Annotated in this window: 47 protein-coding genes and 2 pseudogenes (2 of these 49 cut by a window edge); 31 read left to right on the top strand and 18 right to left on the bottom strand. The window is 66.3% G+C overall.

Annotation, left to right across the window (positions count from 1 at the left end; genetic code table 11):
* Both typA and WBB07_RS28750 read left to right on the top strand, forming a co-directional pair.
* On the top strand, positions 1-1843 hold the 3' portion of the coding sequence (gene typA / locus WBB07_RS28755) for a translational GTPase TypA (RefSeq protein ID WP_526313035.1). The gene continues 65 nt to the left of window position 1, outside the view; 1843 of the gene's 1908 nt are visible here — the last part of the coding sequence; the start codon falls outside the window, past its left edge; it ends in the stop codon at positions 1841-1843.
* A 38-nt stretch (positions 1844-1881) separates the two neighbouring features.
* Positions 1882-3804, top strand: a complete 1923-nt coding sequence (locus tag WBB07_RS28750; protein ID WP_526313033.1) for an ABC transporter family substrate-binding protein — start codon at positions 1882-1884, stop codon at positions 3802-3804.
* Between the two features lie 110 nt (positions 3805-3914).
* Here the strand turns inward: WBB07_RS28750 and WBB07_RS28745 are convergent, their stop codons facing one another.
* Together WBB07_RS28745 and WBB07_RS28740 are read right to left on the bottom strand one after the other, a co-directional pair.
* Positions 3915-7274 carry a hypothetical protein gene (locus tag WBB07_RS28745; RefSeq protein ID WP_526313031.1) on the bottom strand — a complete coding sequence of 1120 codons (3360 nt, stop codon included), beginning with the start codon at positions 7272-7274 and terminating at the stop codon, positions 3915-3917.
* A 942-nt stretch (positions 7275-8216) separates the two neighbouring features.
* Positions 8217-9470, bottom strand: coding sequence for a chloride channel protein (locus WBB07_RS28740; RefSeq protein ID WP_526313029.1), 1254 nt, complete (start codon positions 9468-9470; stop codon positions 8217-8219).
* 39 nt (positions 9471-9509) lie between these two features.
* Here WBB07_RS28740 and mshB point away from each other — a divergent pair, with 39 nt between their 5' ends.
* Positions 9510-10409 carry an N-acetyl-1-D-myo-inositol-2-amino-2-deoxy-alpha-D-glucopyranoside deacetylase gene (mshB, locus tag WBB07_RS28735; protein ID WP_526313027.1) on the top strand — a complete coding sequence of 300 codons (900 nt, stop codon included), beginning with the start codon at positions 9510-9512 and terminating at the stop codon, positions 10407-10409.
* Positions 10410-10564: 155 nt separating this feature from the next.
* A complete protein-coding gene (locus WBB07_RS28730) occupies positions 10565-11020 on the top strand; it encodes a hypothetical protein (RefSeq protein ID WP_526313025.1) in 456 nt (151 codons plus the stop codon).
* A 5-nt stretch (positions 11021-11025) separates the two neighbouring features.
* On the opposite strand, the gene WBB07_RS28725 is transcribed toward WBB07_RS28730, so the two are convergent.
* Positions 11026-12708, bottom strand: coding sequence for a hypothetical protein (locus tag WBB07_RS28725; RefSeq protein WP_526313023.1), 1683 nt, complete (start codon positions 12706-12708; stop codon positions 11026-11028).
* Between the two features lie 233 nt (positions 12709-12941).
* Here WBB07_RS28725 and WBB07_RS28720 point away from each other — a divergent pair, with 233 nt between their 5' ends.
* From WBB07_RS28720 to WBB07_RS28710, 3 genes are all read left to right on the top strand, one after another.
* Entirely contained in the window at positions 12942-15521 is a 2580-nt protein-coding gene (locus WBB07_RS28720; RefSeq protein WP_526313021.1) for a bifunctional FO biosynthesis protein CofGH, read from the top strand.
* A gap of 149 nt (positions 15522-15670) precedes the next feature.
* On the top strand, positions 15671-16027 hold the full coding sequence (locus tag WBB07_RS28715; protein ID WP_526313019.1) for a hypothetical protein: 357 nt from the start codon (positions 15671-15673) through the stop codon (positions 16025-16027).
* 107 nt (positions 16028-16134) lie between these two features.
* Complete coding sequence (locus tag WBB07_RS28710) at positions 16135-16683, top strand: YceI family protein (protein WP_526313017.1); 549 nt, start codon at positions 16135-16137, stop codon at positions 16681-16683.
* 30 nt (positions 16684-16713) lie between these two features.
* Here WBB07_RS28710 and WBB07_RS28705 read toward each other — a convergent pair whose 3' ends face one another.
* Both WBB07_RS28705 and WBB07_RS28700 read right to left on the bottom strand, forming a co-directional pair.
* Complete coding sequence (locus WBB07_RS28705) at positions 16714-18735, bottom strand: oxidoreductase (protein ID WP_526313015.1); 2022 nt, start codon at positions 18733-18735, stop codon at positions 16714-16716.
* Complete coding sequence (locus tag WBB07_RS28700; RefSeq protein ID WP_526313013.1) at positions 18732-19271, bottom strand: PadR family transcriptional regulator; 540 nt, start codon at positions 19269-19271, stop codon at positions 18732-18734. The genes WBB07_RS28705 and WBB07_RS28700 overlap by 4 nt, the downstream gene beginning before the upstream one ends.
* A gap of 259 nt (positions 19272-19530) precedes the next feature.
* Between WBB07_RS28700 and fdxA the strand changes: the two genes are divergently transcribed.
* A complete protein-coding gene (gene fdxA / locus WBB07_RS28695; RefSeq protein WP_526313011.1) occupies positions 19531-19854 on the top strand; it encodes a ferredoxin in 324 nt (107 codons plus the stop codon).
* Between the two features lie 15 nt (positions 19855-19869).
* Entirely contained in the window at positions 19870-20967 is a 1098-nt protein-coding gene (gene dapC / locus WBB07_RS28690) for a succinyldiaminopimelate transaminase (RefSeq protein ID WP_526313059.1), read from the top strand.
* 39 nt (positions 20968-21006) lie between these two features.
* Here dapC and WBB07_RS28685 read toward each other — a convergent pair whose 3' ends face one another.
* Complete coding sequence (locus tag WBB07_RS28685) at positions 21007-22137, bottom strand: ABC transporter ATP-binding protein (RefSeq protein ID WP_526313009.1); 1131 nt, start codon at positions 22135-22137, stop codon at positions 21007-21009.
* Complete coding sequence (locus tag WBB07_RS28680; protein WP_526313007.1) at positions 22134-23846, bottom strand: ABC transporter permease; 1713 nt, start codon at positions 23844-23846, stop codon at positions 22134-22136. Before WBB07_RS28680 ends, WBB07_RS28685 begins: the two co-directional genes overlap by 4 nt.
* A 178-nt stretch (positions 23847-24024) precedes the next feature.
* On the opposite strand from WBB07_RS28680, the gene WBB07_RS28675 reads away from it, so the two are divergent.
* The 9 genes from WBB07_RS28675 to WBB07_RS28635 all read left to right on the top strand — a co-directional run bounded on the left by WBB07_RS28675 (position 24025) and on the right by WBB07_RS28635 (position 33935).
* Positions 24025-25152 carry an extracellular solute-binding protein gene (locus WBB07_RS28675; protein ID WP_526313005.1) on the top strand — a complete coding sequence of 376 codons (1128 nt, stop codon included), beginning with the start codon at positions 24025-24027 and terminating at the stop codon, positions 25150-25152.
* A 27-nt stretch (positions 25153-25179) separates the two neighbouring features.
* On the top strand, positions 25180-26529 hold the full coding sequence (locus WBB07_RS28670; RefSeq protein WP_526313003.1) for a flavin monoamine oxidase family protein: 1350 nt from the start codon (positions 25180-25182) through the stop codon (positions 26527-26529).
* Between the two features lie 55 nt (positions 26530-26584).
* On the top strand, positions 26585-27343 hold the full coding sequence (locus tag WBB07_RS28665) for a FadR/GntR family transcriptional regulator (protein ID WP_526313001.1): 759 nt from the start codon (positions 26585-26587) through the stop codon (positions 27341-27343).
* Positions 27340-28044, top strand: a complete 705-nt coding sequence (locus WBB07_RS28660) for a cache domain-containing protein (RefSeq protein WP_526312999.1) — start codon at positions 27340-27342, stop codon at positions 28042-28044. The genes WBB07_RS28665 and WBB07_RS28660 overlap by 4 nt, the downstream gene beginning before the upstream one ends.
* 212 nt (positions 28045-28256) lie before the next feature.
* Positions 28257-29432: an NAD(P)/FAD-dependent oxidoreductase gene (locus WBB07_RS28655; RefSeq protein WP_526312997.1), complete on the top strand. Its 1176-nt coding sequence runs from the start codon at positions 28257-28259 to the stop codon at positions 29430-29432.
* A 10-nt stretch (positions 29433-29442) separates the two neighbouring features.
* Positions 29443-30978 carry an aldehyde dehydrogenase family protein gene (locus tag WBB07_RS28650; RefSeq protein WP_526312995.1) on the top strand — a complete coding sequence of 512 codons (1536 nt, stop codon included), beginning with the start codon at positions 29443-29445 and terminating at the stop codon, positions 30976-30978.
* The gene (locus WBB07_RS28645) at positions 30978-32138 is read left to right on the top strand and encodes an aspartate aminotransferase family protein (protein WP_526312993.1); all 1161 of its coding nucleotides are present in this window, start codon (positions 30978-30980) and stop codon (positions 32136-32138) included. Before WBB07_RS28650 ends, WBB07_RS28645 begins: the two co-directional genes overlap by 1 nt.
* Before the next feature lie 266 nt (positions 32139-32404).
* Complete coding sequence (locus WBB07_RS28640) at positions 32405-32986, top strand: TetR family transcriptional regulator (RefSeq protein WP_526312991.1); 582 nt, start codon at positions 32405-32407, stop codon at positions 32984-32986.
* A 61-nt stretch (positions 32987-33047) separates the two neighbouring features.
* Positions 33048-33935 (top strand): alpha/beta fold hydrolase, encoded by an 888-nt coding sequence (locus tag WBB07_RS28635; RefSeq protein WP_526312989.1) that lies wholly within the window; start codon positions 33048-33050, stop codon positions 33933-33935.
* Here the strand turns inward: WBB07_RS28635 and WBB07_RS28630 are convergent.
* The 3 genes from WBB07_RS28630 to WBB07_RS28620 all read right to left on the bottom strand — a co-directional run bounded on the left by WBB07_RS28630 (position 33923) and on the right by WBB07_RS28620 (position 39050).
* Positions 33923-34432 carry an Rv2253 family sensor-like surface protein gene (locus WBB07_RS28630; protein WP_526312987.1) on the bottom strand — a complete coding sequence of 170 codons (510 nt, stop codon included), beginning with the start codon at positions 34430-34432 and terminating at the stop codon, positions 33923-33925. The two genes, WBB07_RS28635 and WBB07_RS28630, sit on opposite strands and share 13 nt — an antisense overlap.
* Positions 34433-34523: 91 nt before the next feature.
* Positions 34524-37376, bottom strand: coding sequence for an FAD-binding and (Fe-S)-binding domain-containing protein (locus WBB07_RS28625; RefSeq protein WP_526312985.1), 2853 nt, complete (start codon positions 37374-37376; stop codon positions 34524-34526).
* The gene (locus tag WBB07_RS28620) at positions 37377-39050 is read right to left on the bottom strand and encodes an L-lactate permease (protein ID WP_526312983.1); all 1674 of its coding nucleotides are present in this window, start codon (positions 39048-39050) and stop codon (positions 37377-37379) included.
* Between the two features lie 129 nt (positions 39051-39179).
* Between WBB07_RS28620 and WBB07_RS28615 the strand changes: the two genes are divergently transcribed.
* Positions 39180-39872, top strand: coding sequence for a GntR family transcriptional regulator (locus tag WBB07_RS28615; RefSeq protein WP_526312981.1), 693 nt, complete (start codon positions 39180-39182; stop codon positions 39870-39872).
* On the opposite strand, the gene WBB07_RS28610 is transcribed toward WBB07_RS28615, so the two are convergent.
* Positions 39873-40424, bottom strand: coding sequence for an NUDIX domain-containing protein (locus WBB07_RS28610; protein WP_526312979.1), 552 nt, complete (start codon positions 40422-40424; stop codon positions 39873-39875). It abuts the gene before it with no gap.
* A 31-nt stretch (positions 40425-40455) separates the two neighbouring features.
* Between WBB07_RS28610 and WBB07_RS28605 the strand changes: the two genes are divergently transcribed.
* Positions 40456-41856, top strand: coding sequence for an AMP-binding protein (locus WBB07_RS28605; RefSeq protein WP_526312977.1), 1401 nt, complete (start codon positions 40456-40458; stop codon positions 41854-41856).
* Complete coding sequence (locus WBB07_RS28600; RefSeq protein WP_526312975.1) at positions 41853-42197, top strand: VOC family protein; 345 nt, start codon at positions 41853-41855, stop codon at positions 42195-42197. The genes WBB07_RS28605 and WBB07_RS28600 overlap by 4 nt, the downstream gene beginning before the upstream one ends.
* A 92-nt stretch (positions 42198-42289) precedes the next feature.
* Here the strand turns inward: WBB07_RS28600 and dapD are convergent, their stop codons facing one another.
* The gene (gene dapD / locus WBB07_RS28595) at positions 42290-43234 is read right to left on the bottom strand and encodes a 2,3,4,5-tetrahydropyridine-2,6-dicarboxylate N-succinyltransferase (RefSeq protein WP_526312973.1); all 945 of its coding nucleotides are present in this window, start codon (positions 43232-43234) and stop codon (positions 42290-42292) included.
* 47 nt (positions 43235-43281) lie between these two features.
* Between dapD and dapE the strand changes: the two genes are divergently transcribed.
* Positions 43282-44346, top strand: a complete 1065-nt coding sequence (gene dapE, locus WBB07_RS28590) for a succinyl-diaminopimelate desuccinylase (RefSeq protein WP_526312971.1) — start codon at positions 43282-43284, stop codon at positions 44344-44346.
* Between the two features lie 14 nt (positions 44347-44360).
* On the opposite strand, the pseudogene WBB07_RS28585 reads toward dapE, so the two are convergent.
* A pseudogene (locus WBB07_RS28585) lies at positions 44361-45413 on the bottom strand (AAA family ATPase); the annotation flags it as partial.
* Between the two features lie 64 nt (positions 45414-45477).
* On the opposite strand from WBB07_RS28585, the gene log reads away from it, so the two are divergent.
* Complete coding sequence (log, locus tag WBB07_RS28580) at positions 45478-46041, top strand: cytokinin riboside 5'-monophosphate phosphoribohydrolase (RefSeq protein ID WP_526313057.1); 564 nt, start codon at positions 45478-45480, stop codon at positions 46039-46041.
* 71 nt (positions 46042-46112) lie between these two features.
* Positions 46113-47900, top strand: coding sequence for a long-chain-acyl-CoA synthetase FadD6 (gene fadD6, locus WBB07_RS28575; protein WP_526312969.1), 1788 nt, complete (start codon positions 46113-46115; stop codon positions 47898-47900).
* Between the two features lie 123 nt (positions 47901-48023).
* Here the strand turns inward: fadD6 and WBB07_RS28570 are convergent, their stop codons facing one another.
* A complete protein-coding gene (locus tag WBB07_RS28570) occupies positions 48024-48881 on the bottom strand; it encodes an endonuclease domain-containing protein (RefSeq protein ID WP_526313055.1) in 858 nt (285 codons plus the stop codon).
* Between the two features lie 207 nt (positions 48882-49088).
* Between WBB07_RS28570 and folP the strand changes: the two genes are divergently transcribed.
* The 5 genes from folP (at position 49089) to WBB07_RS28545 (ending at position 52128) form a co-directional block, all read left to right on the top strand.
* Entirely contained in the window at positions 49089-49913 is an 825-nt protein-coding gene (folP, locus tag WBB07_RS28565) for a dihydropteroate synthase (RefSeq protein WP_526313053.1), read from the top strand.
* Complete coding sequence (locus tag WBB07_RS28560) at positions 49910-50863, top strand: glucosyl-3-phosphoglycerate synthase (RefSeq protein WP_526312967.1); 954 nt, start codon at positions 49910-49912, stop codon at positions 50861-50863. The genes folP and WBB07_RS28560 overlap by 4 nt, the downstream gene beginning before the upstream one ends.
* Positions 50864-50924: 61 nt before the next feature.
* Positions 50925-51251 carry a DivIVA domain-containing protein gene (locus tag WBB07_RS28555; protein ID WP_526312965.1) on the top strand — a complete coding sequence of 109 codons (327 nt, stop codon included), beginning with the start codon at positions 50925-50927 and terminating at the stop codon, positions 51249-51251.
* The gene (locus WBB07_RS28550; protein WP_526312963.1) at positions 51238-51810 is read left to right on the top strand and encodes a DNA-3-methyladenine glycosylase I; all 573 of its coding nucleotides are present in this window, start codon (positions 51238-51240) and stop codon (positions 51808-51810) included. Before WBB07_RS28555 ends, WBB07_RS28550 begins: the two co-directional genes overlap by 14 nt.
* 150 nt (positions 51811-51960) lie before the next feature.
* Positions 51961-52128 carry a DUF3117 domain-containing protein gene (locus WBB07_RS28545; protein ID WP_526312962.1) on the top strand — a complete coding sequence of 56 codons (168 nt, stop codon included), beginning with the start codon at positions 51961-51963 and terminating at the stop codon, positions 52126-52128.
* A 48-nt stretch (positions 52129-52176) separates the two neighbouring features.
* Here the strand turns inward: WBB07_RS28545 and glgA are convergent, their stop codons facing one another.
* The gene (glgA, locus tag WBB07_RS28540) at positions 52177-53349 is read right to left on the bottom strand and encodes a glycogen synthase (protein WP_526312960.1); all 1173 of its coding nucleotides are present in this window, start codon (positions 53347-53349) and stop codon (positions 52177-52179) included.
* A gap of 176 nt (positions 53350-53525) precedes the next feature.
* On the opposite strand from glgA, the gene glgC reads away from it, so the two are divergent.
* Together glgC and WBB07_RS28530 are read left to right on the top strand one after the other, a co-directional pair.
* Positions 53526-54740, top strand: a complete 1215-nt coding sequence (glgC, locus tag WBB07_RS28535; RefSeq protein ID WP_526312958.1) for a glucose-1-phosphate adenylyltransferase — start codon at positions 53526-53528, stop codon at positions 54738-54740.
* A gap of 83 nt (positions 54741-54823) precedes the next feature.
* Positions 54824-55954, top strand: coding sequence for a diguanylate cyclase domain-containing protein (locus tag WBB07_RS28530; RefSeq protein ID WP_526312956.1), 1131 nt, complete (start codon positions 54824-54826; stop codon positions 55952-55954).
* A 16-nt stretch (positions 55955-55970) separates the two neighbouring features.
* Here the strand turns inward: WBB07_RS28530 and WBB07_RS28525 are convergent, their stop codons facing one another.
* The 3 genes and pseudogenes from WBB07_RS28525 to WBB07_RS28515 all read right to left on the bottom strand — a co-directional run.
* A complete protein-coding gene (locus tag WBB07_RS28525) occupies positions 55971-56780 on the bottom strand; it encodes an alpha/beta fold hydrolase (RefSeq protein ID WP_526312954.1) in 810 nt (269 codons plus the stop codon).
* A 65-nt stretch (positions 56781-56845) separates the two neighbouring features.
* A complete protein-coding gene (locus WBB07_RS28520) occupies positions 56846-57496 on the bottom strand; it encodes an FAD-linked oxidase C-terminal domain-containing protein (RefSeq protein WP_526312952.1) in 651 nt (216 codons plus the stop codon).
* A gap of 131 nt (positions 57497-57627) precedes the next feature.
* Positions 57628-57671: pseudogene (locus tag WBB07_RS28515) on the bottom strand (FAD-binding oxidoreductase) (its annotated part continues 256 nt past the right edge of the window); the annotation flags it as partial.

The following is a 57671-nucleotide window of genomic DNA, read 5'->3' as shown; positions in this document are numbered from 1 at the left end:
TCTCGTCGACGCGATGCTCCGGCAGTCGGGGGCCCTGAGTCACCGTGGTGACGACGCAGTGGAACGCCTGATGGACTCCGGTGACCTTGAGAAAGAAAAGGGCATCACGATCCTGGCGAAGAACACTGCGGTGCACCGACACCACCCAGACGGCAGCATGACCGTCATCAACGTGATCGACACCCCGGGTCACGCGGATTTCGGTGGAGAGGTCGAGCGCGGGCTGTCCATGGTCGACGGCGTGGTGCTGTTGGTCGACGCCTCCGAGGGGCCGCTACCGCAGACCCGCTTTGTCCTGCGTAAGGCGCTGTCGGCGCACCTGCCGGTGATCCTGGTGGTCAACAAGACCGACCGGCCCGACGCCCGGATCGCCGAAGTGGTCTCCGAAAGCCATGACCTGCTGCTCGACGTCGCCTCCGACCTCGATGAAGAAGCCCAGAAGGCCGCCGAGAACGCACTCGGCCTGCCGACGCTGTACGCCTCGGGCCGTGCGGGCATCGCCAGCACCACCGAGCCTGCCAACGGGGAGAACCCCGACGGAGAGAATCTCGACCCGCTCTTCGACGTGTTGCTCGAGCACATCCCGCCGCCGCAGGGCGACCCGGAAGCCCCGCTGCAGGCGCTGGTGACCAACCTGGACGCCTCGGCCTTCCTGGGCCGGCTCGCGCTCATCCGCATCTACAAGGGCCGGATCCGTAAGGGACAGCAGGTCGCGTGGATGCGTGAGGTGGACGGCCATCCGGTCATCACGGCAGCAAAGATCACCGAGCTGCTGGCCACCGAGGGCGTCGAACGGAGCAGCACCGACGAGGCCGTCGCCGGAGACATCGTGGCGGTTGCCGGCATGCCCGACATCATGATCGGCGACACCCTGGCCGACACCGAACACGCGCACGCGCTGCCCCGCATCACCGTCGATGAGCCCGCCATCTCGGTCACCATCGGCACCAACACCTCGCCGCTGGCGGGCAAGGTCTCCGGCCACAAACTGACCGCCCGGATGGTGAAGGCGCGTCTCGACAGTGAACTGGTCGGCAATGTGTCGATCAAGGTCGTCGACATCGACCGTCCGGACGCCTGGGAGGTGCAGGGCCGTGGCGAGTTGGCCCTGGCCATCCTTGTCGAGCAGATGCGCCGCGAAGGTTTCGAGCTGACGGTCGGTAAGCCGCAGGTGGTCACCCGCATCGTCGACGGCAAAGTGCACGAGCCGTTCGAAGCGATGACCATCGACTGTCCCGAGGAGTTCGTGGGCGCTGTCACGCAGTTGATGGCCGGCCGTAAGGGCCGGATGGAGGAAATGGCCAACCATGCCGCCGGCTGGGTGCGGATGGACTTCATCGTGCCGAGCCGTGGCCTGATCGGTTTCCGGACCGACTTCCTCACGTTGACCCGCGGCACCGGCATCGCCAACGCGGTGTTCGACGGCTATCGGCCGTGGGCTGGGGAGATCCGGGCCCGCCACACAGGTTCGCTGGTCTCGGACCGTACCGGCAAGATCACGCCGTTTGCGATGACCCAACTGGCCGACCGTGGACAGTTCTTTGTCGAGCCGGGTGACGACACCTACGAGGGCCAGGTGGTGGGCATCAACCCTCGCGCCGAAGACCTCGACATCAACGCCACCCGCGAGAAGAAGCTCACGAACATGCGTTCGTCGACCGCGGACGTCTTCGAGACGCTGGCGCGGCCGTTGGAATTGGGTCTCGAACAGGCCATGGAGTTCTGTGCCGAGGATGAGTGTGTCGAGGTGACGCCGGAGATCGTGCGGGTGCGCAAGGTCGAGTTGGACTCGACCATGCGAGCCAGGGCCAAGTCGCGGGCGAAGGCGGCCTCGAAGAGCTGACGGCTGGTTTGCTTCGTTCTGTAGATACCCTGAGTGGTGTGCAGAGCCGCGCCGCGTCGAGGTCACGCCTTCTGGTGACGGGTGCGCTGCTGCCGGCACTGCTCATCGGCGGGTGCACGGTGAGTCCGCCGCCGGCGCCGCAGAGCACCGAGACCACCGCGAGCACTCCGCCGCCGCCGCCGAAGGCGACGCAGATCATCGTGGGGATCGACAACATCGGTGCCGGGTTCAACCCGCACCTGTTGTCGGACCAGTCGCCGGTGAATGCGGCCATCAGCGCACTGGTGCTGCCCAGCGCGTTCCGTCCGGTGTCGGATGTGGAGTCGCCCACGGGTTCACGGTGGGAGATGGACTCCACCCTGCTCGAGTCCGCCGAGCAGAGCACCGTGGACGGCAAGTTCACCGTCACCTACAAGATCAAGCCGGAAGCATCCTGGACCGACAACGCGCCCATCGCAGCCGACGACTTCTGGTACCTGTGGCGGCAGATGGTCAGCCAGACCGGGGTTGTCGACCCGGCCGGCTACGACCTGATCACCGGGGTGCAGTCGATCGACGGTGGCAAGACCGCGGTGGTGACGTTTTCACAGCCGTATCCGGCATGGCGTGAGCTGTTCTCCGACATCCTGCCTGCGCACATCGTCAAGGATGTGCCGGGCGGCTTCCCTGCCGGGCTGGCCCGCACCCTGCCGGTCACCGGTGGGCAATTTCGGGTCGACACCATCGATCCGCAGCGCGACGAGATCCTGCTGGCCCGCAACGACCGGTACTGGGCTGAGCCGGCGGCACCTGATCAGATCTTGTTCAGGCGGTCGGGAGCTCCTGCGGCACTGGCGGATTCGATCCGCAATGGGGACACCCAAGTAGCTCAGGTACATGGCGGTGCGGCGGCGTTCGCGCAGCTGTCGGCGATACCGGATGTCCGCACCGCCCGGATCGTGACGCCACGGGTGATGCAGCTGTCGCTGCGTGCCCAGCAGCCGGCGCTGACCGATGATCGGGTGCGCCATGCGATCCTGGGCCTGCTCGACGTCGACCTGCTTGCCTCTGTGGGTGCCGGCAGCGACAACACGGTGACTCTGGCCCAGGCGCAGGTGCGGGCACCGTCGGATCCTGGGTACGTGCCCACCGCGCCTCCGGCGATGACACTGGAGACGGCGATGACGCTGCTCCGGGAAGCCGGTTACGACGTCGAACCCGACGCACCGGGATCCGCGGCCCCGACACCTTCGGCAGGCTCGCGAACGTCCGCCGCCCCCGCACCGCCGCCGGTGGTGACCCGGGGAAACATCAGCAAGGACGGTGAGCAACTCGCTTTGGTGATCGGGGTGGCCGCCAATGACCCGACGTCGGTCGCCGTCGCCAATACCGTTGCCGACCAACTGCGTAACGTCGGAATCGCCGCGTCGGTGTCGGCCTTGGATCCCGTGGTCCTCTATGGGGAGGCCTTGGCCGAGAACACCGTCGATGCGATCGTGGGCTGGCATCGTGCCGGCGGTGACCTGGCCACCTCGCTGGCGTCGCGTTACGGATGCCGTGCGCTGGAACCGATCACGTTATCGACGGTGCCGGTACCCACATCGGAAGTGCCGGCGCCGACCGATGTTCCGCCGTCGGGATCGGCGACACCGAGCGCTTCGCCCGAGCCGACTCCCACGCCCACACCCACGGTTGCTCCGGCTCCGGACGTCGAGACCCTGGTGCAGGCGCCGTCGAACATCACCGGACTCTGCGACAGCGATATCCAGCCGGATATCGATGCGGCCCTTGACGGTACGAAGGACATCGACGATGTGATCGCGGCGGTGGAGCCGCGGTTGTGGGGCATGTCGACGGTGCTTCCGATCCTGCAGGACACCACGATCGTCGCTGCGGGACCGTCGGTGCAGAACGTGAGCCTGACCGGTGCAGTGCCGGTCGGCATCGTCGGCGATGCGGGGAAGTGGCTCAAGACTCCGTGACCTCAAGGCAGTCACTGAGCACGTACTGACATCCAAATACGCTGAGCCACAAAAGAATCCGCCCCGCTCATTGTCGTGAGCGGGGCCGATCTTCGTCTTACCGGGTGTTGCTAGCTACCCGAATCGCTTCCGCCCGACTTCTTGCTGTCGGACTTGTTGCTGGAGCTGCTCGACTTGTCGGACTTCTCGGACTTGTTGCTGGAGCTGGAGCTGGAGCTGGAGCCGGCCGACTTGTCGGACTTGTCGCTGGAGCTGGAACCGGTGGATTTGGTGGAGCTGCCGGTCTTGGAGTCGTCCTTGGAGCTGCTCGGCTTGGCGGAGACACCCTTCTTGGAGTCGTCCTTGGCGGAGCCGCCCTTGCTGGAACTGCCCGTCTTGGAATCCTCCTTCTTGGAGTCATCCTTGGCGGAGCCGCCCTTGGTGGATTCAGTTGCGCCGCTGTCGGATTTGTCGCTGTCAGACGTGGTGCTTTCGGACTTGGTGTCGTCGGACTTGGTGGCAGGCTTCTGCACACCGAGGGCGCGCTCGACATTCTCGCGGACACCGTTGAGGCTGCCCTCGATGTTTTGACGAGTCTGCTCGAATCCGTCGTTGATCTGCTTGCCCAGCGCGTCGAAGCCGGCCTGGGCCTGCTCGAACGGGCTCTGCACCGCTTTCTCGGAGCCTTCGACGACCGTGCCTGTCGACTCCTCGGCCGTGGCTTCGGCGGCGGCTTCGGCTTTGGTGGTGGCAGCAGCAGCCTTGGCTTCGGCGGCCGGAGTGGTGGCGTCCTCGGAGCCGGTCTTGGTGGCGGCTGGTGTTGCCACGCTGAACATCGTGCCCGTTCCGAGGCCCGCGGCGCTGGCCACGTCGGCAGAGGTGCCGGCACCGGCTTCCACGCCGACTCCGACTCCGACACCGAAGTTGAACCCGCCGGCCAGCTGCCCGGCCGCCGCGGTGAGGCCGGAGACCAGAGCTTCGATGGCGTTCTGACCATTGGCCAGGGCGGTGGCCGTCGAGTCGCGGAACGCGACGACGACCGCGACGGCCACCGTGCTGAAGTTGTCCACCGCTGCCTGGACGGTGGATCCGAGGTAACCCGTTGCCTCAACCACGGATTCACCGATGGTGCCGACGGCGCCGATGACATCGGCGGGTGTGGGCAGACCCGCCAGCGAAGCCGACAGCGACGCGCTGATCGAGGCGCCGATCTCGGCTGAGATATTGCCCAGTGCCTGTAGCGCTTCGGCACCGAAGGCGACCGAGGCATCCAGACCGGCAACCAGGTTGGCACCGAGATCTGCCAGCACCGGCCCGATTTCACCGAACGCGCCGGTGAGCGCCTGAACGAACAGCTCGGGTGACGGGAACAGCGCAAGCACTGCCTGGAAGGAGGCGGCGAGGTCACCACTGACACCGGTGAGGCCGTCGATCAGCGACTCGAAGGCCAGCCCGCCGAATCCGATCCCGGCCTCGATGACGCCGGCCAGATCGGCCGACAGGTTGGAGATGGCGGCCGCGGCGGCACCTGCGATGGCTTCCACCCCGGGGATGAACCCGGTCAGGACATCACCGAATGCTGCAACCAGCTCTACCGGGTTCGGGAACAGCTCCAGCGCAGCTCCGAAGCTGGCGGCCAGCTCGGCGCCGGCGTTGGCGAGTGCTTGGGCGATGGCGGCGGGGTTGATGATGGCTACGCCGACGAGGAATGCGTTCAGGGCCACTTCGAGGGCGGCGCCGAGGCCGATGTCGATGGAGGCGAAGGCGTCGACGAATGCTTCGAGGAACAGCTGTGGGGTGGGGAACGCGGCGATGGCGGCGGCGAAGGCGGCGGAGAGTTCGCCGCCGGCGTTCAGCAGTCCGTTGATGATGGCTTCGAAACCGGTTCCGCCCAGGGCGATTCCGTTTTCGATGGCGCTGACCAGGGCGGCGGAGAGGTTGGTGATTGCGGCGACGCTTGCGGCGGCGAATGCTTCGAAGCCGGGGATGACGGCGCTGAATGCGGAGCCCAGGGCGGCGACCAGTGCAGCTGGGGTGGGGAAGGCGCCGATGACGGATTCGAAGAGGCCGGCGAATTGGGCGCCGGCGTTGGCGAGTGCTTGGGCGATGGCGGCGGGGTTGATGATGGCTACGCCGTCGAGGAATGCGTTCAGGGCCACTTCGAGGGCGGCGCCGAGGCCGATGTCGATGGAGGCGAAGGCGTCGACGAATGCTTCGAGGAACAGCTGCGGGGTGGGGAACGCGGCAAGTGCGGCGGCGAAGGCGGCGTAGAGCCCACTGCCCGTGGTGCTGAGGCCGTCGATGATTGCCTGGAATACGTTGCCGCCGAAGGCGAGTCCGTTTTCGATGGTGCTGGCGAACGCCGCGGAGAGATTGGCGATGGCGGTGGCCGCGAAACTGGACAGCTCCTGGAATCCGGGCAGGAAGCCGGTCAGGGCGTTACCGAAGGCGGCGATCAGCTCACCCGGGGTGGGGAACGCGGCGATGACCGCTTGCAGTGCCGCGCCGAACTCGCCGCCGGTGGTCAGCAGCGCTTCCACGATGGCTGCGACGTCCAGGTCGATTCCGAGGCTCAGCGCGACATCCAGCGCGACGTTCAGAGCTGCGGCGAGCGGGGCATTGACGGCGGCCAGCACGTTGACGAAGGCATCGACGAAGGCCTGGGGGTTGGCGAAGGAGTCGATGGCAGCAGCGAAGGCTCGGGCAAGAGCGCTGCCACCGTTCTGCAGCGCGGCGACCAGGATGTCGAAAGCCGAACCGCTCAGATCGATTCCGGTGGCCAGCGTGGTGGCCAGCGCGGTGACGAGGTTGGCCAGCGCCACTCCACCGTCGGTCACGAGACCGCTGAGGCCGGGGAAGACGGCGCTCAGTGCTGATGCGACGGCCGCGGAGAATGCGGCAGGGTTGGGGAAGTTCGCGACTGCGGCGTTGAACGCGGCGGCCAGATCGGCGCCGGCGGCCAGCAGGGCGTCGGCGATGACGGAGGCGTCGACGGTGACCCCGAGGTCGATCGCTGCCTGCAGGGCCGCCTGGAGTGCCACCGACAGGTTCAAGTCGACGTCGGCGAATGCCGAGACCAGGGCGTCGATGAAGGCTTGGGGAGTGGGGAAGGCTGCGAGCGCCGTGTCCACCGCGACGGCAAGGGTGCTGCCCTGGGCGAGCAGCCCGTCGACGACGGCGCGGAAGGCGGTGCCACCGCCTGCGACACCGCTGGCGACCGTTTCGGTCAGCGCGTTGCCCACGTTGCGGATGGCGTTTCCGGCGGCGGCAGCCGAGGCTTCGGCGCCTTGTCCCACGGGGGACCAGGCGCGCTGAGCTGCGCTCACGAGGTCGGCCAGTGAGCCGGCCGAGATGTTTCCCAGAACGGCGACCAACTGGTCACCCCTCAGCTGGATGTCCGGTGGCAGCACCTGCACCGGTGAAAGCGTGATGGCGGTGGCGCCCACCACTGCGACTCCGGCGGTCAGATATGACCGAATTGCAACATCCATGGTGTTCCCCTCAAAGTCTGAGCGTCCCCGACGCAGCAAAAAGCTACCTGAGAATCGACTGAGTAACAAACCCATCTCGAGGGGCTTTCGGCTATTTGCTCTCTGGTCACGATTGGTTTGCTCGGCGGTGGCGGGACGCAGAAGTAGCTCGATCGGTACCAGCATGCGGCGGATCGGTATGTCAGCAAATTCTTGGTATCGACATCGGGTTCCCTGTGTGCGGATTTTTCCTTACCCTGCCAAAGTAGCTGTCGGGGCAGGTAGCGGTCTTAATTGCAGTGGAGAGTGCATCGACGACGACGTAAATATTCGCGCGCTTCGATAGCGTGCCTCGAATCGGCCGATGTCGGCGGCGACGGTTGCTTGGTCGGGTGGTGTCACGCGGATGTGTGGCAACGGTTGGGTGACTTGTTGCGTTCTAGCTGGGCATTCGCTGAAACTTTTGTTCACGAGGGAAGCAAACTGTAACTGTTTCTCAAAAATTGTCTCTTGCTGTCCCCGTGTCGCGAGGCGCGGCCGCGGGCCGAAAGTGGGCATCGAACTGAGGTTCGGCGCCTCATCGTGCATGGGTGTGGGCGCAAAATTCGATGTTTGGGCTCGGCGCCGACTGGGTAGATCGCGCACCTACTGGCGATGTTGCCGGCGGCTTGGCACAGCACATATCTCCTCGCATTTTCGAAGGTCCTCCCGCAGGGGACCAGATGTCGTGTAACGGACCGGTGGCCAGCGACGATGTAATAGCTGAAGAATGAATTGATCGGAGTGGTTTAACCTTCGCGAAGAACGGTTATATGCCGAAACTTATATTTTTCTGAGAGTCCAGCTAACAAGGTGAAGCCGTCCTGTGGCCTCTGTCCAGCTGGTGCCGCGTTCGATGCAGCGGTTCGGTCCGGTATCGCACTCCGCGGTGAGCACATCCGCGGGCGCCTGCGGCCCGACTTCTCAGCTCGCCGGTTTCCCCGGCTCCGGTGCCCCGGTGGCGGAAGTCCGCAGGAAGGATTGAAGTCCGTGGGCGGAGTACGCGGCGACCACAAATACCGCCAACAGCCACCACGGTGGTCGGGCCAGCTCCCAGACGAACAGTGCCGCCCACAGCGGTGCGTGTTGGGTGATCGCCAAGACTCCGGCCGCGCAGGCCAGTGATATCGCCGGCACGCTGATCGAGTACGGCGTCCAGGTGTTGACGGCAATCGCCAGGCTGGATCCCAGGGCCGCGCCGGTGGCCAACGAGGGTGTGAGCATCCCTCCGACCGCGCCGGCGCGCAGATAGACCGCCGTCAAGAGCGGCTTGAGGAGCAGCAGTACAACAGCAGCGCTGAGTGCCAGGTCGCTGTTCAGCGTCACCGTCAAGATGCTCTTGCCGTTGCCGGGGAGCTCCGGCCAGAAGATGGAACAGACCCCGACCAGCAGGCCGGCGCCGGCGACCGCGGGAATCACCGTCCAGGATGCGGTGAGTTGTGCCGGCCGGGCGGCTTGCATCAGGCGGTTGAACGCCACACCGACCACCAGGGCCAGCGGGGCCAGGAGCGCCGCGGCCGCAGCCAGCAGGTACGACACGTCGGCGTCTGGCCACACCAGAGGTGGTCTGTCGTGTGTCAGCCACGACGCGACGGCGACGGCCAGGCTGGAGGTGACCAGTGCCGTGCCGAGGACCCGCGGGTGCCACGACCCCAGGAGGATCTGGGCCGCGAACAACGCACCGCCCAGCGGCACGCTGTACACCGCCGCCAGCCCGGCGCCCGCCGCGGCGGCCAACAGGATCTCCCGGTCGCGCGCGGTCAGCGCCCACCGTGACATCCCGATGTCGCCCATCGCCACGGCCAGCTGCCGGGGCGCTCCCTCCCGCCCCAACGAGGCGCCGGAGCCCACCAGCATCACCTGCAGTCCGGCGTCGATGGCGAGTGTTGAATGGGGAATTCGGTTGTGCCCCTTGATGATCTGAGTGAGCGCTGGGACGGCGGTCCGCCGACGCGGCAGCCACCAGCCCAGACCGGCCAACGCGCCGCCGATCGTCGGGCCGAGGGCCCGGCGGACGGGGTTGCTCTGGCTCACCCCATCCAGCAGGGAGCCGAACGAGTAGTGGAACGTCAGGTGCTCCACCCAGTGGAGCACGAGCGTCGTCGCCATCCCGGCGACACCGGCAAGCAGTCCGATCAGGATGACCGCGGATGCGTATTCGAGGCGGCGCCGCGTCACCGGGCTGAGGGTAGACCGAAGGGCGTCTAGGGTAGGCCGATGCCGTCAGATTCGACGTTGGAAGCCCCCAGGCTGCTTTTTGTACATGCCCATCCCGATGACGAGAGCATCAACAACGGCGCCACCATTGCGCACTACGTTTTGCGCGGCGCCCAGGTCAACGTCCTCACCTGCACCCTGGGCGAGGAAGGCGAGGTGATCGGTGACCAGTGGGCACGGCTGGCGGTCGATCATGCCGACCAGCTGGGTGGTTTCCGGATCGCCGAGCTGGGGGCAGCGTTGGGGCACCTGGGAGTTGCCGCGCCGATGTTCCTCGGTGGCGCGGGCCGGTGGCGAGACTCCGGAATGGCCGGAACCGCACCCAATTCGAAGCATGAACGCTTTGTCGACGCCGATGAGCGTGAGGCGGTGGGTGCTCTGGTGGCGGTCCTGCGTGACCTGCGCCCGCATGTTGTTGTCACCTACGACCCCAACGGGGGCTACGGGCATCCCGACCATATCCGCGCCCACCAGGTGACGACGGCTGCGGTGGCCGCTTCGGGCGGGGCCGACTATCCGGGAGAACCCTGGACGGTGCCGAAGTTCTACTGGACAGTTTCCTCGAACAGTGCGTTCGCGGCGGCCTTGGCGGGGGTCGAGTCGACCGACCTGCTCCCGAATTGGCGGCTGGGTCCCTACGACGGTGAGATCGGCTATGCCGATGACCGGATCACCGCCGTCGTCGATGCCCATGACGCGCTGCCGGCGAAGATCGCCGCGCTGGCCGCACATGCGACCCAGGTGGCGGTGGGGCCGACGGGGCGGGTGTGTGCACTCTCGAATGATCTTGCGTTGCCGATCCTGGGGGAAGAGCATTACGTCCTGGTGGCCGGTAGCGCCGGTGATCCGGATTCCGGCGACCGGGAGACCGATCTGTTGGCAGGATTGCAGTTCGGGTGACCCGAAAGCGCCGCCAGGCGGAGCATCGGCGACTTTGCCTCCGATGAGGGGTGTGCGCGGTAAGCTCCCACGAGCCGGAACTACGGAAGGACGACTGTGGACCCAGATTTGGATCCCAACCTCCAACACTGGCAGGACCGTTTCGACAACCTGCAGTGGGTGATCGGTTCACTTTCCGGCCTGCTGGACAGCGTTCCGACCTGACCGCCAGCGCCATCCGCTCCCAGGAAGACCTGCGGGCGGTCGATTCGTCCGCGCGGGTGGTTGTACTGACCCTGCTCGCCGTCGACGGAGTGTTGTGCGCTGTCGCGACAGCGTTGTTGCTTCCGTTTCGGGTGGGCGGCGTGGCGCTGCCCGTCAGTGCGGCGGTCGCCGGCCTGATCAATCTGGCCCTGGTTTGGGCCGCGTCCTACTGGACCACGTCGAGTCGTCTTGTGGCACTGCCATTGTGGACATGGCTGGCGACGGTCGCGGTCATGACGCTCGGCGGCCCGGGTGGCGACATCGTTTTCGGCGGCAACGGAGTGCTCGCCTATTCGGCGATTCTCATGATCGTGCTCGGTGCCGGGCCGCCCGGCCTCTGGTTGTGGGGACGTAACCAGGGCCGGTAGGGCCGTCAGTTGTTCTTGTCGCTCTTGTCGCGCGATGCCGCCGAATCGGCCTTGCTGGGCCGCTCGGCCTTGTCGCGGTTGCGGCTGCCGCTGTTCGTGCTGTCGGTATCCGACTTGTCGGCCTTGTCGGTGCTGATCTTGTCGCGTTTGGTCTTGCTGCCCGCGTCGTCGGCGCCGGTCCGGGTGGTCTTGCTGGCGCGATCGGCCGGGGCGGGGACGTCGGCACCGTCCTCGGCGGGCTCGGTGGCCTCAGCGGTGCTGTCGGTGGTGGTCTCGGTGACAACGGCGGCATCTGTGGCGGGCTTCTCCGCCTCGACCGGCTCGGAGGCGATGATCTTGGTGGGCCTCTTGTCGACCTGAGTACCGGCCTCGTCGACCGCGGTGGCGTTCTGGTCGACCGCGGTGGTGCTCTCGTCGACCGGGGTGGTGGTCTCGGTGGTTGCGGCGGTGCTCTTGGCGGGCGCATCCACCGTGGCCACCGATATCGTGCCGGGGCCGAGCAGGGGCGCCAACGGTCCCAGCAGGTCCCGCAGCACCTGCGGAACGCCGTATCCAACCGCGTTCGCCGGGCCCTGCGGGAGGTTGACGCCGGGGTTCACGGTGTGGGGGACCCAGAGCCCGGTCAGGTACTGGAGCTGATCGAGTGAGAAGTTGGCCAGTGCGGTGGCAGATTCCCCGCCGCGCGTCTGCACCGACTGCAGCGCCGATCGCACCGCGCCGTCGAGCGCGGGCGCGATTCCCTGGGAGAAACTGGTGGCCACCAGCGCGTTGCTGATGGAGATCAGATCGTTGGCGAATCCGGTGGCCGCGTTGCCCTGAGCCTGGACGAGGCCCCAGAACTCGTTGAGCGCAAAGTTGGCGACCGGTACTCCGGGCACAAAACCGAAGGCATTGAGAAGGCCACTGGTCAGACCGACTCCGTTGCCGACCAACCCCGATGCCGGGTACCAGGTGTTGACGGCACCGGCTGCGAGGCGCGCGACCAGGTCGGAGACCGTGACGATCGGGTTGGCGGCGATCGCCTGCGCGTCCAGGCCGGGGGAGTCTGGTGCGGCGGCGGTAGTGGCGGCCATGGCTCCCGGGATGGGCGGGAACGGGGGGAATGGGGGGAAGAAGCCGGTCAGCCAGGCGATCTCGTTCTGGATGAACGCGTTGGCGCCGCTGACGAGGCCGTTGACCAGGGTCGACGGGATAGGGCCGAAGTTCAGGTCCAGCGCGTAGGCGGTGCTCTGGAACCAGCTCTGCACGACGGGCTCGCCGGTGTAGAAGGCGACCATGATCTGCCCCGAGAAGAAGCCGACGATGGGCACCCAGCCCGCCGCCCACGTCGCGAACTCGAATCCCCACTGCACCCAGGGCAACGCCGCGAAGTAGAGGTCCATCAGGTTGCTGCCCGCGGACATGACGCCGGCCGCCGCCGCGGCAACCACGGGACCGCCCGACGAAGACTGGGCTTGAGAGGACTGGGCTTGGGGTGTCAGCAGCGCCGACAGCATGGCGGCTTCGTTGGTGATCGGTTCTGGTGTCACGGGCCGTGCGGTGATCGGCTTCTGCGCCGAGGCCAGGTCAACCGCGACCGTGCGGGCTGTCGGTGCGGCGGCTGCCACGTCGACCGGAGCCACCGCGACGGCACTTGCGGTGAGAAGCGAAACACCGGCGATCATCATCGAACGTGCGGAAATACCCATTTCAACCCCTCGAAGACCTGCCCCGACCCACGAGTCAACTTACGTGGGCGCAAACTGGAGCGGAGCATAACCGATGATTGCTACATATCGGCTCCGGCGCGGTCGCGCCGACGACAGGCCCGCAGTGGGCGCCCTGCCAGCGGTGGAGGCTATTGTGGCGGTCGTGGCTGGCGCCAATGTTTCAGATTGTGAGACACGAGGATGATTCTCGATCCCCTGGTGGTTACAGGAGAGTGGCTCTGAACCCGCAGCACGGCACCTCTCTGCCGAGTCCGGTGGTCCCGCCCAAGCAGCCCGCCCCTACTCCGGCGTCGTTGCGTCGGGTGTTGCGGCGTGCGCGGGACGGGGTTTCGCTCAATGTTGATGAGGCTGCGGTCGCGTTGACAGCGCGTGGCGCGGACCTGGTGGATCTGTGTGCGTCGGCGGCGCGGGTGCGGGATGCGGGACTGGAGTCCGACGGGCGCCGGGGCCCGAATGGCCGGTTGCCGGTCAGTTACTCGCGCAAGGTGTTCATTCCGGTGACGCATCTGTGCCGGGATACCTGTCATTACTGCACGTTTGTGACGGTGCCGGGCAAGTTGCGGGCGCAGGGCCGCGGCATGTATCTCGAGCCCGACGAGATCGTGGAGATCGCCGCCCGAGGTGCGCAGTTGGGGTGTCAAGAAGCGTTGTTCACGCTGGGTGACCGCCCCGAGGCGCGGTGGCCGGAAGCAGCGCAATGGCTTGATGAGCGCGGCTACGACTCGACGTTGGATTATGTGCGAGCGATGGCGATCCGGGTGTTGGAGGAGACCGGGTTGTTGCCGCATCTGAATCCGGGGGTGATGTCGTGGTCGGAGCTCTCCCGGCTCAAGCCGGTGGCCCCCTCGATGGGCATGATGCTGGAGACCACCTCGCGGCGGTTGTTCGAGGACAAGGGGCAGGCGCATTACGGCAGCCCGGACAAAGATCCCGCGGTGCGGTTGCGGACGTTGACCGATGCGGGTCGGCTCTCGATTCCGTTCACCACGGGGCTGTTGGTCGGTATCGGGGAGACGCTGACGGAGCGGGCTGAGACGATCGCTGCGATTCGTCAGTCGCACAAGGAGTTCGGGCATATCCAGGAAGTGATCGTGCAGAACTTCCGGGCCAAGGACCACACCGCGATGGCCTCGACTCCGGATGCGGGGATCGATGATTTTGTGGCCACCCTGGCGGTGACCCGGTTGGTGATGGGGCCCAAGATGCGCATCCAGGCACCGCCGAACCTGGTGTCGCGTCAGGAGTGTCTGGCGTTGATCGGTGCCGGGGTGGACGACTGGGGTGGGGTCTCGCCGTTGACCCCGGATCACGTGAACCCGGAACGGCCGTGGCCGGCGCTGGAGGAGTTGGCGGAGGTGACCGCCGAAGCCGGGTACGACTTGGTGCAGCGGTTGACGGCTCAGCCGCGCTATGTGCAGGCCGGGGCGGCGTGGATCGATCCGCGGGTCCGGGCTCATGTGGATGCGTTGGCCGATCCGCAGACCGGGTGGGCGCGTGAGGTCAACCCGGTGGGGTTGCCCTGGCAGGAACCCGACGAGGCAACCGAGTCGCTGGGCCGCACCGATCTGCACACCGCCATCGACACCGACGGCCGCCTCACCGATACCCGCTCGGATCTCGAAAGTGCGTTCGGCGACTGGGATTCCATCAGGGACAAGGTGTCCGAGCTGGCGGCACGCGCCCCGGAACGGATCGACACCGATGTGCTGGCCGCGTTGCGGGCCGCCGAAAAGGATCCCGCCGGGTGTTCTGATGACGAGTATCTGGCGTTGGCCACCGCTGACGGGCCGGCGTTGGAGGCGGTCACCGCCCTGGCCAACGCGTTGCGTGCCGAGGTGGTCGGTGACGAGGTCACCTACGTCGTCAACCGGAACATCAACTTCACCAACATCTGCTACACCGGGTGCCGGTTCTGTGCGTTTGCGCAACGCAAGGGTGACGCCGATGCGTTTTCCCTGTCGACCTCCGAGGTCGCCGACCGGGCGTGGGAAGCCCATGTCGCCGGCGCCACCGAGGTGTGCATGCAAGGCGGTATCGATCCCGAACTGCCGGTGACCGGCTACGCCGACCTGGTTCGCGCCGTCAAGAAACGGGTGCCGTCCATGCATGTGCACGCGTTCTCCCCGATGGAGATCGCCAACGGTGTGACTCGGGCCGGTACGTCGATCCGGGACTGGCTCACCGCGTTACGTGAAGCGGGCCTGGACTCGATCCCCGGGACCGCCGCGGAAATCCTCGACGATGAAGTTCGCTGGGTTCTGACCAAGGGCAAGCTGCCCACCGCTTTGTGGATCGAAGTGGTGACCACCGCCCATCAGGTCGGGCTGCGATCGAGTTCGACCATGATGTACGGACACGTCGACACCCCGCGGCACTGGGTGGGCCACCTCAACATCTTGCGGAACATCCAGGACCAAACCGGCGGTTTCACCGAGTTCGTGCCGCTGCCCTTTGTCCACCAGTCCTCGCCGCTGTATCTGGCCGGGGCCGCCCGGCCCGGTCCCACGCATCGGGACAACCGGGCGGTGCACGCGCTGGCGCGGATCATGTTGCACGGCAGGATCCCGTCGATCCAGACCAGCTGGGTCAAACTCGGCACCGAACGCACCCAGATCATGCTCAACGGCGGCGCCAACGACCTCGGCGGCACCCTCATGGAGGAGACCATCTCCCGCATGGCCGGCTCCGAAAACGGCTCCGCCAAAACCGTCGAAGAACTTGTCGCCATCGCCGCAGGCATCGGCCGACCAGCCCGCCAACGCACCACCACCTATACGGCCAGCGCCGTCTGAGCCCCCAACCCCCTGGCGACCGCGCGGGTCTGTACGTCGACACGCCGCGTTCGGGATACCAATGCGTGCGCTCGTCGCGGATCGATTCGCTGTCTGATCGAGTAGTCCTACGCATGTCGTGACGCCCGGTGGCCGCCAGTATCGACGTCATGACCATCGATACCGACAGCGTCATGCCAACCCAGCGGACTGCCCGGGCCGGCGGCACCGCGAGCCTGTGGTGCGCAGTTGCTGCCGTGGCTCAACTCTGGGCCGGACTGATCGTGTTCTCCGTGTGGACGTCAGAGAGTTTTGCGGCCGACTTCGAGAACGGCACCCGCCTCGCCGACGCCGGCGCCGCGGCCATCGTGGCGACGGTGCTGACGGTTGTTGCGATCTTGTCCACCCTGGCGGCGATCTTCCATCCCAGGGCCAGTGGGCTGGTCTGCGGAATCGGTGCCCTGCTGCTGGTCAGCGGCTGCGTCACGGGCCTACTCGCCTTGCCTCTCCTCGAGCATTACCGATAGCGGAACGCGGCGCGGTCCGTCCCCGGAACAAATTCGGACCATGGTCCGTTTAAGCTGGATGCGGGTGCGGGCAGGCCGACACCCAACCACGTGCAAGGAGTATCGCCATGACTGTTGCAGCGCCGACCGGACTCAGCACCGGAACCTGGGCCATTGACCCGGTGCACTCGTCCATCAGCTTTTCGATCCGCCATCTGGTGGTGAGCAAGGCCCGGGGTAGCTTCGGCAACTTCAGCGGTGCCATCACGATCGCCGAAGACGGCACGCCCTCGGTAGCTGCCGAGATCGACGTCGCCTCGGTGTACACGGGGAACGAGCAACGTGAGGCCCACATCAAGGGCGCTGACTTCTTCGACGTCGAGAAGTTCCCGACTGCGACTTTCCGGTCGACGGGTGTGCAGGCCAAGGGTGCCGACTACGTCCTCGACGGTGAGTTCACCCTGAAGGGCATCACCAAGCCGATCAGCCTGGCGCTGGAGTTCAACGGCGTCAACCCGGGGATGGGCCACGGCGAGGTAGCGGGTTTTGAAGCCACTGTGGTGTTGAACCGCAAGGACTTCGGTATCGAGATCGACATGCCGCTGGAGACCGGCGGGGCTGTGCTGGGGGACAAGGTCACCATCTCGCTGGCGATCGAGGCTCTCAAGCAGGCCTGATCCCCTCGCGCCGAAGAGGCCGGTAGCGGGTTACAAGCGGGCGGCGAGTTCGGTGCCCTGACGGATGGCGCGCTTGGCGTCGAGCTCCCCGGCCGCGGCCGCCCCACCGACAACATGCGGATCGATTCCGTTGGTGCGCAGTGCCTCGTCAAGGTCACGCACCGGATCCTGGCCGGCGCACACCACCACGTTGTCCACTGCGATCAGCCGTCGATCGCGGTGATCGGGGCCGAAGCTGATGTGCAAACCGTCGTCGTCGATCTGCTCGTAGTTGACTCCGGAAAGCTGCACCACGCCTTTGGCTTTCAGCGATGCCCGATGGACCCACCCGCTGGTCTTGCCGAGTCGGGTCCCCTGCGGACCCTTGGAGCGCTGCAGCAGATACACCTGGCGCACCGCGGGTGCCGGCAACGGCGCGACCACGGCGCCCCGGGCCTGGTGGGGCTCCCCGACACCCCATTCGGCCCTCCACTCTTCGAGGTTTGTGGTGGGTGACCGGTCGGTGACCAGCAGCTCGCTGACGTCGAAACCGATTCCGCCGGCCCCGATCACGGCGACGCGGTTGCCGACGGGCCGGATCCGGTAAATCGCTTCCGGGTAAGAGAGCACCATTGGATGCCCGATACCGGTGATCGCCGGCATGCGCGGTGTCACACCGGTGGCCAGTACCACCTCGTCGAAATCGGATAGCTGCTCGACGTCGGCCCGGGTGTTCAATCGGGTTGTGACGGCGTACTTGTCGAGCATAGTGGTGAAGTACCGGACCGTTTGGTTGAACTCCTCTTTGCCCGGGATACGTCGGGCCATGTCGAACTGGCCACCGATGAAGCCGTTGGCCTCGAACAACGTGACCCGGTGACCCCGTCGGGCGGCGCTGACCGACGCGGCCAGCCCGGCCGGGCCCGCTCCGACCACGGCGATCGATCGCACCCGCCTTGTCGGGCTCAGGATGAGGGTGGTCTCGTGGCCGGCGCGGGGATTGAGTAGGCACGACACCGATTTGTGCACAAAGGCATGGTCGAGACAGGCCTGGTTGCACGCGATGCAGGTGTTGATCTCGGCGGCGGCGCCGGTCGCTGCTTTGTGGACCCAATCTGGATCCGAGAGCAGTGGTCGCGCCATCGAGATCAACGCCACCGCAGTGTCGGTCAGGATCTGCTCGGCGGCTTCGGGCATGTTGATGCGGTTGGAGGCCATGACCGGTATGCCGACCTGTTGGGCGACTGCATCGCTGAGGTCTACAAAAGCGCCGGCAGGCACCGAGGTGACGATGGTCGGCACCCTGGATTCGTGCCAGCCGATGCCGGTGTTGATGAGCGTGGCGCCTGCCGCTTCGATTTCGGTTGCCAGTGCCAGGGTTTCATCCCAGCTCTGGCCGTCTGCCACAAAATCGGCCATCGACATGCGGTAGCAGAGGATGAAATCGGGGCCGACGGCCGCTCGGGTGGCAGCAACGATCTCAACCGGGAAGCGTCGCCGGTTGGCGGGGCTACCACCCCAACGGTCGGTGCGCTTGTTGGTTCGTGGCGCCAGGAACTGGTTGATCAGATAGCCTTCGCTGCCCATGATCTCGACACCGTCGTAACCGGCCTCCCGGGCCAGCATTGCGCACCGTACGAAGTCGTCGATGGTTCCCTCGACATCGCGCAGAGTGCGCGGCCGAAAGGGGTTGATGGGCGCCTTGATCGACGACGGGCTGACCGAAAAGGGATGGTAGGCATAACGTCCCGCGTGTAGTACCTGTAGCAGGATCTTGCTGCCGGCGTCGTGGACTGCCGAGGTGACCCTGCGGTGCCGGTGTGCCTCCGATGAGGTCACCAGCTGTGCGGCGAACGGCAGCAGCCAGCCGGTGCGGTTGGGGGCATAGCCGCCGGTGATGATCAGGCCAACACCGCCTCGGGCGCGCTCGGCGAAGTACGCGGCCAGCCGATCGGTGTCGCGGGCCCGGTCTTCCAGGCCGGTGTGCATGGACCCCATGACCACCCGGTTGTGGAGGGTGGTGAAGCCGAGGTCCAACGGTGACAACAGTTTCGGATAGGGGTCCGCAGTCATCGCCGGAGTCCGGCCACTACTTCGTCGAGCCACTCGATGGTGTTCTGTTCGGCGCGGATCCCGCCGCGCAGCACCAGATGCTGATGCAGGGCCGCGCCGGAGAGCCGCGACGGGTCCGGGAAGTGTTGCTTCTCGTATGCGTGGTATGTCGCCAAGCGGGCGGCGCGCTCGGCCCGCAGGGTGACTGCTTGTGCGCTCACCGCCTCGACATCTCCGTAGCTCGCGCCACGAAGTTTGACGGCGAGATCGCGGGTGCCGGTGTCGCCGCGCGGTCGCAGGGGTGCGCTGATCCAGCGGGCGAGTTCGGTCCGACCGGCCTCGGTGACGGTGTGAACCTTTTTGTCGGGCCGGCCGTCCTGGGGCGCCGCCGTCACCTGGACCCAGCCGTCGTTTTCCATGGTGCGCAAGGTGCGGTAGATCTGCTGGTGGGTGGTCCGCCAGAACTGGCCGATGGAACGGTCGAACCGATGGGTCAGTTCATAACCGGAGCCGGGCTGCTCGCGCAGCGAGACCAGGATCGCGTGCGCCAAAGTCACCGACCGAGGGTATCCAGTACCAGCGGTACTATGCAATAGGTTGCATAGCTTCCTGAATGCATGTGCGAGAGTAGGTGCGTGAGTTGTATATGCGACGATTAGTATCAGTAATCGTGTGTCGTGACGACCGCGCGCGTAACTTAGGGCACACTGGCACAGACGTCCGGTTTCAGCCTCCGGATACTGGTCCAGCGACCTACCCCAGAACAAGTACGAACAGCCCGTCAAGTAGCCACTGACAGGAGCACGAGGAGACCCCGTGACATACGTGATCGCTCAACCCTGCGTCGACGTCAAAGACAAGGCGTGCATCGAGGAATGCCCCGTCGACTGCATCTACGAGGGCGCACGGATGCTGTACATCCACCCCGACGAATGCGTGGACTGCGGCGCTTGCGAACCGGTGTGCCCGGTCGAGGCCATCTTCTACGAGGACGATGTGCCCGACGACTGGAGCAGCTACACCCAGTCCAACGCCGACTTCTTCGACGAGCTCGGATCACCGGGCGGTGCCTCGAAGGTCGGTCAGACCGATCACGACCCGGCGGCGATCAAAGGATTGCCGCCCCAGGGCGAGGGCTGACGTACTGAGGTGACGTTGAGGCGCGTATCGGCGTCCCTGCCGGTCTTTCCCTGGGACACTCTGGCCGACGTCACGGCTACCGCCAGGGCGCACCCGGACGGGATCATCGACCTCTCGGTCGGGACACCCGTCGACCCGGTGGCGCCCCTGATCCGGGATGCCCTGGCGGCGGCGAGCTCGGCGCCGGGCTATCCGACAACCGCCGGCACATCCGCGCTGCGGGCCTCGGCTGTTTCCGCGCTCGCTCGGCGTTACGGCATCACCGGTGTTGCCGACGACGCGGTGCTGCCGGTGATCGGTACCAAAGAGTTGATCGCCTGGCTGCCGACGCTGCTCGGCCTGGGAAGTGCCGATCTGGTTGTGGTGCCCGAGCTGGCCTACCCGACGTACGACGTGGGTGCGCGGCTGGCGGGTGCGTCGGTGCTGGCCGCCGACTCGTTGACCCAGGTCGGCCCGCAGGCCCCGGCGCTGGTGTTCCTGAACTCGCCCAGCAATCCCACGGGGGCGGTGCTCGGCGTCGATCATCTGCGCAAAGTGGTCGGTTGGGCGCGGGAGCGCGGCGTGATCGTCGCCTCCGACGAGTGTTACCTCGGGCTTGCCTGGGACGCGGAGCCGGTTTCGGTGCTCCATCCGGCGGTGTGCGACGGTGACCACACCGGACTGCTGGCCATCCACTCGCTGTCGAAAACGTCGTCGCTGGCCGGCTATCGCGCGGGTTTTGTCGCCGGTGATCCTGCGCTGGTGGGGGAGTTGCTCGCCGTGCGCAAGCATGCCGGGATGATGGTTCCGGCGCCGATCCAGGGCGCGATGGTGGCTGCTCTCGACGATGACGCGCATGAGAAAGAGCAGCGGCATCGCTACGCGCGCCGCCGCGATCTCCTGCTGCCCGCGGTCCGCGCGGCAGGCTTCATCGTGGACCATTCCGAGGCCGGTCTCTACCTGTGGGCCACCCGCGACGAGCCGTGCCGGGACACTCTGGCGTGGCTGGCCGAACGTGGCATCCTGGTGGCTCCCGGTGAGTTCTACGGAGCTCGCGGCGCCCGGCACGTCCGGATGGCGCTGACGGCCACCGATGAACGCATCGATGCGGCCGTGCAGCGCCTCTCCGTATAGGAATCCGCCGGCGCCTGATGAAAGGCGCTGAGGGTTCGGCTATTCCGGGATGACGAGGGCGTGCCTGGCTTCCCATCCGAGCGCCACCTGAGCGCCGCGGTCACGTGGCTCTTCGCCGTCGTAGAGCAATGCTGTTGTCTGGCCCAGCTTTTCTGATTCGACGACGACACTGCGACTGTTGCCGAGGAATGTGGATTCGATGATGACCCCGGAGTCGACGTGCTGGATGCCGGGACGCGGTGCCGAGGACCCAGGTGGCCACACCCATACCCGTTCCGGGCGGACGGCGACCTTGAGCGACGTGTCCGCTACGCCGTAACCGCACAGTGCGGTGAAGCCGGCAGAGTTGTTGATCCTGGCAGTCACGGTGTCTCCGGCGCGGCCTTGCACCTCGGCGGTCCAGAGGTTCACCTCGCCGACGAAGTTGGCCACGAAAGAGTCACGCGGGCGGGTGTAGACCTCCTCGGGGGCGCCCACCTGCCTGATTTCTCCGTGATTCATCACCACAACGCGGTCGGACATGGTGAATGCTTCTTCTTGATCGTGGGTGACGTACAGCGTGGTGATGCCGGTTTCCCTTTGCACACGCCGGATTTCGTGCCCCAGCTGCTGGCGGAGCCGACGATCGAGGGCGCCGAGCGGCTCGTCGAGAAGGAGCACCTTCGGCACTGCCGAAATCGCCCGGCCGACGGCAACACGCTGCTGCTGGCCGCCGCTGAGCTGGTCGGGCCGTCGATCGGCGAGCGCAGTGAGCTCGACGAGGTCCAGTACTTCGGAGACACGCGCAGCTGCCTGTTTCTCGGGGGTCTTGCGCACATTGTGGGGGAAGTGGATGTTCTCGCGGGCGGTGAGGTGGGGAAACAGCGCATAGTTCTGGAACACCAGGCCGATCTCGCGCTTCTGCGGTGGCACCCCGGTGATGTCGCGGCCGGCGATGGAGATGGACCCGGAGGTCGCTTCGACCAGCCCTGCGAGTATGTGCAACAGCGAACTCTTGCCGGATCCGCTCGGACCCAGAAGCGTGATGAACTCGCCCGGTCGGACATCGAGGGAAACGCTGTCCAGGGCGGTGATCCCGCCGTATTCGTGGTGCAGGTCTCGGATCTCGATGAAGGGCTGCTGGGCTGGAGCCGCATTCGTTGCTGCAGCTGATGCCGGCGGGGTTGTCATGAAGGCCTCTTGTCGGGGGTAGGGCTGTTGGACGAAGGTTTCCGGGCACGGCGGGACCGCACTGCCTGCACCGCCACGAAGGCGGCACCGGACAGCAGGACCACCAGCATCAACATGGCCCCGATCGCCGCGATCACCGGGCTGGCGCCGCTCTTGAGCGAAGCATAGAAATTGACCGGCAAGGTCTTGTCGAAGCTGGTCTGGAACAGTGCGACCACCGCCTCGTCCCAGGAGCTGATGAAGGCCAACAGTGCAGCGCCGGCGATCGCCGGTATCACGGTCGGCACAACAACTTTGCGGAGTGCGTAGATGCGGCTGGCTCCCATGGTCCAGGCCGCCTTCTCCAAACTCGGGTCGACATTGTTGAGGGCCGCCGCCACCACCAAGTATGTGAAAGGCAGCGCCAGAATGGTTTCGACGAGGACCAGGCCCCACCAACTGCCCAGGATGCCGATCTGGTTCTGCACGTCGAACGTGCCGATGGCAAGCAGGATGACCGGAACGATCACCGGCAGATAGACGACACTGACCACCAGGGACTGTAAGCGGGGGCGGTGGTCGAGGTTGCGGACCCATCTGGCGACGAACACGGCGAGCACGATGCAGAGCACGGCCACTGCCAGTCCCACCGTGAGGCTCTTCTGGAGCGCGGCCGTCCAAACCGGGTCGGTGAGCGCGACGTGATACCAGTCGAGCGTGAAGCCTCGCGGTGGGAACACGATGGTGGCGTCGACACCCCACGACAGGGGGAACACAAAGGCGATCGGTGCAAACAGGAACGCGATCACCAGGAGGCTCACGGTCCACAGCCCGATTTTTGCCGGGCCGAACGGCAATTCTTCACCCCGCGACACCCCCTTCGATCCGGTTATCGCGATACCCGATCCGGCGGTGAGGCCGGTCATCCGGCCGGCGGCAGCAAATCCCACGCAGGTGACGATCAGCAACACCACTCCGAAGGCGCTGGCCGGGCCCCAGCGGTAGTTCTGCACCTGGGTGGCGATATAGGTGGAGACGGTCACGTCCCGCGGCCCACCCAGGATTGCCGGTGTCAGGAAGAAGCCGGTGGCAATGATGAAGTTCAGTAGCAGCGCACCCACGATCGATGCCCGCATCAGCGGAAGATAGACGGACATGAAGGCTTGTCTGCTGGAACAACCGAGTGATTTGGCCGCGCGGGTGAGGTTCGGGTCGATCCCGCTCATCGCGGCGAACAGCACCAGGATCATGTATGGCAAAAGGTAATTCACCATGCCGATGACGGTTCCGGTGGCGTTGAACAGCAGCGTTTGGCGGCCCACCCCGACGGCTTCCAGCACGTCGTTGACGGGCCCGTTGGAAGACAGCAGCTCCAGGAAAGCAAACAACCGGACCAGGATCGACACCCAGAACGGCAACAGCACCAACATGAACAGAATCGTCGACATCGACCGCTGCAGCCTGGACATGAGATAGGCGGTGGGAAACGCGAGCACAAACGTGATCAGGGTCGACACCGCCGCTGTCACCGCGGTATTCAGCAAGACGTCACGCAGCAGCGGATCGGTGAACAAGCTGAGGTAGTTGACCAGCGAGAACTCGGAGGGCCGGTACGACAGCGAGCCGTCCGGGTTCAGGCTGCGCACCGCGATGCTGGTGAGCGGCCAGAAGAAGAACACCCCGTAGAGGGCGGCCAAACCGGCCAGCAGTACAGCTGTTCCGGTACTCACTCTGGAGCGAAAGCGCTTTGCTGTCAGCGGCTTCCGTGGCGATGTCGACTCTTCGGGTGGCTCGGAACCAGCCTCCCGAAGGGCTTCTATAGCGGGTGTCACAGTTGTCCTCTTGACGTGAGCCAGATTAAAGATACAGTTCGATCGGTTAAAACAACCTGGCCCATAAGGAGCAGCGATGTCAAGAGCGAGATTCAAGCGGACGGCGGCGGTCTTGGCCGTGGCAGTCTGCAGCACCGCCGCTGTCGCATGCGGCAATTCCCAGGCGCCCACGCAGGCCGCCGGTGACTTCGACTCGTCGGTCTTTCCCGATTCGACCTTCCAAGGCCTCAGCGGCTCGCTGACCTGGTATGACTCCTCGGGCGGCCTGACCGCCGAAGCCAAGAACGAGACCGTTTGGAAGGACTTCACGGCACTGACCGGGCTGCCTTCCCAGGCTGAGTACACCGATGGCACGTCCACCAAGTTCCGGGCTGCTGCCGAATCCGGAAACGTGCCGTGGAACCTGGTGGAGTTCGGCACCGGTGGGGAGTACTTCCAGGCGGCCGAGGCGGGCCTGCTCGAAGAGGTCGATACCGATGTTGTGCCCGTCGACATGCTCGACGGTGCCAGTGTCGACAAGTACGGGATCAAGGTCGAGGACAACGCGTCGGTCCTGGTCTGGAATGCCAACGCCTTTGGCGGCAAGAAGCCCACGTCGTCGGCTGATCTGTTCAACGTGACCGATTTCCCCGGGAAACGCTGTCTGTACAAGTACCCCGTCAGCGGCGGCACCCTCGAGGTTGCGCTGCTCGCCGACGGTGTTCCCGCCGCGGAAATGTATCCCCTCGACGTTGATCGGGCGTTGGCCAAACTGGACACCATCAAGAACGACATCGTGTGGTGGGAGTCCGGCGCCACCGTTCTGCAGCTGCTCAACAACGGTGAATGCGCCATGGGCATGGTGTGGACCGGGCGCGTCTATGACGCCATCGTCCAGCAGAAACTCCCGTTGGAGTTCACCTGGGATGGCGGGATGACAACTGCGGCCTACTTCGCCGTGCCCAAGGGTGCGCCCAATCCGGAAGTGGGGCAGGCAGCACTTGCGATGTGGCTCCTGGACCGTAAGGGGCAGATCGGATTTGTGGATCGCACCACCTACACCACGGCGATCAAAGACCTGAGTGCCACCGACTACGACACCAAGGTGCAGCCCTATGTCGTGTCCAAAGACAACGCCGTCAACACGGTGGCCGAGAGCGCGGAGTACTACGCCACCAATCTCGACTCGGTGTCGAACGCCTTGGCGACGTTCCAGTCTCAGTAAATCAACGCATCACGAAACGGGAGAGAAATGCATCGCGTTGTGGACAGCCTCGACGGCGAGTACGACGTCGCAATCCTGGGAGGCGGATTTGCCGGAGCGACGGCATCGCGCCGACTCACCAGGGCCGGGCTGCGGGTTCTGATAATCGAAGCACGAGACCGGCTTTCCGGCCGAATGTGGTCGCAGCAGGACTTTTTCGAAGGCCACGCCGTGGAATGGGGTGGAGCATTCATGCTCGACCGCGACAGCTACCCGCTGACGTGGCAAGAGATCGATGAACACGCCCTCGAGCTGGAATGGGGTTCCCTCGAGGAGACCGCCCTCATCTGGCTCTCGGGCGGTGAGCGGCGCGTGGGCTCCATGCCGGTGCCGGTGGACGAACTGGCGTCTTTCGAACGGCTGATCGTCCGGATCTCGCAGCTGGCATCGCGTATCGACCCCGACCTGCCCATCGAGGAGCAGGACGTCTCCGAGCTCGACGTTCCGTGGCCAACCCTGCTGGCGGACTTGGAACTCGGAACGCACACCCGGGAACTGTTCGAGGCCCACATCGTGACCCTGGCCGGGGACTCTTGGGATGTGCCGTCGGCGTTGCCTCTGCTGCATGCGATCTCGAAGAGTGGCTCGGTCGCCGCCGCGACATTCTTTGCGGCACCGTACGACACCCCGATGGCGCGAACCCTGGGTCCCCAGCTCGCGCACGGAACAGGCGCCTTGTACGACGCGGTGATGGCCGGATCGGATGCCGACGTGGTGTTCGGCGCAAAAGTCACCGCCGTCCACGACGCCGGTCCGAACGTCAACGTGCAGACCACCGCCGGTGAGGTCACGGTGCGGGCGGTGGTGAGCGCGCTGCCCATCGGGGTGCTTTCCGACATCCAGTTCACCCCGGAGCTCTCGGACGAGCTGCAAACCCTCGCCTCGCAGGGAGTGGCCGCGCAGGCCGAGAAGGTCACCGCCTTTGTCAGCAACTGTCCCGAGCCGTTCTACGCCCACGGTATTCCTGCTGGGGGCGGCTTCGCTACGGCGTCCACCACTTTCCACGAAGGTGACCGCGCGATCGTCGTGGGTTTCACCTCCGAGGCGGGGGTGATCGACGTCAACGACGCGGCTGCTGTGGAGAAGTCGCTGCAGCAGTATGTGCCCGGCATCAAGGTCGATGCGGTCGCTTGGCATGATTGGGCGGGTGATGCGCTTTCCCGCGGCACCTGGAGCTACCTGCGGCCGGGCCAAACGGCGATCAGGCCGAGAGCTCGGCAGCCTCGGGGCCGAATCGCGTTTGCCGGTTCGGATTTCGACTCGCGTCTCGGGGTCGAGGGTGCGCTGTACACCGGCGAACTTGCCGCCGGTGAGGTGTTGGGCATACTTGGTCACTGAGCTGACGCCGGGGCGAGATGGCTCACGCACGAACGTGAAAGTTGGTTAGACGTCGATGGCGGTACCGCAAACGTCGGACATTCTGCGTGAGGTCATCTTCGCGCCACTGGAGCACGGTGGGCGGACCCAGGTCATCTTCGATCGGCTGCGTAATGCCGTGGCGCTCGACGTGTTCAAAGACGGTGAGCAGCTGCCGCCGGAGACCGAACTGGCTGCGCAACTGGGTATCTCTCCGGTCACGTTGCGGGATGCGCTCGGCCTCATGCGGGATGCGGGGCTGGTGGAGACCAGACGCGGCCGCACCGGCGGTAGCTTCGTTCGGCGTAATGGTTACGACCCGGTGGCTCACGGTCGTTCCCGGTTGGCCGAGATGTCGCTGGTCGATTTGAGGGATCTGTCCGACTGGCGGATCTCGATCAATGAAGCCGCCGTATCACTGGCGGCCGAGCGGGCGTCCGACGATGAAGTCAGCGGAATGGCGCAGCACGTCGAAAGCTTTGTCAAGGCTCGGAATTCGGCGGCGGCGCGGCGAGCGGAGGGACGGCTCTACATTGCCATGGCAGCTGCATCGCAGTCGGTTCGATTGACCCGGGCCACCGTCGCGTGTGTCATCGACTACGGGCCCTTGCTGTCGGTCGCCTACCGGGATTCCAAACTGCGGACCAGGGTTTCTCGACATCACGAGTCCTTGCTGACTGCTGTCGACGACGGCAGCCGGGAGGATGCCGCACGGGCGGTCCGTGAGGCCGGCCTCGACGTCGCGGTGGGACTGGCAGGCAGCAGGATCGGTTCGACCGTAGGGAATCGGAAATGACCCGCCAGGGGAGTGACGAGCAGAAGATCATGGCGTTCACTGCCCAGGTGGCAGCCCGCATCGATGCCGTGGTCGGCAAGCTGACAGCAATTGTGTCCGAGATGCCGATGTCCGAAGACGAGTTCGGCTACTTCGTGGATGCCACCAAAGAGCTTCTGGTGCAGCGTGACGACGGCGACGCGCTTGCCGGGGCAGGCTACGCGGTGGACTGCACCGACTCGGCCCGCCCGCCGGCAATGGTGTGGTGGGTCGAGCGTGGTGGTGTGGTGGCCGAACGGTCGCACAGTTCCGATCCGGACTCCGAGAGTTTCTACGATTACGCCGCGCTGCGGTGGTTTCGGAACCCCAGGGACAGTGGAGATCCGACACTCTCGGGGCCGTTCATCGACACCTGGGGCTCGGACGACTACACCGTGACGGTCTCGGTGCCCGTGCCGGGGCTGTCGGCACTGCGGGGCGTGGTGGCGGCAGATGTGGACGTTCGCCGGTTCATCGATTCGTTGGCGGCCGACCTGGTCCGGATGCCGTTCCCGCTGGCGCTGGTCAACGAGTCCGATCGGGTGGTGGTCTCCACGGTGCCATCGCTGAGCACCGGGCTTCCGATCACGCCGAGATCTGCCCGCGCGAAGTCTGAAACGGTTGTGCAACAACGCTTCAATGTGTCGAACTACGGCTGGTCGGTAGTGGTGCTGTCGAGCTGACAGCCCAGAGCGAGAGGCGGCTGCCGGCGGGCTTCGCCGGGTGATGGCGCGTCGAATCCGGTGAGGGCTCAGGGTTGAAGATTTGTTCTTCACCGCCTCGCGGGCCTTGCCCTTAAAAAGACTCAACTATATGATTTAGCCATGCCGAGCATCGGCATGGCGGGTGGCCGCACACTGCGGGCCGCTCCCAACATTCTTCTCTTGGAGGCGAAATGGCGTCGACCCCTGCCGTGGTCGTGATCGGTGGTGGCGTCCTAGGGCTGTCGACTGCGTTGGAGCTCGTCGATCGGGGAGTGGGCGACGTCACCGTGATCGAACGGTCGCATCCGGGTGAGGGCTCCTCCGGGCGATCGGTGGGCATGGTGGAAACGCAATACTTCCGCCCCGACGATGTAGAGGCGCGTGTCTACGGGCGGCGGTTCTACGACCGGATTGCCGCCGAACACGGCCTGAACTTCGTCTCGTGCGGGTATCTGCGGCTGGGCTCGACGGCGGCCGACATCGAGACCTTCGAGCGGAGTTTGACCACCCAACGGGGATTCGGCGTTTCCGACGCATATGTCCTGTCCGCCGACGAGATCGCAGCCAGATGGCCGCAGCTGGTGACCGCGGACCGAATCGGGGGCCTTTACGGTGAATCCGACGGCTATATCGACGGATACGAGTACTGCACCATTGCGGCCCGATTGATCGCCGAACGGGGCGGGCGGGTGTCGGTGAACACCGAACTGCTCGGTGCGGCCGTCACTTCGGGCGGGCGGTGGGAGCTGGACACGACAAAGGGAAAGCTCACCGCCGATATCGTCGTGAACGCTGCCGGCGCGTGGGCCGCCCGAGTGGGTGAGCTCCTCGGGGCGCCTATCGCTTTGCATCCGCAGCTGCACGGTGCGATCACTGTCGACCTGCGCAAGCCGATGGACCCGATGTTGCCGTTTGTCATGGACTACGTTCCCGATTCGGGGACCGACGGCGTCTACTTCCGATCCGAACGTGTCGATCAGCTGATTGCCGGTCTCCACACCGACGAAGGGGTGCATGAGCCGGTCTCTCCTGACGTGAAACTGCGGCGAGTCACCGACGACGAAGTGGAACGAGTCCTGACGCTGATGGCCGAGCGACTTCACATCGTCGATGACCTGACCATCAGCGGGAGTTGGCAGGGTATCTATCCGATGAGTCCCGATCACCGTCCGGTCGTGGGACGCCATCCGGGGCAACCCACGGTGGTCTGCGCTCTGGGAGCCGGCGGATCGGGAATCCAGCTGGCACCGGCGGTCGGTCTTGTTGCCGCCGAAGCCGTTCTCGATGTCACTCCGACCTTCGGCTGGACCCAGTCGTGGGCCCCCGATCGCGAATCCGTATCTGCGCCAACTCAACCCACTGCCTGAAAGGGCCGACATGACAACACTGAATTACGGAAGCACCTCGCTGGACCCGGAGCTCGATCGTCAGTTCGAGGACCAGCTCGCGGCAGCGCGGGCGCAGGTGCCCGAGCCGCTGGGGCACGTCATCACCGGTGAGGACCGCCGCGAGGGTGAGGTGTTCGAGCGTCGTGACCCCAGCGACCCGAACCGGGTGGTGGCACGTGCACACGCCGCCACCAAGCAGACCGTCGACGCGGCGGTCGACGCGGCGGCCGCGGCAGCCCGCAACTGGCGGTTGCTGTCGGCCGAAGACCGCGCAACGGCTCTGCGTGCAGCCAAATCCCGTTTCCTGGAGGACGCGGTGGCGATCGCAGCCACCATCTCCGCCGAGACCGGCAAGTCACGCATTGAATCATTGGCCGAGGCACAGGAATCGGCCGATCTGATCGAGCACTACTGCGCACAGCTGGAACTCAACAACGGCTTTGTGACACCGCTTCGGCCCACGGCCACCGACACGAGCACCGACGTTCTCCGGCCTTACGGAGTATTCGCGGTGCTGGCGCCGTTCAACTTTCCCGTCGCACTGGCGGTGAACATGGCTGCCGGCGCGCTGGTGACGGGTAACACCGTGGTGCTCAAGCCGTCGGACAAGACGCCCCGATCGACCGCCCTGGCCGCGCAGATCCTTGCCGAGTTCCTTCCCCCGGGTGTGTTGAACGTAGTCCACGGCGGGGCCGACACAGGTCGGATTCTGGCCGAGTCCGCTGTGGACGGCATCGCCTTCACCGGGTCTGCGGACGTCGGCTGGGGGATCATCCGTGGGTTGTCCAACGCGGCGTACTCCAAGCCCGTGCTGGCGGAAATGGGCGGCAGCAACCCCGCCATCGTGATGGCCACCGCCGACCTCGACGATGCGGTGGAAGGCATTGCCCGGTCGGCCTATGGGTTCTCCGGCCAAAAGTGCAGTGCAACAAGACGTGTGGTGGTGGACCGCCCGGTTCACGATGAACTCGTGGAGCGACTGAAGGCGCGTATCGAGCAGATCGTGGTCGGTGACCCCTCCTCGGCGGGCGTGTTCGTCGGTCCGCTGATCGACGAGAACATCACCGCCCGGGTGCAGTCGGCGCTGGAGCTCGCCCGCGCTGACGGGGCAACGGTGATCACCACCCCGACCCCCGAGGGCGCCGGACATTTCATTTCTCCGACCGTCATCACCGGACTTCCGCGTGGGCACCGTCTCACGCGCGACGAGCTCTTTGCGCCGGTGGTCACGGTGACCGTCGTCGACGGCATCGACGACGCGCTGGCCGAGGCGAACGCGGTCGATTATGGATTGTCTGCAGGAATCTTCAGCGCAGTCGAAGAGGAAACCGACCGGTTCCTCGATGAGATCGAGGCCGGCGTCGTGTACGTGAACCGGCGTGAGGGCGCCACCACCGGGGCGTGGCCCGGCTTGCAGTCATTCTGTGGCTGGAAAGCCAGTGGCTCATCGGGCAAGGGCGGACTGGGGCCCTGGTACCTGCCCGGGTTCATGCGCGAGCAGAGTCGCACTGTCAGCTCGCGATAATGAGTACCGCAGCCGAGCTCTATTCGCGAGCCGCCGGGGTGATGCCCGGCGGCAACACCCGCTCCACGGTGTTCGTGGCACCCCACCCGCCGTATGCGGTGGCGGGGGAGGGTGCGATCGTCACCGATTCGGCCGGTCACCAGACGATTGACTGCAACAACAACTACACGGCCCTGATTCACGGGCACGCCGATCCCGAGATCCTGGCCGCGGCCACTGCCGTCGCGGCCCGGGGAACAGCGTTCGGGCTTCCGACATCGTATGAAGTCGAGATGGCCGAGTTGCTGAGCGCACGAACCGGCATGGCGCGCTGGCGGTTCTGTAACTCCGGAACCGAAGCCGTGATGATGCTGATCCGGGGCGCGCGTGCGTACACCGGACGTGATCTTGTGGTGCGATTCGACGGTAGCTACCACGGAACGTATGACGGCGTGGTCGCGGCCGATGCACCCGGTGTGCCCGGCAGCGTCTCCGAGGCGTCGGTGACGCTCCCGCAGAACGACACCGCTGCCCTCGAAGAAACGATGAGTCAGCTCGGCGATCGGGTTGCGGTGATCCTGCTCGACCTGATGCCCAACCGTGCCGGGCTGCGCCCGGTGTCCGCTGAATTCGCCTCCGCGGCACGACGGTTGGCCACCGAGCACGGTGCGTTGCTGGCGATCGACGAAGTCATCACCTATCGCCTGGGGGTGGGGGGCTTGCACCAGCAGTACCAGCTGGTGCCTGACCTCATCTCACTGGGCAAGGTGATCGGCGGCGGGTTCCCGGTGGGCGCGGTAGGGGGGCGTGCCGACGTACTGGAGGCTTTCAGCCCGCTGGGTGACGGACCGGTCGCCTGGGGCGGCACGTTCAGTGCAAACCCCGTCACCATGGTGGCAGGGTTGGTCGCTTTGCGGCGGTTCACCGAAACCGATATCGCCGCCTTGAATGCCTGCGGAGACGCACTGCGTCATCGTCTCCGCGCAGCCGGTCTGGTGGTCAACGGAAGCGGCTCACTGCTGCGGTTGGTGGTGCAGGACTCGGCCACGATGTGGTGGCGGCTGTACAACGCCGGGGTGCTCGTCGGCACCAATGGCTTGCTCGCGCTGTCCACGGCCATGTCGGCAGAACATGTTGACTTGATCGGGCAACGGGTCATCGCAGCCTGCACGGAGCGATAGCCGATGGCGCTGATGTCATTTCCGCACCGTGTCATCGAGATACGGTTCTTGGGATTCCGCGGCTGCATCCACCTCGGCGGTCCGCAATGTGGCGGGGCGGACGGAGTCTCCCGCACGCGGCGCCCGGCCCACGGGCCGGCGCCGCGGCGAACAGGTGGTTGCACCCCCTCTGTCAAGGCATCGACGTCAATTCACTTCGACGGCCGGCGCGCCACACCGGCTCTCGGGCCAGGGGTGAGCGTGCCGGGTGCCCGTATAGTTGATCGATGCCCGAGTCTCTGACGCTGTCCGAGCGCAAACGTGTGGCCAACCGTGAGCGCATCGCCGCCGCAGCGGCCGCACTGGTGGCACAGAACGGGCTGGCAGGGGCCACCGTCGAGCAGATCTCCGAGGAAGCAGAGGTGGGCCGGGCCACCTTCTTCCGGTACTTCAGCTCCAAGGAAGCTGCTGTGGCGGAGGGCATCTCGCGACAATGGCTGGACCGTATCGCCGGTGCCGTGGCAGCCCAGCCGGTGGAGTTGTCCGCGCCGGAAGCGGTGATCGCCGCATTCAGCAGCCTTGCTGAGGGATTCGCTGAAATCGACGCCCAGGTCCGCGACTTGGCGCTGCTGACCCGAAAGGCACCGGCCTTGAGTGCCTGGATGCTGAAGGTCTACGTCGGCTACGAGAACGCGATCGCGGACCTGGTGACGTCGCGGTTCCCGGGTATCGCACCCGACGATCCACGCCCACGTCTACTCGGGGCGCTGGCCATGGCGTCGGTGCGAATCGCACTCGATGACTGGCTGGACCACGGAGGTTCGCTACCGGACCGGGTGCACACCGCGCTGACGGCCTATCTGGAGTGAGGCGGCAGCCTCGACCGGCGCGACACACCGGTGACGGCGGAGCTCTCGCTACTGTGGAGCCGTGACATCTGCGGACCTTCCCGGTTCCGGCCTTCTGGGTCGCGACCGCTTGATCACCACTGCCGACGGCCGAAGGCTGCGCACCATGGTGGACGGTCCCGATGCCGGCACGCTGGTGATTCTGGAGGCGGGCCTGGGGGCCAGCGCGTTGTACTGGCTGCCGGTACAACGGCTGTTGCGGGACCGCTACCGCGTGGTGGCCTACGACCGGGCCGGGATCGGGGGCAGCGATCCGAGCACCCGACCGCGGACATTGGAGGCTCTCGCCGCTGATCTGGACGTCGTGATCGATGCGTTCCCGCACCGGAAGGTGGTGCTTGTCGGGCACAGCTGGGGCGGGCCCATCATCCGCGTGGCGGCGGCTCGGCGGTTGGCTGCCGGACAACACGATGTCGCCGGTCTGGTGCTGGTCGACCAGACAGATGAGAACAATCCGCTGTTCTTCACGCGCCGGGTTCGCCGGCAGTTTGCGGTGGCGGCCGCCGCCATGCGGGCGCTGGCCGGCGTGACACGGGTGCTGCCGATGGCCCGGTTGCTGAACACGAGCCGGATAACGCCGTTTCGCCGGGCGATGGTCGAAGCCACGCTTTCCCCCTCTGCGGCGCGATCGGCGGCAGCCGAGCTGCGGCCCGTGATCGATCAGCTGCGGTGGCTGCATGAGCGGCCACTCGACTTGGGCGACATACCGATTCGAGTGCTGTCGGGCCAGCAGACACCGCGGTTCGGTCAGCGATCCCGTGTGGAACTCATTGCCGGACACCGTAAGACAGCCGACGATCACCCGGGAGGGCAGTTTGTGCCCGCGTACCGGTCCGAGCATCAGATCCCGACCACCGAACCCGATCTGATCGCTGACCAGGTCCGCCAGGTGGAAGATCAGGCGGGATAGGCGGCGACGGGCATCAGGACGTTACCGCGGCACGCTCCGCTGAGGATGTCGGTGTGCCAGGTGCCCTGCAGGGAACCGTCGGGCTGTGGGGTGTAGAACACCCAGGACTGTGCGGGGCTGAACAGCCGGGGAGCACCCTCGCCGTGATAGCACTCCCACTGCCAGTCGTAGGCGAACGTCCACTGCGAACCATTCCAGGTGTAACGCTGCGGCTGCGGAATCGTCGGGTTACTCGGTGCCGGACCGTCGACGGCGGTGGCAACACATCGTGCGGAGCAGGTGGTCACAAAGGTGTACTGGGCACTGAAATTCGGCTCGGACTGGCGGGCCGCCGCGCTGGTGCCGGCCTTCTGGGAGGCGTAGGTCACCACTGTGAAGCGGCCGGACCACTGCTGGCCGGCGGCCTGGGCGGTCACCACCGCGGCGAACATCCCCGCCACAACTGCTGACACCGCGGCCACCGCGGTCAGCCAACGGCGCAGACCCCGGACCGACATGTTGTGCTGCGCTCCTTCGATGTTCCCTCTACTGGAAACACCACGTTAGCTGCGCTATCCGATCAGATCGGTTCCCACATCGACGGCAGCGTCAGTCGTTATGGAGTCGATGCAGGACGGTATCTGTCATGTTGCCGTCGCGGGGCGTGCGCGCCGGTTCGCCGACCAGATCGGCCAGTAGCTCCAGCACATGGCGGTAGGACCTGCCGGTGGCCCTGGTCATCCCCATCTCGCAGGTGCGGTTGCATGAGGCGTGCGCCGCGGCGTCGTGTGAGCGCACCTCGGCCGCCTCGCGGGTGGTGGCGGAGGCGGTCAGCTCCGGATGCAGCATCCCGCGATCCCCGGCGAACGCGCAGCATCCCCAATCCTGGGGCACCAACACGTCCTCGGCGACTTCCTGGGAGAGTGCCAGCAGGGCGTCGTTGATGCCGAGTTGGGTCGACGAGCACGTGGGATGCACGGCCAGCGACGCCAGCCGGGGGTGCTCGGCCAGGCCGGCTACCACGCGGTCGGCGGTGAACTGGACGGCATCGACCACGGTGACCTGTGGTGCCGTGTCGTGCAGCATCTTGATCAGGCCCTCGGTGCAACTGGATGCGTCGCAGACCAACGGAACTGCGCCCCCTCGGGTGGCCGAGAGCACCGCTGCGACGGTGCGGTGCTGCATCACCGTGTAACCAGCGGACATCCCCTTCGACGACCATGGTGTCCCACAGCACAGCGAGTCGATATCGCGAGGAACCAGCAGGGTGATACCCGCTGTGGCGCACAGCTTCTCGAAAGCCGACTGAACGCCCTCGCCGTCGGCGCCGAACATGGTGTTGACGCAGGCCGGCAAGTACACCGCATCGGGTTCGGTCGACGGTGCCGCCCGCTTTCGGGAGCGACCGCCGCGAGGCAGGTCCGCCGACCACTCGGGTACCTGATCGGCACCGACGACCGCGCGGGCCGCCTTGCTGGCACCGCCCGGCACCGCGGCCGGCAGCACCTTCGCGATGGTCAAGGCTGCGGAAGCGCCGCGGGTGCTCGCCTTCCAGTGCCGTGCGGCGGTGGCCCAGCCCCGGTCGGCCACCGGTGCCACCTGCTCCCGGCGCAGCCGCCGCACCAGGTCCCCGGTGTTGATCAGGACCGGGCAGACCGTTGCGCACATTCCGTCGACCGCACAGGTCTGGACCCCCGAATACTCGTAACTGCCTTCGAGTTCGGTGACCAGATCCGTATCGCCGGCCGCCTCGGCGTCAGCGATGGCCCGCCGCACCACGATCCGCTGACGCGGGGTGAGCGTCAGATCGCGGCTCGGGCACACCGGTTCGCAGTAGCCGCACTCGACACAGCGGTCGACCTCCTCCTCGACGGTGGGGGTCACCTTGATGTGGCGCAGATGGGCTCGGGGATCATCGTCGAGCAGGACACCGGGGTTCAGCATCCCGGTGGGGTCGAACAACCGCTTGATCGCGACCATCACGTCGAACAACTCGTCGCCGTACTGGCGGCGCACAAACGGTGCCATCACCCTGCCGGTCCCGTGCTCGGCCTTGAGAGAGCCGCCGTGTCCCAACACCAGATCCACCATCTCCTCGGTGAATTCCGCGTACCTGGACAGGGCTTCGTCACCGGCGAAGCGGTCGGTGATCAGGAAATGTACGTTGCCGTCCTTGGCATGGCCGAAGATCACCGACTCGGCGTAGCGGAACCGGTCGAACAACTCGCCCAGCCCCGCGCAGGTGGCTGCCAGCGACTCGACCGGTACCACCACGTCTTCCAGCAGTGCCGTGGTGCCGGAAGCGCGTGCTCCGGCGACGGAGGCGTACAGCCCCTTGCGGAGTTTCCACAGCCGGGCCCGGCTGCGGGTGTCGGAGGTCAGCACTGCAGGCCGTTGCAGTGCAAGGTCTTTCAGTGTGGTCTGCGCAGCGGCGGTCAATTCGGCCAGCTCGCCGGCATCGGTGGATTGGTATTCCAGCAGCAGCGCGGCCTGACCCGTCACCTCCAGCGTCGCGATCTCGGCCGGTGCGTCCGGTAGGCCCTGGCCCACCCGCAGTGACCGGGCGTCGAGGAGTTCCAGAGTGGCGGCCCCGGTGGCCACCAGCGCCGGCAACGCCGAGTTGGCCGAGACGAGGTCGTCGAAAAGTAGTAGGGCCGAACTGGTATGGGCGCGAACCGGTACGGTGCGCAGCGTCACCTCGGCTACAAATCCCAGGGTGCCCTCGCTGCCCACGATCAGGTGGGCCAGTATCTGGCTGGGGGAGTCGTGGTCGAGCAGCGCGTTGATCCCGTAGCCCATGGTGTTCTTCATGGCGAACTGTTGCCGGATCTTGGCGACCGATGCGGTATTGGCGCGCACCCGGTCGCGCAGCGCCGACAACCCGTCGACGAGTTGCGGCTCCCGATGCCGTAGCTGCTGGTCTGCATCTGGGGCGCCGGTGTCGATCACGGTGCCCGACGGCAGGACGACCACCAGGGAGTCCAGCGTTTGGTAGGTGTTCTCGACTGTGCCGCAGGCCATTCCGCTGGAATTGTTGGCCACCACTCCGCCGATGGTGCAGGCACCCTCACTGGCGGGGTCGGGGCCGATCTTGCGCCGGTACGGCGCCAGGGCCGCATTGAGCCGGCGCAGTGTCACTCCCGGTTGGGTACGTACCCGCAGGCCGTTGTCCAGCACATCGATCCGGCCGAACTCCTTGCGGACGTCGACCAGGATGCCGTCGGTGACACCTTGTCCGGACAGGCTTGTTCCACCGGATCGCAGGGTCAACGGCACTCCGTGGCGGGCGCTGACCGCAAACAACCGGCCCACCTCGGCGGCGTCGCGTGCGGTGACCACCACGTCAGGGGTGAGCAGGAAGTGTGATGCGTCGTGGGCGTAGGCGTGGCGGTCCAGTGCCCGGCTCGTCACTCGGTCGGGGTTGCCGGTGGCGGCGATCAGGGCGTCCAGCAGGGCTGACATCTAGGGCACCATCCAACCCAGGACTTCGGTGGACTGCAGATAGATCAGCACGGTGAAGACGGCGAGCATGCCCAGGCTCCACCAGATCAGCCTCCGGAAGATGTCGCCTTCCTTGCCGACCATGCCGACCGCCGCGGCGGCCACGGCGAGGTTCTGTGGGGACAGCATCTTGCCCAGTACACCAGCCGAGGAGTTGGCCGCCGCCATCAGCGTCGGGCTCAGTCCGGCCTGTTCGGCGGCGGTGGCCTGCAGCAGACCGAACAGCGAATTCGACGACGTGTCGGAACCGGTGATGGCGACGCCGATCCAGCCGATCAACGGGGACAGCAGGGCAAAGAATCCGCCCGCGGAGGCCAGCGCAAACCCGAGGCTCTGCGTCTGGCCGGACAGGTTCATCACAAATGCCAGAGCCAGCACCGAGGTCACGGTGATGATGGTGAAGCGCAGCTGTACCAAGGTGTCCCGGTAGGCGCGCAGTGCTTCACGCGGGGAGATCCGGTAGAGACCGGTGACGATCAGACCGGAGACCAGCAGCAGGGTACCGGTGGCCTTGATGTGGTCGAGCTTGAACATCTGGGCGCCGACGGGCTTGCCCTCCGGGTTCACCACGTCCAGGCCGGGCCAGTGGAAGGTCCACGAGCCGTGGGCGGCCAGCCACGGTTTGATGCCGGGCAGCTGGCTGAGGCTGAACACCGCGATGATGATCAGATAGGGCGCCACGGCGCCGAGGGCCGAACGTTTGGCGGCGGGGACGGTCTTCTGTGCCGTTGTCGTGGCCCCGCCGCTGCCGCTGCCGCTGTCACCGAGCGGAGCGGGATCGGTCGTGCCGTCCGAATCCCTGTCGAATGCCACGGTTTCCGGCTGCCAGAAGCGCAGTGCGGTGAGCACCACGGCGACCGTCACGACGGCGGCCACGATGTCGGTGATCTCCACCGAGATGAAGTTCGAGGTGACGTACTGGGCGAAACCGAAGGTGACGCCGGCCAGGATCGCGATCGGCCAGGTCTGGCGGACACCGCGGATACCGTCGACCAGGAACACCAGGACCAGCGGCACCACGGCGGCGATGAACGGCGTCTGCCGGCCCGCCATCTGCGACAGTTCATGCAGGTCGATGCCGGTCACCGAGCTCAGGGTGATGATCGGGGCGGCCATCGCCCCGAATGCGACGGGAGCGGTATTGGCCAGCAGGGACACCACCGCGGCTTTGATCGGCTTCATGCCGGCAGCCATCAGCATGGCGGCCGAGATAGCCACCGGCGCGCCGAATCCCGCCAGGGATTCCATCAGGGCGCCGAAGCAGAACGCGATCAGGATGGCTTGGATGCGCTGATCGTCGGAGATGGAGCGGATCTTCTCGCCCAGCACCTCGAACCAGCCGGTGATGACCGTCAGCCGGTACACCCAGATGGCGTTGATCAGGATCCACAGGATGGGGAACAGGCCATAGACCGCGCCTTCGGCGGTGGCCGACGCGGCCTGGACGACCGGCATCTGCCACACGCCGATGGCGATGACGATGGACAGTCCGAGACTGATCAGGGCGGCTCGGTGGGCGGGGAACTTGAACACCCCGAGCAAGACGAACAGCGACGTCAACGGGACGGCGGCGACAAGCGCGGACAGCGCAAGCGACCCCGCCGCAGGGTCGAGGATCTGTTGGAACTGGGACATGGCGGGCCTCTTTGGGTAACAGGGCTGACGAACTGCCGCCCATGGTGACATGGCTCACGGCAAATTGTCTAGCAAGTACACAAGGTTGACGAGTAGACATGCCTGTTAAATGACGCCTAGCCTGGCCAGATGGCCAGTGGACTACGGGTGGTATCGGTGGTCGACGCGATCGCCGAGAGCCTGCGAGACGCGATCCTCGCCGGCGAACTGCTGCCCGGCACCGCACTGACCGAGACCGATGTTGCGGGACGCTACGAAGTGGCGCGCCCGACCGCCAAAGCCGCGATCGAGAAGCTGGTGTCGGACATGCTGCTGGAGCGCAGCAACCACAAGACCGCCCGTGTCCGCCGCCTCGGGGCCGATGACGTTCGCGACATCTATCGCACCCGGGCCACCATCGAATCCGAGGCGCTGCGCCAACTTGCGCTACTGCGGGTGGTGCCGCCGGGCACCCGAGAGGCCAACAACGAGATCCGAGTGCTCGACGACGGATCGGCGTTTGCAGTTGTCAAGCCGGATATGGCGTTTCACACCGCGCTGATCGACGGACTGGGCAGCATGCGTACCAGCAAGCTGTATCGCACGCTGGCCTCCGAGGTCACGCTGTGCATGGCGCAGGTGCAGGGCCATCATCTACTCGACACCAAGACGATCGTGGACGAACACGACGGCCTGCTGGATCTGGTGGCTGCCGGTGAAGGCGCCAAGGCGGCGGCGTTGCTGGCCCGACATCTGGGCCGCGCGCGCGAGCGCCTCGTGGGGCTGCTGGGCGGAGACCCAGGTCCCGAAGCCCAACTACCGGTGGAGATCCCGGTTCCCTAGTCAGCCTCGCTCGTGGAGCTGCAGCAGCGTCCACGCGGCGATCGACTGGGCATCGGTGATCTCGCCAGCGCGAATCATCGTCTCGAACTGATCGCGGCTGAACCAGGCACTGCGCATGTCCTGCTCTTCGTGCTCGCGCTCCGGGTCGCCGGCGGTGACGCCGGTGGCCAGGAACACCCACCCCCTCTGACTGCTCAACCCCGGTGCGACGTCGAGAACCCCCAGCGGTGTCATCGACGATGCCAGCACCCCCGTCTCCTCCCGCAGTTCGCGGGCCGCCAACTCGGCCGGTTCCAGCTCGGCCAGTCCTGGCGCGGTGCCTTGGGGGAACTCCCAGCGCCGCAGCCCGAGTGGATATCGGAACTGCTCCACCAGACAGAACCGGTCGCCCTCTGGGGTGGTGTCACGGGCGATCACCAGCGCATACGTCGGCTTGTCCACCACGCCGTAGATGCCTTCACTGCCGTCGGGATGGCGAATCGCGTCTTCCCGCAACACCATCCATGAATTCCGGTACACCTCACGGGACCCGGTGCGCCGGATGTGATCCATGAGGCCATTATTGCCGGGTACCGTCACACACGTGCTCCTGGCCTCCCTGAATCCCGCCGCAGTTGCCGGCGGTGCCGATATCCCCAATGCCGTGACCATCGACGGAACCACGCTGAGTCGTAGCGACCTGCTGGGCGCCGCGACATCGGTGGCCGAACGGGTGGCCGGCGCCCAACGGGTCGCGGTGTTGGCCACCCCGTCGATGACAACGGTGCTGGCCGTCACCGGCGCCCTGATCGCCGGCGTGCCCTTTGTTCCGGTTCCCCCGGATGTGGGGGTGGCCGAGCGGGCGCACATGCTCACCGATTCCGGCGCCCAGCTCTGGCTCGGTGACCTGCCGGAGGACCCGGGCGGGTTGGCCCACATCCCGGTACGCCTGCACGCCCGGTCCTGGCACCGTTACGCCGAACCACACCCGAGTGCACCCGCGTACATCATGTACACGTCGGGCACCACCGGCGCGCCGAAGGGCGTGCAGACCAGTCGGCGGGCTGTCGCGGCCGGTATCGACGGGCTGGCGCAGGCGTGGCAGTGGAGTCCGGATGACGTTTTGGTGCACGGGTTGCCGATGTTCCACGTGCACGGGCTGGTGCTCGGGCTGCTGGGGTCGTTGCGGATCGGGAACGCGTTTGTGCACACCGGGAAACCGAAGCCGGAACTCTACGCAGCGGCCGCCGGAACCCTGTACTTCGGAGTCCCCACCGTGTGGTCGCGGGTGGTCTCCGACCCTGAGTCCGCCCGGGCCTTGGCGTCGGCCCGGCTACTGGTCTCGGGCAGTGCGGCGCTGCCGGTGCCGGTGTTCTCGCAGCTGGCAGAGCTGACCGGACACGCACCGATCGAACGCTATGGCAGTACCGAGTCACTGATCACCCTCAGCACGCTGGTGGACGGGGAACGTCGTCCCGGATCGGTGGGCTTGCCGGTGGCTGGAGTGGAAACCCGGCTGGTCGACGACGCCGGCGCCGAAGTGCCTCACGATGGGGAAACGTTGGGCAGCTTGCATGTTCGTGGCCCGATGCTGTTCGACAAGTACCTGAACCGTCCCGACGCCACCGCTGAGGTGCTCGACGCCGACGGCTGGTATCAGACCGGCGACGTCGCGGTCATCGACGGCGCGGGGATGCACCGCATCGTGGGACGGGCATCGGTGGACCTGATCAAGTCCGGCGGATACCGCATCGGCGCCGGGGAGATCGAAACCGCACTGCTCGGGTACCCCGGTGTCGCGGAGGTTGCGGTGGTGGGGGTGCCCGACGACGACCTCGGCCAGCGGATCGTCGCCTACGTGGTGGGTGATGCGGCCCCGGAGGCGCTGATCAGCTTTGTCGGAGAACAACTCTCGGCACACAAGCGACCGCGGGAAGTCCGGATCGTCGATGCCCTGCCGCGCAATGCGATGGGCAAGGTGCTCAAGAAGGAGTTGATGCGATGAGTCTGCGATTCACCGAGGTGTGCATCGACGCCGCTGACATCCACACCCTGGGGAAGTGGTGGTCACAGGTGCTGGGCTGGCCCTCGGAGATCACCGATGACGGTGACGTGCTGCTGCGCCCGACCGACGGTGGCCCGGTCTGGTTGTTCCTGGAGGTCCCCGAAGCCAAAGCCGGGAAGAACCGGCTGCACTTCGACTTCACCCCCGATGATCAGCAGGCTGAGGTGGACCGGCTCATCGGGCTCGGCGCCCGGCATGTCGACATCGGGCAGGGCCGGCAATCCTGGGTGGTGCTCGCCGACCCGGAGGGCAACGAATTCTGCGTGCTCGCTGCCGAGTAACCACAGTTCTGCCGAGCTCGCGTGGTTGTACGCGACGCGCCGGGCGCGGGCGTACAACCACGCGCGCTCGCGCAGGGTGTGTCAGGGGTGTGTCAGTTGGCGTGCAGGGCGTCGTTGAGCGTGATGCCCTTGCCCTCGCGGGTGACGACCTCCACCGCACCGGTCAGCGAATTGCGCCGGAACAACAGGTTGTTGGCGCCGGAGAGTTCGCGGGCCTTCACCGACTCGCCGTCGGACAGAGTCACTTTGGTGCCCGCCGTGACGTACAGCCCGGCTTCGATCACACAGTCGTCACCCAATGAGATGCCCAGCCCGGCGTTGGCACCCAGCAGGCAGCGCTTGCCCACCGAGATGACCTCGCTGCCGCCGCCGGAGAGGGTGCCCATGATGGAGGCGCCGCCACCGATATCGGAACCGTCGTCGACCACCACACCCGCCGAGATGCGGCCCTCGACCATCGAGGAACCCAGCGTGCCGGCGTTGAAATTCACAAACCCCTCGTGCATCACCGTCGACCCCGAGGCCAGATGGGCACCGAGACGCACCCGGTCGGCGTCGGCGATCCGCACCCCCGTCGGCACCACGTAGTCCACCATGCGCGGGAACTTGTCGACTCCGTAAACGGTCACCGGACCACGCTTGCGGAGTCGGGCGCGGACCAACTCGAAGCCGTCGACGGCACACGGACCGTGGTTGGTCCACACCACGTTGGTCAGGAGGCCGAAGAAGCCGCCGGTATTGAGACCATGCGGCGCCACCAGTCGATGGGACAGCAGATGCAGCCGCAGATAGACGTCGTAGGCGTCGGCGGGGGCATCGTCGAGCGAGGTGATCGCGGTGCGCACCAGCACCGTCTCCACGTCACGGTCCTCATCGCGGCCGGTCAGCGCGGCCAACTCGGCGGGCGCTTCGGCCACCGAGAGGCGGGTTGTCCCCGCGGTGTCCACGGTGCCGAGCTCGGGCGCCGGGAACCAGGTGTCGAGGACCGTTCCGTCCGCCGCCAGTGTCGCCAAACCAATTCCCGAAGCTCCAGTCACGGTGCTACAGGCTACTGGATCGCCGGGAGCAGTTAACCTGGTCCACTGTGCTGGACTTACGCGGCGATCCCATCGCACTGACGGCAGCGTTGGTGGACATTCCCAGCGAATCGCGGCAGGAGAGCCGCATCGCCGACGCCGTGGAGAAGGCGCTGCGTGGTCAGACGTCGGGCTTCGAGATCATTCGCAACGGAAACGCGGTGCTGGCCCGCACCAACCGCGGCCTGCCCACCCGGGTGATGCTGGCCGGGCACCTGGACACCGTTCCCGCCGCCGACAACGTGCCCTCGCGCCGCGCCGGCGAAATCCTGCACGGCTGCGGCACCGTCGACATGAAATCCGGTGACGCGGTGTTCCTGCACCTGGCCGCGACCCTCACCGACTACGCCCACGATCTGACACTGGTGTTCTACGACTGCGAAGAGATCGAATCGTCGGCCAACGGTTTGGGGCGCATCGAGCGCGAGCTGCCCGATTGGCTGCATGCCGACGTCGCGGTGCTGGGCGAGCCCTCCGACGGATTCATCGAGGCCGGCTGCCAGGGCACCCTCCGGGTGGTGATCAGTGCGGCCGGTACCCGCGCCCACTCGGCGCGATCCTGGTTGGGGGACAACGCTATTCACAAGCTGTCCGAGGTACTGGGCCGGCTCTCGTCGTATCGGGCCCGCAGTGTCGACATCGACGGCTGTGTCTACCGGGAAGGGCTTTCGGCGGTGCGGATCGACGGGGGAGTGGCGGGCAACGTCATCCCCGACGCCGCGTCGGTGACGGTGAACTTTCGCTTTGCGCCGGACCGCAGCCCCGAGCAGGCGCTGACACACGTGCACCAGGTGTTCGACGGTCTCGACGTCACCATCGAACAGACCGACTCGGCGGCCGGTGCGCTGCCCGGGCTGAGTCGTCCCGCCGCCGCGGCATTGGTGAAAGCCGCCGGCGGTCAGGTGCGCGCGAAGTACGGCTGGACCGATGTCTCCCGATTTGCCGCCCTCGGCATCCCGGCCGTCAACTACGGCCCGGGTGACCCGAACCTCGCCCACCGGCGCGACGAACGGGTGCACGTCGGGCAGATCACTGCCGCCGTCGATGTGCTGCGCAGTTACCTGAGCCGCTAGAGCTGCAGCCGGCCGGCCCGGGTGTCCCCGAGCCGCGCCGAGTCCCGCCACGCCAGCACCGCGACCGCGGTCTGTCCGGAACGTTCGGCCGTCTGCGCGGCCTGGCGTGCCGCCCCGATCGCACCCAGCGAGTCGTTGCCGGCGGCCAACCGCCACGCCCGGGCCAGCCAGAGCTCCGGGGCGAACAGGCCGGATTTGGTGCCGTGCCGAGATTCCGCGCGTGACAAGGCCTTTGCCGCCTCAGTGAGGTCCCCGCGGCGGGCCAGTGCGGTGGCCAGCAGCATCAGCGCCAGCGGCCCCCACGAGTAGCCGGTGCGATCGAGTGCGGGTGCCGCCGGGATCAGCAACTCCGCGGCTGCGTTGTCGTCGCCCCGGGCCATCAGCACCGCCGCCAACAGCACATCGGCGATCGACCGGCCGGGCTGCTGCCCATGCGCCTCCGCCAGGCGCCGGGCGGTGTCCTCGGCCCCCTCGAGATCGTCGGCCATCGTCGACGCGGTGATCAACCCGAGCCCGATGGTGTAGCGCAGCAATCCGGGATGCTGGGCAGCGACGGCGCGCTCGGCGAAGCCGTCGACCTCATCGAGGCGGCCGGTGCGGGCCGCACACAACGTGGAGGTGCTGGCCGCCCAGGCCACCGCCATATCGTCGGCATCCGCGGCGGCGAGCACCTCGGCGGCGATGTCCAATGCGCGCAGCGGCGTGCCGGCATTCATCGCGAACGTCGCTGTCAGGGCGTCAACAGTCCGGCCGGTCGGTGTGCTGACCCGGTTGCGCACGGTGCGCAGATATGCGGTGGCTCGTTCCGGCTCGCTGAGCATCCAGAACTGATTGGCCGCCCGCGGCAGCGCGACGGCCATCACCTCGCTCTCGGAGAGCTCGTCGCCGCGCTCGGCGTCGATGGCGGCCAGCACCGCTTCGGCATCACGGCCCCGACCCTGCCAGGCCAGTGCCTGCGCGAGCACCAGTCGACACTCGAGGTCGTCGCTGAGAGCGGCGGCGGCCCGGGCCAGATCCTCGGCGCGGACCATATCGCCGGCGCGCAGCGCCTCAGCAGCGGCGGTGATCGACACCGCCGGATTCTATGGGCGTGATGTGCACGCTGTCGGGGAAACCGACTACGTTTCGCAGGTGCAGCCTGACAGTGAACCCGAACGCAGCTGGGCGATATGCGTGTACTGCGCGTCCGGACCCAGACATCCCGATCTGCTGGCGCTGGCCACAGCACTGGGTGCGGCCATCGCCGAGCGCGGCTGGACGCTGGTCTCCGGCGGCGGCAACGTCTCTGCGATGGGAGCGATCGCCGAAGCCGCACGTGCACACGGCGGCCGGACCGTGGGCGTCATCCCGAAGGCGCTGGTACATCGCGAGCTTGCCGACATCGACGCCGAAGAGCTGATCGTCACCGACACCATGCGGCAGCGCAAACAGATCATGGAGGACCGCGCCGACGCGTTCATCACGCTGCCCGGCGGCATCGGCACCCTCGAAGAGCTCTTCGAGACCTGGACGGCCGGCTACCTGGGGATGCACCAGAAACCGGTGGTGCTGCTCGATCCGAACGGGCACTACGACGGGCTGCGGGTCTGGCTGGCGGGCCTGAAGGACACCGGTTACGTCGGAGCGGCGGCGATGGATCGGCTGCTGGTGGCACTCGATGTGGAGGCGGCGCTCGACCTGTGCGCACCCGGCTGACTAGGGCGACCTCCCCTCGCACGTAGGCTGGCCCGCGAATCGATGCAGCTGAAGACGAGGGGCTTACGCGCATGTCCGAGCAGAACGGTTCCCGATCCGCCGTCGGCCTGACCGACATCGTCACGCAGGTACCTGCGGTACTTGCCGACGTGCCACAAATCCTGCGCGGGGTGACCACGGGATTTCTGGCCCGTCCGACGTCGAAGACGTCGATCGGCAAGGTGTTCCAGGAGCGCGCCGAGAAATACGGAAACCGCGTCTTCATCCGCTTCCAAGATCAGTCGCTGACCTACGCTCAGGCCAACGCCACCGTCAACCGGTACGCCGCGGTGCTGGCGGCCCACGGGGTCGGGCGAGGTGACGTCGTCGGCGTCATGCTGCGAAACTCCCCGGATGCGGTGCTGACCATGCTCGCGGTGGTCAAGTGCGGCGCCGTCGCAGGCATGCTCAACTACCACCAGCGTGGTGAGGTGTTGGCGCACAGCATCGAGCTGTTGAAGGCCAAGGTGCTCATCGCCGAGACAGAATTCATCGAGCCGATCGTCGACTGTGGCGCCGTGGCCGGCGGCGCGGCGGAACCGACCACGATCGAGGAGCTGCACCGACTGGCGACGACCGCCTCGACAGTCAACCCGGCGTCGGCGTCGGCAGTGCTGGCCAAGGACACCGCGTTCTACATCTTCACCTCCGGTACCACCGGCCACCCCAAAGCCAGTGTGATGACCCACTTCCGGTGGTTGCGGGCGTTGGCGGCATTCGGTGGTCTGGGGTTGCGGCTCAAGAGCGACGACACGCTCTACTGCTGCCTGCCGCTCTATCACAACAATGCGCTGACGGTGGCGCTGTCCTCGGTGCTCACCTCGGGAGCCACGCTGGCACTCGGTAGGTCGTTCTCGGCGTCGAAGTTCTGGGATGAGGTCATTCGCTACGACGCGACGGCCTTCGTCTACATCGGCGAGCTGTGCCGATACCTGCTCAACCAGCCGCAGCGGCCCACCGACCGGTCGCACAAGGTGCGGGTGATCGCCGGCAATGGTCTGCGGCCGGAGATCTGGGATGAGTTCACCCAACGGTTCGGCATCAAGCGGGTCGCCGAGTTCTACGCTGCCAGTGAGGGCAACACCGCATTCATCAATGTCTTCAATGTGCCGAGAAGCACTGGGATCAGCCCGATGCCGCTGGCCTACGTCGAGTATGACGCCGACTCCGGTGAACCGAAACGCGACGGGGCCGGCCGGGTGCAAAAGGTGCCTGCCGGGCAGCCGGGGCTGCTGATCAGCCCGGTGAACAAGCTGTCTCCGTTCGACGGCTACACCGACAAAGAGGCCAGCGAGAAGAAGTTGGTGCGCAACGCTTTTCGTGACGGCGACGTGTGGTTCAACACCGGTGACGTGATGAACCCGCAGGGTATGGGGCACGCCGCATTTGCCGACCGGCTCGGCGACACCTTCCGGTGGAAGGGCGAGAACGTCGCCACCACCCAGGTCGAAGGGGCGTTGGTGGATGTCCACGACATCGAGGAGTGCACCGTCTACGGCGTCGAGGTGCCCGACACCGGCGGCCGGGCCGGGATGGCTGCGGTGAAACTGCGTGACGGCGCCGAGTTCGACGGGGCGGCGCTGGCGTCGGCGGTCTACGACAAACTCCCCGGCTACGCCGTGCCGCTGTTCGTGCGCGTGGTGCCGACACTGGAGCACACCTCGACGTTCAAGAGCCGCAAGGTCGATCTGCGCAAGGAAGCCTACGGGCCGGACATCGAGGACCCGCTGTATGTGTTGTCCGGTCGCGACGAGGGCTACGTGCCGTTCTATGCGGAGTACCCGGACGAGGTGGCGGCCGGGAAGCGCCCGAAGGGCTGAGCTTGCGAAGCCCTGAAGGGGCGCTGACCCAGATGACCGGGAAGCGCCCGAAGGGCTGAGCTTGCGAAGCGAGCGCCGAGGCTCAATCCTTTGCCACGGTTTTCGGCGTGTCGTCGCAGAGGATCAAGTGTCGCGGTAGCCGCGACGGCGCAACGCCGCGCGTACCCGACTGAGGACGTCCTCGGGGCGATCCTCGGCGATGACTCGGACGACGATCCAGCCGGCGCGAGCGAGATCGCGTAACCGTCGTTGGTCGCGCACGTACTGGCGGCGATCCGTGCGGTGTTGATCGCCGTCGTACTCGGCGGCGACCTGGTATTGCTCCCACCCCATGTCGAGGATGCCGATCAGATAGCCGTCGAGCCCGACCGCAATCTGCGTCGTCGGGCGTGGCAAGCCGTCATCGAGCAGCACCAACCGCAGCCAACTCTCCTTCGGCGAGGCGGCTCCACCGTCGACAAGCGGTAACAGCTCCCGCAATTGCCGCAGGCCGCGCGCCCCCGGATGGATGTCGCCGAGCATCGCCACCTTCTCGGCGGAGAACGCCGTCGCCCGCTTCAGCGCGTCGAGACGACCCAGTGCCTCGGCCCGCGGGAGTCGTCGGCCCAGGTCGAATGCGGTCCGCGCAGTGGTGGTCGCCAGAATGCCGCAGGACCGGGTGATCTCGGCATCGGCGAGCCGGTCACCTCGGGTGATGATGCCGGCCGGGGGACCGGTGTTGCGGTGTATCAGCTCGACGGGTACGTCGTCGTCCACCCAGTCGGAGCCGTGCAGGGCGGCGGCGGCCAGTCCCGCCACAACTCCCCGGGTGCGTGACCACTGCCACGCCCAGATGGTGCGGGTCCGCAGGGACGGGACGGAGCCGTCGGTGGCGTAGATGTTGGGAAACATCGCCGAGTAACCGGTGCGCAGCTGGTACGGCGTGAGTCGGCCCTGGGCCACCGCCTGGCTGCCGACGAACACCGTCTCCTTGCCCTTCATGCCCGGAATGTGCCAGCGGCCACCGACAGCGACCGCGAGGTTCACTCCTCTGCGACGGTCACCGGCATGTCGTCGCAACTGGTTGAGTGTCGGCGCCCCAGAGCTCCCCGGTGCGCACCGAAATCTGCCCCGGCGGTTCGCGGCTAGCCTGGAGACGTGCTGGCGACGTTTCTGGGCCGCCCGGTGGCCGCTGACCGCGCCTTGATCATGGCGATTGTCAACCGCACCCCGGACTCCTTCTATGACCGGGGCGCGACGTTCACCGACGAGGCGGCGATGCAGGCTGCGCACCGCGTGGTCGAGGAAGGCGCCGACGTCATCGACGTCGGCGGGGTCAAAGCCGGCCCGGGACAGGTGGTGGACGCCGACGAAGAGATCGCACGGGTGGTGCCGTTCATCGAGTGGCTGCGCGCGACGTTCCCCGACCAACTGATCAGTGTGGATACCTGGCGGGCTTCGGTGGCCAAGCTGGCCTGCGCGGCGGGTGCCGACCTGATCAACGACACCTGGGCCGGGGCCGACCCCGGGCTGGCGGAAGTGGCGGCCGAGTTCGGTGCGGGCCTGGTGTGTTCGCACACCGGCGGCGCCACCCCGCGCACCCGGCCGTTCCGGGTGAACTACGGCACCAGCACCCGGGGCGTGGTCGATGCCGTCATCGCCGATGTCACCGCTGCCGCCGAAAGTGCAGTGAGCAAAGGCGTCGCCCGTGAGCGGATTCTCATCGATCCGACCCACGATTTTGGTAAGAACACTCACCACAGTCTTAGTTTGTTGCGGCATGTAAAAGATCTTGTTAAGACCGGATGGCCGGTCCTGATGGCCCTGAGCAACAAGGATTTTGTCGGGGAGACTCTGGGAGTGGGTCTGACCGAACGCCTCGACGGAACACTGGCGGCCACCGCACTGGCGGCAGCCGACGGTGCACAGATGTTCCGGGTACACGAGGTCGGGCCCACTCGGCGCGTACTGGAAATGGTCGCGTCGATCCAAGGAGTGCGTCCACCGACGCGCACGGTGAGGGGACTGGCATGACGACTACACCTGACCTGGCCATCGAGAACAGAATGCGCACCGAAACTTGGCTCGCCGAGAACAGCTGGAACCGTCCGACCTGGACAGTTGACGAGTTGATCGCCGCCAAGAAGGGCCGGACCATCTCGGTGGTGCTGCCCGCCCTCAACGAGGAAGAGACCGTCGCGTCGGTGATCGACACGATCAGCCCGCTGGTCGGCGGCCTGATCGATGAACTCATCGTGCTGGACTCCGGCTCCACCGACGACACCGAGATCCGGGCCATCGCCGCGGGCGCCCGCGTCGTCAGCCGGGAACAGGCCCTGCCCGAAGTCCCGACCAACCCCGGCAAGGGAGAGGTGCTGTGGCGCTCGCTGGCGGCCACCACCGGTGACATCGTGGTTTTTGTCGACTCCGACCTGATCGACCCGTCGCCGATGTTCGTCCCGAACCTGGTCGGCCCGCTGCTCACTCGCGAGGGTGTGCACCTGGTCAAGGGCTTCTACCGCCGGCCGCTGAAGGTCAGCGGCAGCGAGGACGCAAACGGCGGCGGCCGGGTCACACAGCTTGTCGCCCGCCCGCTGCTGGCCGCGACCCGTCCGGAGCTGAGCGGGGTGTTGCAACCGCTGGGTGGTGAGTACGCCGGCACCAGGGAGCTGTTGATGTCCCTGCCGTTCGCCCCCGCCTACGGGGTGGAGATCGGTCTGCTCGTCGACACCTACGACAAGTTGGGCATGGACGCGATCGCGCAGGTCAATCTGGGCGTACGGGAGCATCGCAACCGCCCGTTGACGGAGCTGGGCGCCATGAGTCGTCAGGTGATCGCCACCCTGTTGTCGCGGTGCGGGCTCCCGGACTCCGGTGTCGGTTTGACGCAGTTCTTCGCCGACGGCGACGACTTCACCGCACGTCTGTCGAAGGTGTCGTTGGAGGACCGGCCGCCCATGAACACCCTGCGTCCCGTGCGCTGACTCGCGTGCCACACAACGCTGGGTTCCCGGCCGTCCGCCCGGATGGGGCAGTATCGGTTGGGTGACGATGGTTCTGCTGTACCTGGTGGTGCTGGTTCTGATCTCGGTGGTGCTGTTCGGGGTGGCCAGTGTGTTGTTCGGTCGCGGTGAGCAACTGCCGCCGCTGCCACGTGCCACCACCGCCACGGTGCTGCCCGCGTCCGGAGTGACCGGCGCCGACGTCGAATCCGTCAAATTCACCCAGACCGCGCGCGGCTACAAGACCAGCGAGGTGGATTGGGTTCTGGACCGGCTCGGCCAGGAACTCGACTCCCTGCGCGCGGAGGTCGCGGTGTTGCGTGCGGATACTCGGGTGGTCGTGGGCGCCGAAGACGATGACCCCCGCTGAGGACGGCCTGATCAGGTGCGACTGGGCCGACGGTGACTCGCTGTTGTACCGCGACTACCACGACCAGGAGTGGGGAAAACCGGTCCGCGGTACTGCGGAACTGTTCGAGAGGATCAGCCTGGAAGCGTTCCAGAGCGGGCTGTCCTGGCTGGTGATCCTGCGAAAGCGGGAAAACTTCCGCAAGGCTTTCGACGGGTTTGCCGTCGATGCGGTGGCCGCCTACGACGACGGTGATGTCGACCGTTTGATGGCCGACGTCGGCATCGTCCGCAACCGGGCGAAAATCGAAGCCACCATCGTCAACGCGCGCGCCGTCGCCGGGCTCGACACCGATCTGACGGAGCTGTTGTGGTCCTTTGCGCCTGCGCCGCGGCCCCGGCCGCTGACAATCGCCGATGTCGCCGCAGTCACTCCGGAATCCACCGCGATGGCCCGTGAACTCAAGCGGCGGGGCCTCAAATTTGTCGGCCCGACCACGGCCTACGCCTTGATGCAGGCCACCGGCATGGTCGACGACCATGTGCAGTCGTGTTGGGTTCCCATGCTCGACGACCGTTAACGGCCGGGTCTTGCACACGCATCGGTTCCGATAAGGAACAATGGAGCTCGTGAACTGGCAGTTCGACGCGCCTGGTGGCAACGGGTGGGTACCAGCGCACCGTTCTGGTCCACGACGGGGACGAGCAGTCCAACTTGGAGGGAGCACTCGATGGCGGCCATGAAGCCCCGGACCGGTGACGGTCCACTGGAAGCAACCAAAGAGGGGCGTGGCATCGTGATGCGGGTACCGCTCGAGGGCGGTGGGCGGCTTGTCGTAGAACTGACACCCGATGAAGCTGCAGCCCTCGGCGAGGAGCTCAAGAGCGTGACCGGTTGAGCCCGGTGGTGTGATCTCACGAGAACCCCGCGCACTGCGCGGGGTTCTCTACGCCGACACCGCGCGGTAGATCTGCAGCGTCTGCTCGGCGATCTGCGCCCAGGAGAATTCTTCGATGCATCGTTGGCGCCCGGCGCTGCCGTAACGAGCGGCGCGCTGTGGGTCGGCCACCAAGGCATTGACCGCCTCGGCGATACGCAACTCGAAACCTGTTGCGTCTGAAGGGTCGTAGTGCACCAGTGATCCGGTGGTGCCGTCAGCGACCACCTCTGGGATTCCGCCGACATCGGAGGCGACCACCGCCGTCGAGCAGGCCATCGCTTCGAGGTTGACGATCCCCAGCGGCTCGTACACTGACGGGCACACAAAAACTGTTGCAGCCGAGAGGATTTCACGAATCTTCGCGGTCGGCAGCATGTCCCGGACCCAGAAGACGCCGGTGCGCGCAGCTGAGAGTTCCTGTACCGCGCCGTCGACTTCGGCGGCGATCTCCGGGGTGTCGGGTGCGCCGGCGCAGAGCACCAGCTGGATCTCCGGGGCAAACCGGTGTGCGGCGGCCACCAGATGTGCGACACCTTTTTGCCTGGTGATCCGACCGACAAAGGCGACCACCGGACGGGACGGGTCAACGCCCAACTCGGCCAGTACCGATTCGGCCGGATCCGTCGACTCCGGGGGCGCCGGGTACCACACCGCGGTGTCGATACCGTTCTTGACGACGTGCACGCGGTCGGGGTCCAGCGCGGGGTAGACCTCGAGGACATCGGAGCGCATGCCCGAGCTCACGGCGATGACTGCGTCAGCGGCCTCGACGGCCGTCTTCTCCACCCAGGACGACACCCGGTAGCCCCCGCCGAGTTGCTCGGCCTTCCACGGGCGCAACGGCTCCAGTGAATGTGCCGTCACCACGTGGGGAATCCCGTACAGCAGGCCCGCGAGATGTCCGGCCATGCCGGTGTACCAGGTGTGTGAATGCGCGATATCGGCCTGCCCGGCGGCGTTGGTCATCACCAGGTCGGTCGACAACATCGCCAGCGCGGCGTTCGCGCCGGCGAGCGCGGGATCGGGCTGATGCACAAATGCCCCGTCGCGGGGAACCCCCATACAGTGCACGTCGACGTCGCACAATCTTCGCAGCTGAGCGACGAGTTCGGTGACGTGGACGCCCGCGCCCCCGTACACCTCAGGCGGATACTCTCGAGTCATCATGGCCACCCGCATAGCCAAGACCGTAATGGTCGGGGTGCGCGGGCGCAGGTATTGGGTCAACCTGACGGGCGTCGAGCCCAAATACCTTGACTCGCAATCCGTCCAAACCGGGCCCCGGAGGGTAAGAAGCGCCACAATTCTCGGCGATTGCCCTAGCCGCAGTTGGTCGCTGCCGATAGGTTTGTCTCATGAGGGAAGCGCCACACGTGCTGGGTATCGTCCTGGCCGGCGGGGAGGGTAAGCGGCTCTACCCGCTCACAGCTGATCGTGCCAAGCCGGCGGTTCCTTTTGGTGGTGGCTACCGCTTGATCGACTTCGTCCTGTCAAACCTCGTGAACGCGAGGTTCCTGCGAATCTGTGTTCTCACGCAATACAAATCGCATTCGCTGGACCGTCACATCTCGCAGAACTGGCGGCTGTCGGGTCTGGCTGGTGAATACATCACGCCCGTGCCTGCTCAGCAGCGGCTCGGGCCGCGTTGGTACACCGGTTCGGCCGACGCCATCTACCAGTCGCTGAACCTCATCTACGACGAGGACCCCGACTACATCGTGATCTTTGGTGCCGATCACGTGTACCGGATGGATCCCGAGCAGATGCTGCAGGCGCACATCGAGAGTGGTGCGGGCGCCACCGTCGCCGGAATCCGCGTCCCGCGTTCGGAAGCGTCGGCGTTCGGATGCATCGACGCCGACGATTCGGGGCGCATCCGCGGCTGGGTGGAGAAACCGGAGGACCCGCCGGGAACCCCCGACGATCCCGAGATGACGTTCGCATCCATGGGCAACTACATCTTCACCACCAAGGTGCTCCTCGACGCCATTCGGGCCGACGCAGACGAAGACCACTCCGATCACGACATGGGCGGCGACATCATTCCGCGGCTGGTGGCCGATGGGAGGGCCGCGGTCTACGACTTCAACAACAACGAAGTGCCCGGCGCCACCGAACGCGATCATGGTTACTGGCGCGACGTCGGCACCCTGGACGCCTTCTACGACGCCCACATGGACCTGGTGTCGGTGCACCCGATCTTCAACCTGTACAACAAGCGCTGGCCGATTCGCGGTGGTGCCGAGAACCTGGCTCCGGCGAAGTTCGTCAACGGCGGCTCCGCGCAGGAATCGGTGGTGGGCGCCGGCAGCATCATCTCGGCGGCCTCGGTGCGCAACTCGGTGTTGTCGTCCAACGTCGCGATCGAAGACGGCGCCATCGTCGAGGGCAGCGTGTTGATGCCGGGTACCCGAGTCGGCCGCGGCGCCGTCGTGCGCCGTGCGATTCTGGACAAGAACGTGGTTGTCGGGCCGGGTGAGATGGTCGGTGTGGACCTGGAAAAGGATCGGGAGCGGTATGCGGTCAGCTCCGGCGGTATCGTCGCGGTCGGCAAGGGTGTCTGGATCTGACGGCGTTCCTGGGTGCGCTGTATCGCACGATTGGCGCGGCCCTCGGCTGTGAGCAAGTAGCGGTTTTCCTCGACGACGGTAGGGTGTTCGGCTCTGCGGGCCTGATCCCGCCGGGGTCCTGGCCCGCACCTGGAACGGTCGCCGTGCACGACGACGTACCCGGGGCGGGTTTCGCCGCGGTCGTTGCGTTTCACGACGGCGCCGGGCTGCTCTGCGTGAGAGATCCCGCTACTCGGGTCGACACGACTGAACTTCGTGGGCAGCTACGGGATTTCGCCGAATTGGCGTCGCTGTATCTCGAGCAGGAAAAGCTGGCCGAGAATGCCGCCCTCTACCGGCTGGTGGCCGAAAACTGCGGCGACACCCTCATCCGGGGAACCCTCGATGGCATCCGGCGGTACGTGTCACCGTCGATCCGCAAACTGCTCGGCTACGACGTCGAAGAACTGGTCGGCCGGAGCGCGCGAGAGATCGTGCACCCCGACGACCTCGAGGCATTCGGCGCGTTGATGGCAGCGCTGCGCAGCGGAGACCTCGACAACTTCACCACCGAGCACCGGCAGCGACACAAGGACGGCTCCTGGGTGTGGCTGGAGGCGTTTGTCCAGGTGACCCATGACCCTGCCAGCGGCGACCGGGACGGCTACGTCGTGTCGGTGCGTGATACCTCCCGGCGCAAAGCGCTGGAAACCGTGTTGGTGCACAACGCCTCTCATGACTCGCTGACCGGGCTGCCCAACCGGGCGACGCTGTATGAACGGTTGCAGCAGGAGATTCACCGAGCGGACCGGCATGACACTCGTTTTGCAGTGCTGTGTCTGGACCTGGATGGGTTCAAACATGTCAACGACACGTTGGGGCATGAGGCCGGCGATGTCCTCTTGACCTTTGTGGCGGCTCGGCTGGAAGCCTGCGTGCGCGCCTCGGACATGGTGGCCCGCCGTAGCGGCGACGAATTTGTGGTCATCCACGTCACCGACGCGCCGCTGCCCGGGTCGGCGATGTCCTTGGCGCAACGACTGATCGAGACGGTGTCGCTGCCGATCGACATCGACGGGCTGGCAGTGCATGTCGGACTGAGTGTCGGAGTGGCGGTGGCCGGCGGACACCCCTTCGAGCCGGAGACACTGCTGCGCATTGCCGACAAGGCGCTGTACCAGGCCAAGGCTGCCGGCCGCCACAGGTATCGGGTGGCCGAGGCCGACCTGGTGTGAGACCGGTCCGGCGTGTTCAGGGGTGTCCTGCAGCGGCCAGGATCAGCGCTGCGACCTCCTGCGGCTGGGTGATGGGGGACAGATGTGAGGTGTCGAGTTCGATGGTGTTTGCGCCCATCCGTTGTGCGAGGAAGCGCTCGAGTCCGGGGTTGATCGTCCGGTCTCGGGTCGAGACCTGGTACCAGCTGGGTTTGTGGTGCCACGCCGCGGTTGTGGTGCGCTCGGTGGGCAGAGTGGCGAGATTGCGGCCCTGCACGGCGTAGAGGGCGCGTGCGCGGGCCCTCGGGACGCCGCCGGCGAAGTCGTCGAGGAATGTCTGCTCGTCGAGTTGGGCGTATCCGTCCGCAGCGGTGACGATCCCCGCCGACGCGGGTGGGGTGGGGAACTGCTTGGCCAACAGCGGAAAGTCTTCGCCGGCGTCGGGTGCGCGGGCAGCGATGTAGGCGAGGGCGCTGATGTCGGGCCCACCCCCCACCTCGCTGACGATGGTGCCCGACCAGGAGTGGCCCACCAACACGGTCGGACCATCTTGTAGGGCCAGCACCCGACGGGTCTCGGCGGCGGCAGCGGCCAAGGTGGTCAACGGATTTTGCACGACGGCAACGTCGAGGCCCGCTTCTTGAAGGTAGGGCACAACATCGATCCACGAGGAACCGTCCGAGTACAGGCCATGTACCAACACCACATTTCGGGCGCGGACATCGGCGACGGGTATGCCGCCCAGCGGCGGGTCGGCGCGTGCCGTCCTGCTGAGGCCGACGGCCAGTCCGGCCGCCGCGACTCCCGCCAGCGCCGATGTCCCGAATGACCTCCGCGACAATGACATTGGATTCTCTCTTCGGGGTCTCGCTTCTTCGGAGAACACCAGCTCGCTGCGCCGGATCGAGCAGTTCAGGCCTTGACGGCGATCTTGAAGATGAGAGTGGTGAGTGCGCCGAAGGCGCCGCCCGCGCTGATGTACAGGCGTTTGGCGTCGTAGCCGGCGACATCCTTCATGGTTTCGGCGCCGAAACGGGCTGGGGATCGGTTGCCGATGACGGTGACGTCGGCGCCGAGCAGAGCATGCCTGATGTGTTCGCGTTCGATACCGGCGGCGGTGGCCACGAGCTCACCGACCGTGCGTTTCCCGCCGGTGGTGGGGACCGCTGCACAGGTGACGCCGTGTTCGTCGAGGTAAGGGTCGAACGCCTTTTTGATCGAGCGCTGGGCGGCGATCTCCACCGGAGTGAACCGCTTGGTCATGAACTGGATCTTCCCGGTGCCGACGCCGTGCTCGCCGGTGATGGTGCCACCCAGCGAAAGAGCCGCTTCGATGATCTCGTTGTTCGCCTCGTCCAGAGCAGACGCGGCCAAGGGGTTGTCCTTGTCGAAGAACGTCGTGGGGTGCAGGTCGCCGTCGCCGGCATGGCCGCAGACCGCGATGAACAGCAACCCGTCGGCATGGCGGGCGGCGGTGGCCTGGATCGCTTCCTGCATCTCGGGGATCCGATCGCGCGGTACCGTGACGTCGCCGATGAAGAAGCCCTTGCCGCTCTGTACCACCGAGTGGGGGCATTGAGGCGGCCGTACCACAGCTGGGCGCGGTCGGCATCGTCCTCGGCGCGGAAGCGGGCGCTCGACCCGTCGGCCAGGACGACGTCCGCGGACAGAACGTGGTTGTAGGTGACGCCGTACTTCAACGCATGTGGTCCGCCGGCGTTTTCGATGATGTTTCCGC

The organism is Mycobacterium sp. (assembly GCF_049647605.1).
In the GTDB taxonomy this organism is placed as follows: Bacteria; Actinomycetota; Actinomycetes; order Mycobacteriales; family Mycobacteriaceae; genus Mycobacterium.
Note: the sequence above shows the minus strand (reverse complement) of the source record. Positions and strands in the feature narration are given on the sequence as shown.

What these genes read in the sequence shown, in the direction of transcription:
- WBB07_RS28745 (WP_526313031.1), bottom strand. Translation starts at nt 7,274, where the DNA reads ATGGATGTTGCAATTCGGTCATATCTGACCGCCGGAGTCGCAGTGGTG.
- mshB (WP_526313027.1), top strand. Translation starts at nt 9,510, where the DNA reads ATGCCGTCAGATTCGACGTTGGAAGCCCCCAGGCTGCTTTTTGTACAT.
- WBB07_RS28725 (WP_526313023.1), bottom strand. Translation starts at nt 12,708, where the DNA reads ATGGGTATTTCCGCACGTTCGATGATGATCGCCGGTGTTTCGCTTCTC.
- WBB07_RS28715 (WP_526313019.1), top strand. Translation starts at nt 15,671, where the DNA reads ATGACCATCGATACCGACAGCGTCATGCCAACCCAGCGGACTGCCCGG.
- WBB07_RS28710 (WP_526313017.1), top strand. Translation starts at nt 16,135, where the DNA reads ATGACTGTTGCAGCGCCGACCGGACTCAGCACCGGAACCTGGGCCATT.
- WBB07_RS28705 (WP_526313015.1), bottom strand. Translation starts at nt 18,735, where the DNA reads ATGACTGCGGACCCCTATCCGAAACTGTTGTCACCGTTGGACCTCGGC.
- WBB07_RS28685 (WP_526313009.1), bottom strand. Translation starts at nt 22,137, where the DNA reads ATGACAACCCCGCCGGCATCAGCTGCAGCAACGAATGCGGCTCCAGCC.
- WBB07_RS28675 (WP_526313005.1), top strand. Translation starts at nt 24,025, where the DNA reads ATGTCAAGAGCGAGATTCAAGCGGACGGCGGCGGTCTTGGCCGTGGCA.
- WBB07_RS28670 (WP_526313003.1), top strand. Translation starts at nt 25,180, where the DNA reads ATGCATCGCGTTGTGGACAGCCTCGACGGCGAGTACGACGTCGCAATC.
- WBB07_RS28665 (WP_526313001.1), top strand. Translation starts at nt 26,585, where the DNA reads ATGGCGGTACCGCAAACGTCGGACATTCTGCGTGAGGTCATCTTCGCG.
- WBB07_RS28660 (WP_526312999.1), top strand. Translation starts at nt 27,340, where the DNA reads ATGACCCGCCAGGGGAGTGACGAGCAGAAGATCATGGCGTTCACTGCC.
- WBB07_RS28655 (WP_526312997.1), top strand. Translation starts at nt 28,257, where the DNA reads ATGGCGTCGACCCCTGCCGTGGTCGTGATCGGTGGTGGCGTCCTAGGG.
- WBB07_RS28650 (WP_526312995.1), top strand. Translation starts at nt 29,443, where the DNA reads ATGACAACACTGAATTACGGAAGCACCTCGCTGGACCCGGAGCTCGAT.
- WBB07_RS28645 (WP_526312993.1), top strand. Translation starts at nt 30,978, where the DNA reads ATGAGTACCGCAGCCGAGCTCTATTCGCGAGCCGCCGGGGTGATGCCC.
- WBB07_RS28640 (WP_526312991.1), top strand. Translation starts at nt 32,405, where the DNA reads ATGCCCGAGTCTCTGACGCTGTCCGAGCGCAAACGTGTGGCCAACCGT.
- WBB07_RS28630 (WP_526312987.1), bottom strand. Translation starts at nt 34,432, where the DNA reads ATGTCGGTCCGGGGTCTGCGCCGTTGGCTGACCGCGGTGGCCGCGGTG.
- WBB07_RS28625 (WP_526312985.1), bottom strand. Translation starts at nt 37,376, where the DNA reads ATGTCAGCCCTGCTGGACGCCCTGATCGCCGCCACCGGCAACCCCGAC.
- WBB07_RS28620 (WP_526312983.1), bottom strand. Translation starts at nt 39,050, where the DNA reads ATGTCCCAGTTCCAACAGATCCTCGACCCTGCGGCGGGGTCGCTTGCG.
- WBB07_RS28615 (WP_526312981.1), top strand. Translation starts at nt 39,180, where the DNA reads ATGGCCAGTGGACTACGGGTGGTATCGGTGGTCGACGCGATCGCCGAG.
- WBB07_RS28610 (WP_526312979.1), bottom strand. Translation starts at nt 40,424, where the DNA reads ATGGATCACATCCGGCGCACCGGGTCCCGTGAGGTGTACCGGAATTCA.
- WBB07_RS28600 (WP_526312975.1), top strand. Translation starts at nt 41,853, where the DNA reads ATGAGTCTGCGATTCACCGAGGTGTGCATCGACGCCGCTGACATCCAC.
- fadD6 (WP_526312969.1), top strand. Translation starts at nt 46,113, where the DNA reads ATGTCCGAGCAGAACGGTTCCCGATCCGCCGTCGGCCTGACCGACATC.
- WBB07_RS28570 (WP_526313055.1), bottom strand. Translation starts at nt 48,881, where the DNA reads ATGAAGGGCAAGGAGACGGTGTTCGTCGGCAGCCAGGCGGTGGCCCAG.
- folP (WP_526313053.1), top strand. Translation starts at nt 49,089, where the DNA reads ATGGCGATTGTCAACCGCACCCCGGACTCCTTCTATGACCGGGGCGCG.
- WBB07_RS28560 (WP_526312967.1), top strand. Translation starts at nt 49,910, where the DNA reads ATGACGACTACACCTGACCTGGCCATCGAGAACAGAATGCGCACCGAA.
- WBB07_RS28550 (WP_526312963.1), top strand. Translation starts at nt 51,238, where the DNA reads ATGACCCCCGCTGAGGACGGCCTGATCAGGTGCGACTGGGCCGACGGT.
- WBB07_RS28545 (WP_526312962.1), top strand. Translation starts at nt 51,961, where the DNA reads ATGGCGGCCATGAAGCCCCGGACCGGTGACGGTCCACTGGAAGCAACC.
- glgA (WP_526312960.1), bottom strand. Translation starts at nt 53,349, where the DNA reads ATGCGGGTGGCCATGATGACTCGAGAGTATCCGCCTGAGGTGTACGGG.
- glgC (WP_526312958.1), top strand. Translation starts at nt 53,526, where the DNA reads ATGAGGGAAGCGCCACACGTGCTGGGTATCGTCCTGGCCGGCGGGGAG.
- WBB07_RS28525 (WP_526312954.1), bottom strand. Translation starts at nt 56,780, where the DNA reads ATGTCATTGTCGCGGAGGTCATTCGGGACATCGGCGCTGGCGGGAGTC.